This is a genomic window from Desemzia incerta (assembly GCF_900115825.1).
Taxonomy (GTDB): Bacteria; Bacillota; Bacilli; order Lactobacillales; family Carnobacteriaceae; genus Desemzia; species Desemzia incerta.
On the sequence record NZ_FOXW01000006.1, the window covers coordinates 1 to 57,671 of the forward strand.

General features: G+C 38.9%; 61 protein-coding genes, 1 riboswitch and 1 other annotated feature (1 of these 63 running past the window's edge). Of the genes, 11 read left to right on the forward strand and 50 right to left on the reverse strand.

Annotation, left to right across the window (positions count from 1 at the left end):
• The 6 genes from BM137_RS08260 to BM137_RS08285 all read right to left on the reverse strand — a co-directional run.
• Positions 1 to 268, reverse strand: a 268-nt coding sequence (locus BM137_RS08260) for a hypothetical protein (protein ID WP_143084238.1), incomplete at its 3' end; no start/stop codon positions are given.
• 84 nt (positions 269 to 352) lie between these two features.
• Positions 353 to 556 (reverse strand): helix-turn-helix domain-containing protein, encoded by a 204-nt coding sequence (locus BM137_RS08265; RefSeq protein ID WP_092480700.1) that lies wholly within the window; start codon positions 554 to 556, stop codon positions 353 to 355.
• Between the two features lie 9 nt (positions 557 to 565).
• Positions 566 to 1,057, reverse strand: coding sequence for a DUF2975 domain-containing protein (locus BM137_RS08270; RefSeq protein WP_092480701.1), 492 nt, complete (start codon positions 1,055 to 1,057; stop codon positions 566 to 568).
• 155 nt (positions 1,058 to 1,212) lie between these two features.
• The gene (locus BM137_RS08275) at positions 1,213 to 2,538 is read right to left on the reverse strand and encodes an NCS2 family permease (protein WP_218147508.1); all 1,326 of its coding nucleotides are present in this window, start codon (positions 2,536 to 2,538) and stop codon (positions 1,213 to 1,215) included.
• Between the two features lie 191 nt (positions 2,539 to 2,729).
• On the reverse strand, positions 2,730 to 3,149 hold the full coding sequence (locus BM137_RS08280; RefSeq protein WP_092480702.1) for a lipocalin-like domain-containing protein: 420 nt from the start codon (positions 3,147 to 3,149) through the stop codon (positions 2,730 to 2,732).
• 24 nt (positions 3,150 to 3,173) lie between these two features.
• Positions 3,174 to 3,680 carry a cupin domain-containing protein gene (locus BM137_RS08285; protein ID WP_092480703.1) on the reverse strand — a complete coding sequence of 169 codons (507 nt, stop codon included), beginning with the start codon at positions 3,678 to 3,680 and terminating at the stop codon, positions 3,174 to 3,176.
• Between the two features lie 339 nt (positions 3,681 to 4,019).
• Between BM137_RS08285 and BM137_RS08290 the strand changes: the two genes are divergently transcribed.
• Positions 4,020 to 5,000: an ornithine cyclodeaminase family protein gene (locus BM137_RS08290; RefSeq protein ID WP_280521794.1), complete on the forward strand. Its 981-nt coding sequence runs from the start codon at positions 4,020 to 4,022 to the stop codon at positions 4,998 to 5,000.
• Positions 5,001 to 5,059: 59 nt separating this feature from the next.
• On the opposite strand, the gene BM137_RS08295 is transcribed toward BM137_RS08290, so the two are convergent.
• The 4 genes from BM137_RS08295 to BM137_RS08310 form a co-directional block, all read right to left on the reverse strand.
• A complete protein-coding gene (locus BM137_RS08295) occupies positions 5,060 to 5,428 on the reverse strand; it encodes a YccF domain-containing protein (RefSeq protein WP_092480705.1) in 369 nt (122 codons plus the stop codon).
• A gap of 213 nt (positions 5,429 to 5,641) precedes the next feature.
• A complete protein-coding gene (locus BM137_RS08300; RefSeq protein ID WP_092480706.1) occupies positions 5,642 to 6,307 on the reverse strand; it encodes a uracil-DNA glycosylase in 666 nt (221 codons plus the stop codon).
• 167 nt (positions 6,308 to 6,474) lie between these two features.
• Positions 6,475 to 7,653 carry a NupC/NupG family nucleoside CNT transporter gene (locus tag BM137_RS08305; protein ID WP_092480707.1) on the reverse strand — a complete coding sequence of 393 codons (1,179 nt, stop codon included), beginning with the start codon at positions 7,651 to 7,653 and terminating at the stop codon, positions 6,475 to 6,477.
• 193 nt (positions 7,654 to 7,846) lie between these two features.
• Entirely contained in the window at positions 7,847 to 9,055 is a 1,209-nt protein-coding gene (locus BM137_RS08310; RefSeq protein WP_092480708.1) for a helix-turn-helix domain-containing protein, read from the reverse strand.
• A 122-nt stretch (positions 9,056 to 9,177) separates the two neighbouring features.
• On the opposite strand from BM137_RS08310, the gene BM137_RS08315 reads away from it, so the two are divergent.
• Complete coding sequence (locus BM137_RS08315; protein ID WP_092480709.1) at positions 9,178 to 10,146, forward strand: NAD-dependent epimerase/dehydratase family protein; 969 nt, start codon at positions 9,178 to 9,180, stop codon at positions 10,144 to 10,146.
• A gap of 323 nt (positions 10,147 to 10,469) precedes the next feature.
• Positions 10,470 to 11,072 (forward strand): hypothetical protein, encoded by a 603-nt coding sequence (locus BM137_RS08320; RefSeq protein WP_092480710.1) that lies wholly within the window; start codon positions 10,470 to 10,472, stop codon positions 11,070 to 11,072.
• 94 nt (positions 11,073 to 11,166) lie between these two features.
• Here the strand turns inward: BM137_RS08320 and BM137_RS08325 are convergent, their stop codons facing one another.
• From BM137_RS08325 to BM137_RS08400, 16 genes are all read right to left on the reverse strand, one after another.
• Entirely contained in the window at positions 11,167 to 11,907 is a 741-nt protein-coding gene (locus tag BM137_RS08325; protein ID WP_177192542.1) for an NAD-dependent protein deacylase, read from the reverse strand.
• Positions 11,908 to 11,934: 27 nt separating this feature from the next.
• Positions 11,935 to 12,420, reverse strand: coding sequence for an SRPBCC domain-containing protein (locus BM137_RS08330; protein ID WP_092480712.1), 486 nt, complete (start codon positions 12,418 to 12,420; stop codon positions 11,935 to 11,937).
• 211 nt (positions 12,421 to 12,631) lie between these two features.
• Positions 12,632 to 13,807, reverse strand: a complete 1,176-nt coding sequence (locus tag BM137_RS08335) for a SulP family inorganic anion transporter (protein ID WP_244887676.1) — start codon at positions 13,805 to 13,807, stop codon at positions 12,632 to 12,634.
• A gap of 158 nt (positions 13,808 to 13,965) precedes the next feature.
• On the reverse strand, positions 13,966 to 15,288 hold the full coding sequence (locus BM137_RS08340; protein ID WP_092480713.1) for an acetyl-CoA hydrolase/transferase family protein: 1,323 nt from the start codon (positions 15,286 to 15,288) through the stop codon (positions 13,966 to 13,968).
• A gap of 43 nt (positions 15,289 to 15,331) precedes the next feature.
• Entirely contained in the window at positions 15,332 to 16,117 is a 786-nt protein-coding gene (locus BM137_RS08345) for an enoyl-CoA hydratase-related protein (protein ID WP_092480714.1), read from the reverse strand.
• Positions 16,118 to 16,129: 12 nt separating this feature from the next.
• Positions 16,130 to 16,981, reverse strand: a complete 852-nt coding sequence (locus BM137_RS08350) for a 3-hydroxybutyryl-CoA dehydrogenase (RefSeq protein WP_092480715.1) — start codon at positions 16,979 to 16,981, stop codon at positions 16,130 to 16,132.
• 2 nt (positions 16,982 to 16,983) lie between these two features.
• Entirely contained in the window at positions 16,984 to 18,129 is a 1,146-nt protein-coding gene (locus BM137_RS08355) for an acyl-CoA dehydrogenase family protein (RefSeq protein ID WP_092480716.1), read from the reverse strand.
• Positions 18,130 to 18,156: 27 nt separating this feature from the next.
• Complete coding sequence (locus BM137_RS08360) at positions 18,157 to 19,338, reverse strand: acetyl-CoA C-acetyltransferase (RefSeq protein WP_092480717.1); 1,182 nt, start codon at positions 19,336 to 19,338, stop codon at positions 18,157 to 18,159.
• Positions 19,339 to 19,635: 297 nt separating this feature from the next.
• On the reverse strand, positions 19,636 to 20,538 hold the full coding sequence (locus BM137_RS08365; protein ID WP_092480718.1) for a LysR family transcriptional regulator: 903 nt from the start codon (positions 20,536 to 20,538) through the stop codon (positions 19,636 to 19,638).
• A gap of 139 nt (positions 20,539 to 20,677) precedes the next feature.
• The gene (locus BM137_RS08370) at positions 20,678 to 22,261 is read right to left on the reverse strand and encodes an acyl CoA:acetate/3-ketoacid CoA transferase (RefSeq protein WP_092480719.1); all 1,584 of its coding nucleotides are present in this window, start codon (positions 22,259 to 22,261) and stop codon (positions 20,678 to 20,680) included.
• A gap of 191 nt (positions 22,262 to 22,452) precedes the next feature.
• On the reverse strand, positions 22,453 to 23,670 hold the full coding sequence (gene fadE / locus BM137_RS08375; protein ID WP_092480720.1) for an acyl-CoA dehydrogenase FadE: 1,218 nt from the start codon (positions 23,668 to 23,670) through the stop codon (positions 22,453 to 22,455).
• Between the two features lie 225 nt (positions 23,671 to 23,895).
• On the reverse strand, positions 23,896 to 24,729 hold the full coding sequence (locus BM137_RS08380) for a squalene/phytoene synthase family protein (RefSeq protein ID WP_092480721.1): 834 nt from the start codon (positions 24,727 to 24,729) through the stop codon (positions 23,896 to 23,898).
• Between the two features lie 147 nt (positions 24,730 to 24,876).
• Positions 24,877 to 25,728 carry an aldo/keto reductase gene (locus tag BM137_RS08385; RefSeq protein ID WP_092480722.1) on the reverse strand — a complete coding sequence of 284 codons (852 nt, stop codon included), beginning with the start codon at positions 25,726 to 25,728 and terminating at the stop codon, positions 24,877 to 24,879.
• A 108-nt stretch (positions 25,729 to 25,836) separates the two neighbouring features.
• On the reverse strand, positions 25,837 to 26,259 hold the full coding sequence (locus BM137_RS08390; protein WP_092480723.1) for a MerR family transcriptional regulator: 423 nt from the start codon (positions 26,257 to 26,259) through the stop codon (positions 25,837 to 25,839).
• 148 nt (positions 26,260 to 26,407) lie between these two features.
• A complete protein-coding gene (locus BM137_RS08395) occupies positions 26,408 to 26,830 on the reverse strand; it encodes a GNAT family N-acetyltransferase (RefSeq protein WP_092480724.1) in 423 nt (140 codons plus the stop codon).
• A 77-nt stretch (positions 26,831 to 26,907) separates the two neighbouring features.
• Entirely contained in the window at positions 26,908 to 27,879 is a 972-nt protein-coding gene (locus BM137_RS08400; RefSeq protein ID WP_092480725.1) for a diaminopimelate dehydrogenase, read from the reverse strand.
• Positions 27,880 to 27,979: 100 nt separating this feature from the next.
• Positions 27,980 to 28,125: riboswitch (Lysine riboswitch) on the reverse strand.
• 217 nt (positions 28,126 to 28,342) lie between these two features.
• Here BM137_RS08400 and nrdD point away from each other — a divergent pair.
• Entirely contained in the window at positions 28,343 to 30,526 is a 2,184-nt protein-coding gene (gene nrdD / locus BM137_RS08405; protein ID WP_092480726.1) for an anaerobic ribonucleoside-triphosphate reductase, read from the forward strand.
• On the forward strand, positions 30,519 to 31,070 hold the full coding sequence (nrdG, locus tag BM137_RS08410; RefSeq protein ID WP_092480727.1) for an anaerobic ribonucleoside-triphosphate reductase activating protein: 552 nt from the start codon (positions 30,519 to 30,521) through the stop codon (positions 31,068 to 31,070). Before nrdD ends, nrdG begins: the two co-directional genes overlap by 8 nt.
• A 69-nt stretch (positions 31,071 to 31,139) precedes the next feature.
• On the opposite strand, the gene BM137_RS08415 is transcribed toward nrdG, so the two are convergent.
• The 3 genes from BM137_RS08415 to BM137_RS08425 all read right to left on the reverse strand — a co-directional run bounded on the left by BM137_RS08415 (position 31,140) and on the right by BM137_RS08425 (position 34,106).
• The gene (locus BM137_RS08415; protein ID WP_092480728.1) at positions 31,140 to 31,526 is read right to left on the reverse strand and encodes an iron chaperone; all 387 of its coding nucleotides are present in this window, start codon (positions 31,524 to 31,526) and stop codon (positions 31,140 to 31,142) included.
• Positions 31,527 to 31,551: 25 nt separating this feature from the next.
• The gene (locus BM137_RS08420; protein ID WP_092480729.1) at positions 31,552 to 32,160 is read right to left on the reverse strand and encodes a DUF1819 family protein; all 609 of its coding nucleotides are present in this window, start codon (positions 32,158 to 32,160) and stop codon (positions 31,552 to 31,554) included.
• 149 nt (positions 32,161 to 32,309) lie between these two features.
• A complete protein-coding gene (locus tag BM137_RS08425) occupies positions 32,310 to 34,106 on the reverse strand; it encodes a purple acid phosphatase family protein (protein WP_092480730.1) in 1,797 nt (598 codons plus the stop codon).
• Between the two features lie 411 nt (positions 34,107 to 34,517).
• Here BM137_RS08425 and BM137_RS08430 point away from each other — a divergent pair, with 411 nt between their 5' ends.
• Positions 34,518 to 34,826 carry a hypothetical protein gene (locus tag BM137_RS08430; protein WP_092480731.1) on the forward strand — a complete coding sequence of 103 codons (309 nt, stop codon included), beginning with the start codon at positions 34,518 to 34,520 and terminating at the stop codon, positions 34,824 to 34,826.
• Positions 34,827 to 35,057: 231 nt separating this feature from the next.
• Here BM137_RS08430 and BM137_RS08435 read toward each other — a convergent pair whose 3' ends face one another.
• From BM137_RS08435 to BM137_RS08445, 3 genes are all read right to left on the reverse strand, one after another.
• Entirely contained in the window at positions 35,058 to 35,597 is a 540-nt protein-coding gene (locus BM137_RS08435) for a GNAT family N-acetyltransferase (RefSeq protein WP_092480829.1), read from the reverse strand.
• Positions 35,598 to 35,678: 81 nt separating this feature from the next.
• The gene (gene argH / locus BM137_RS08440; protein WP_092480732.1) at positions 35,679 to 37,022 is read right to left on the reverse strand and encodes an argininosuccinate lyase; all 1,344 of its coding nucleotides are present in this window, start codon (positions 37,020 to 37,022) and stop codon (positions 35,679 to 35,681) included.
• Positions 37,023 to 38,225 carry an argininosuccinate synthase gene (locus tag BM137_RS08445; RefSeq protein WP_092480733.1) on the reverse strand — a complete coding sequence of 401 codons (1,203 nt, stop codon included), beginning with the start codon at positions 38,223 to 38,225 and terminating at the stop codon, positions 37,023 to 37,025.
• A gap of 91 nt (positions 38,226 to 38,316) precedes the next feature.
• Positions 38,317 to 38,544: a binding site (T-box leader), on the reverse strand.
• Between the two features lie 386 nt (positions 38,545 to 38,930).
• On the opposite strand from BM137_RS08445, the gene BM137_RS08450 reads away from it, so the two are divergent.
• Complete coding sequence (locus tag BM137_RS08450; protein ID WP_230525069.1) at positions 38,931 to 39,734, forward strand: formate/nitrite transporter family protein; 804 nt, start codon at positions 38,931 to 38,933, stop codon at positions 39,732 to 39,734.
• A 140-nt stretch (positions 39,735 to 39,874) separates the two neighbouring features.
• On the opposite strand, the gene rpsN is transcribed toward BM137_RS08450, so the two are convergent.
• From rpsN to BM137_RS08505, 11 genes are all read right to left on the reverse strand, one after another.
• Complete coding sequence (rpsN, locus tag BM137_RS08455) at positions 39,875 to 40,144, reverse strand: 30S ribosomal protein S14 (protein WP_092480734.1); 270 nt, start codon at positions 40,142 to 40,144, stop codon at positions 39,875 to 39,877.
• A gap of 143 nt (positions 40,145 to 40,287) precedes the next feature.
• Positions 40,288 to 40,725 (reverse strand): ASCH domain-containing protein, encoded by a 438-nt coding sequence (locus BM137_RS08460; RefSeq protein WP_092480735.1) that lies wholly within the window; start codon positions 40,723 to 40,725, stop codon positions 40,288 to 40,290.
• A gap of 33 nt (positions 40,726 to 40,758) precedes the next feature.
• On the reverse strand, positions 40,759 to 41,397 hold the full coding sequence (locus BM137_RS08465; protein WP_092480736.1) for a uridine kinase family protein: 639 nt from the start codon (positions 41,395 to 41,397) through the stop codon (positions 40,759 to 40,761).
• 21 nt (positions 41,398 to 41,418) lie between these two features.
• Positions 41,419 to 42,273, reverse strand: coding sequence for an AAA family ATPase (locus BM137_RS08470; protein ID WP_244887677.1), 855 nt, complete (start codon positions 42,271 to 42,273; stop codon positions 41,419 to 41,421).
• 227 nt (positions 42,274 to 42,500) lie between these two features.
• Complete coding sequence (gene mazE, locus BM137_RS08475; RefSeq protein WP_092480737.1) at positions 42,501 to 42,725, reverse strand: type II toxin-antitoxin system PemI/MazE family antitoxin; 225 nt, start codon at positions 42,723 to 42,725, stop codon at positions 42,501 to 42,503.
• A gap of 302 nt (positions 42,726 to 43,027) precedes the next feature.
• Positions 43,028 to 43,669, reverse strand: a complete 642-nt coding sequence (locus BM137_RS08480) for a hypothetical protein (RefSeq protein WP_092480738.1) — start codon at positions 43,667 to 43,669, stop codon at positions 43,028 to 43,030.
• Between the two features lie 84 nt (positions 43,670 to 43,753).
• Positions 43,754 to 45,037 (reverse strand): ABC transporter substrate-binding protein, encoded by a 1,284-nt coding sequence (locus BM137_RS08485; protein WP_092480739.1) that lies wholly within the window; start codon positions 45,035 to 45,037, stop codon positions 43,754 to 43,756.
• An 18-nt stretch (positions 45,038 to 45,055) separates the two neighbouring features.
• The gene (locus BM137_RS08490; protein ID WP_218147509.1) at positions 45,056 to 45,934 is read right to left on the reverse strand and encodes a carbohydrate ABC transporter permease; all 879 of its coding nucleotides are present in this window, start codon (positions 45,932 to 45,934) and stop codon (positions 45,056 to 45,058) included.
• Positions 45,935 to 45,960: 26 nt separating this feature from the next.
• Positions 45,961 to 46,848 carry a carbohydrate ABC transporter permease gene (locus BM137_RS08495; protein ID WP_092480740.1) on the reverse strand — a complete coding sequence of 296 codons (888 nt, stop codon included), beginning with the start codon at positions 46,846 to 46,848 and terminating at the stop codon, positions 45,961 to 45,963.
• Positions 46,826 to 48,256: a glycoside hydrolase family 1 protein gene (locus BM137_RS08500; RefSeq protein ID WP_092480741.1), complete on the reverse strand. Its 1,431-nt coding sequence runs from the start codon at positions 48,254 to 48,256 to the stop codon at positions 46,826 to 46,828. Before BM137_RS08500 ends, BM137_RS08495 begins: the two co-directional genes overlap by 23 nt.
• Before the next feature lie 18 nt (positions 48,257 to 48,274).
• Positions 48,275 to 49,246 (reverse strand): acetylxylan esterase, encoded by a 972-nt coding sequence (locus BM137_RS08505; RefSeq protein ID WP_092480742.1) that lies wholly within the window; start codon positions 49,244 to 49,246, stop codon positions 48,275 to 48,277.
• Between the two features lie 216 nt (positions 49,247 to 49,462).
• Here BM137_RS08505 and BM137_RS08510 point away from each other — a divergent pair, with 216 nt between their 5' ends.
• On the forward strand, positions 49,463 to 50,173 hold the full coding sequence (locus BM137_RS08510) for a GntR family transcriptional regulator (RefSeq protein ID WP_092480743.1): 711 nt from the start codon (positions 49,463 to 49,465) through the stop codon (positions 50,171 to 50,173).
• A gap of 62 nt (positions 50,174 to 50,235) precedes the next feature.
• On the opposite strand, the gene BM137_RS08515 is transcribed toward BM137_RS08510, so the two are convergent.
• The 7 genes from BM137_RS08515 to yidD form a co-directional block, all read right to left on the reverse strand.
• Complete coding sequence (locus BM137_RS08515; protein ID WP_092480744.1) at positions 50,236 to 51,219, reverse strand: sensor domain-containing diguanylate cyclase; 984 nt, start codon at positions 51,217 to 51,219, stop codon at positions 50,236 to 50,238.
• Between the two features lie 307 nt (positions 51,220 to 51,526).
• Complete coding sequence (locus BM137_RS08520) at positions 51,527 to 51,787, reverse strand: metal-sensitive transcriptional regulator (protein ID WP_092480745.1); 261 nt, start codon at positions 51,785 to 51,787, stop codon at positions 51,527 to 51,529.
• Entirely contained in the window at positions 51,787 to 52,083 is a 297-nt protein-coding gene (locus tag BM137_RS08525; protein WP_092480746.1) for a rhodanese-like domain-containing protein, read from the reverse strand. The genes BM137_RS08520 and BM137_RS08525 overlap by 1 nt, the downstream gene beginning before the upstream one ends.
• Positions 52,083 to 53,735 carry an FAD-dependent oxidoreductase gene (locus BM137_RS08530; RefSeq protein WP_092480747.1) on the reverse strand — a complete coding sequence of 551 codons (1,653 nt, stop codon included), beginning with the start codon at positions 53,733 to 53,735 and terminating at the stop codon, positions 52,083 to 52,085. Before BM137_RS08530 ends, BM137_RS08525 begins: the two co-directional genes overlap by 1 nt.
• Positions 53,735 to 54,040, reverse strand: coding sequence for a rhodanese-like domain-containing protein (locus BM137_RS08535; protein WP_092480748.1), 306 nt, complete (start codon positions 54,038 to 54,040; stop codon positions 53,735 to 53,737). Before BM137_RS08535 ends, BM137_RS08530 begins: the two co-directional genes overlap by 1 nt.
• A 21-nt stretch (positions 54,041 to 54,061) precedes the next feature.
• Positions 54,062 to 54,382: a thioredoxin gene (gene trxA / locus BM137_RS08540; protein ID WP_092480749.1), complete on the reverse strand. Its 321-nt coding sequence runs from the start codon at positions 54,380 to 54,382 to the stop codon at positions 54,062 to 54,064.
• 1 nt (position 54,383) lies between these two features.
• Positions 54,384 to 54,647, reverse strand: a complete 264-nt coding sequence (gene yidD / locus BM137_RS08545) for a membrane protein insertion efficiency factor YidD (protein WP_092480750.1) — start codon at positions 54,645 to 54,647, stop codon at positions 54,384 to 54,386.
• Between the two features lie 150 nt (positions 54,648 to 54,797).
• Here yidD and BM137_RS08550 point away from each other — a divergent pair, with 150 nt between their 5' ends.
• The 3 genes from BM137_RS08550 to BM137_RS08560 all read left to right on the forward strand — a co-directional run.
• A complete protein-coding gene (locus BM137_RS08550) occupies positions 54,798 to 55,622 on the forward strand; it encodes a DeoR/GlpR family DNA-binding transcription regulator (protein ID WP_244887678.1) in 825 nt (274 codons plus the stop codon).
• Entirely contained in the window at positions 55,603 to 56,988 is a 1,386-nt protein-coding gene (locus BM137_RS08555) for a M24 family metallopeptidase (RefSeq protein ID WP_092480751.1), read from the forward strand. The genes BM137_RS08550 and BM137_RS08555 overlap by 20 nt, the downstream gene beginning before the upstream one ends.
• 544 nt (positions 56,989 to 57,532) lie before the next feature.
• Positions 57,533 to 57,671, forward strand: the beginning of a protein-coding gene (locus tag BM137_RS08560) for a VOC family protein (protein WP_092480752.1). The gene runs 293 nt beyond the window's last position; only the first 139 of its 432 coding nucleotides appear in the window; its start codon is at positions 57,533 to 57,535; its stop codon lies beyond the right edge, outside the window.

Below are 57,671 nucleotides of genomic sequence, written 5' to 3' on the forward strand. Positions count from 1 at the left end.
GAGCTAATTGTTTGATAGGCGTGCCTGCATTGAAGTATTCTCGAACAATTGTCTCTTTAATTTCTTTACTGTACTGATTGTTTCGAGCTGTGGTTTGTATTCCCGAAAGGCCATGCTCTTGATATCTAAGGACTTTTTGACCGAAGGCCGAATCCGTTAACGATAATCCATGCTCTTTACTTAACTCTTTAAAACTTACACCTTCTTCAAGATATAACAGAATATATCTCTCAAGCTCATCAATAGTATGTTTGCGGTTAGAACGCATAAAAAATCCCCCTAGAGTAGTTTACTTTTTTAAGTGTCTACTTTAGGGGGAGCATATCAGCTTATAGGCACCGGCTGTTTTTCATTACTCTTCATACTCTAAAATATCTCCTGGCTGACAGTCTAATACTTTACATATAGATTCTAATGTAGAAAATCGAATAGCTTTTGCTTTCCCATTTTTCAAAATCGATATATTCGCCATAGTGATACCTACTTTTTCAGAAAGTTCCGTCACACTCATTTTTCTTTTTGCCAACATAACATCAAGATTGATCCGAATCGCCATAATTTCACCTCAGACTGTTAATTCATTCTCTATTTTTATTTCGATAGCTTCTTTCAATAGTCGTTCTAGTACAGCCGCAAAGATACTGATGACAACTGCTGCAAAAATCGGCAACATTCCTATAATGATCAACCCAGGAGCATCATCCCATTCTGCCACCATTGCGACTAATGGAAGAGCCAGGACATAAATACCGCTGATGACTAAAGCACTTTTTTTGATTTTCTTTAAGGCTGCAACTGAAAGTTCAGAGAACGCCTTACTTACATCTATATAAAGCAGCAACTTAAATGACTGGGATAGAGCTGCAAGATAAGGAATTAAAGAAACGGTTATGAGAAGTAAGATTCCCAGGATAATATACCCTAAGGTCGCTCCGTTTGCCGCCTCTTTATAAGCTGTCTTTCCTATTTCAAACCATAGTAACCCTGTTAAGGCTAAAGGCGGTATCGCCATCAACACAACAGCCAACTTCAATAACCATGTTGATTTTTGTTTCATTCTCAACTTCCTCCTACTAACATTTGACATGAGTTTACCAAACCGTTTATCGTTTATCAATAAATAATTATTGAATTTCATTTTATTATACATTTCTTAAACAAATGAAAGAGCCTGATTACAGCTATTCTGCAATCAGACTTTTAGTTTTTTTTCTATACAAGATAATTTAGTACAAAATAAATCACAAATACTATCGACAGCAGTATAGTCATTCCAGTTAGTTCTTTTGTCTCATTTTTCACGATTTTCAAAAGTGTATAAGAAATGAAGCCAAATGCTATTCCATCTGCAATGTTGAATGTTAACACCGTCATAATCACTGTAAACAGCGCTGGAAAGGCATCTGAAAAATGATCAAATGGGATTTTTTTGATGTTTCCTTGAACCATACTGACTCCAACGATAATCAAAATGGGCGCGACTGCACTCATAGGAATCAAACTTAGAATTGGCAAAATAAACAGTGCCGGAATAAATAATAGACCAGCTGTTAAGGAAGTCAGTCCAGTTTTTCCTCCAGCCGCTACTCCTGTAGCACCTTCAGCTGAAGTACAAGTCGAATTACAGCCCATCACTGAAGCAGCTAAGACAGAAATACCATTTGCTAAATACGCTTTTGGCAACTTGTTACGGTCAGGAAGCATACTCAATTGAGAACCAAGATTTTGAAAGAGTGCCAACATTAACAGAGCAAACACAGCTATCCAAAAATTTGGACTTAGCAGCAAACTGAAATCAAACTGCGCTATCCCATTTGCAAAAGGGGTCAAAGATAAAGAGAACGAACTCATTTTTGAGAGATCAACAACCCCTGTCGCGATTCCGACCAATGTTCCTGCTACAATGCTCAACAAGAAATTGGCTGGTACTTTCCGCTCAAATAAAATCAGCGCTATGACTAATGATATTAAAGTCGTCAGCGGTAAAGGATCATTTAAATTTCCTAACGCAACTAAGGTTCCTTCGTTTCCGACAATAATCCCGCCGTCTTTTAAGCCTAAAAACATAATAAAAAAACCAATGGCTACACTCATACCAGATACTAAAGTTCCTGGTATGGCCGAAGCTAGTTTAGGAGCGATTTTTGATGCTGCAATAATAGTAAATAAGATTCCTACTACTAGTACTACGGTCAAGGCTTGAGGACTTGTGAGCCCAAACGCTCCTACTAATGTAAAAGCAAAAAAAGCATTGTCACCCATTCCCGGAGTAATAATCAAAGGCGAGTTGGCTAAAAAAGCCATCAGCAAACAGCCGATCACTGAACTCAATACTGTAGCTACCGTGACTGCAGCATAATTCATTCCTGTAGTACTTAAGACAGAAGCATTGACCGCAATGATATACGAAACTGAGATGAAACTAGTCATTCCCGCTAAGAGTTCCGTTTTGATCGTATTCTCTTCCTCTACAATATTAAATCTTCGTTTGACAAAATCCTGGATAGACACACTCATAGAACTCTGTTTATGACTCATGGTTTTTCCCACTTCTCCTTTAGACGCAGCCTCAACAATATCTTGCTAACTTTTTCCTGCTGTTATTTTGTTCTCATTATAGCTATCGGTTGTGCAAGTATCAAACCAATTTTTTCCAGTGTCATTAGTTTTTCATTTTTTATTCAAATATAGAAGAAATAGTCAATATTCTCATTCTCTAGAAGTAATTCTCACTCTACTCTTTTCCATACCAATTTTCTTTCTGGATGCTGCACATTAGATAAGTGCAATTTCCCATTTGCCAACTTTACAGAACGAACTTGATTCGTTCCTACATACGAAGAAAGCAAACTGACGGCTACATGAGTGGTAAGCGTCTGTGCTATTTCGTCGATTTGAAATTCCCCAGCGTAAGCGTGATAACCCAATTCAGCCATTTTCTCTTCTGCATCTGTTAAAAAGTTTCCTTTATCACTAGACTGGTCTTCAACTGTCATAATATGGACTGAAATCATGTTTTCTGGAGTAAAAGTGATGAATCCTTCAGCTTCTTTTCCTAATGGATAAACGATTTCTCCATTTTTGCCTTGTGACTGAAAGGATTCTAATGTCCAAGTCGTTCCTGATATCAATTCTTGAAGTTTCCCCATTATTATTTCCTCCTGATGAATACTTTATTCTTTCCAATTCTTTATTACTCCGCCTTCTAGATGTTTCACTGGATCATATTTCGGTTTACTCACTTGTCGGATTCTTTCCTTAATCTCTGAGTAGTGCTCTAGATCGCCTCTTTGCATATCGGGTTCTTTGCCATCAGGATAAGCTCCTATGATTTGAAAATCTTTTGAAGCTGTTATCAATTTATGCGCAACTCCTGCCGGAAGGAGCACGACATCACCTGCTTTAAATGAATAGATTTCTGCATTTGGTCCGCCAAGTTGCACTTCTGCATCTCCTGAAATACATGCCAACACTTCATGAGTGTTTGAGTGGAAGTGGTGATAGGTATAAATACTGCCGACCCATCCGTTGGTGTATCCATTCTGTTCAAAGAATGACAACACTTTTTGCGAAGTGTCTTCTCTATTCAGTTTGTCTGCAATACTTTCTGGATAGTATATAACAGTTAAAGTGCTGTTGGGAAAGGGTTTGTTTTCTTGAATCGTAAAATATTTCGCCATTGATAGATTCTCCTCTCTTATATACCTTAAGTATAAACAAACCTATTATTTCAGTCGAAAATTTCCGCCTATTTCCATGTGCAACAAGCTTTTTCCAAGACAAAACAATGGAAAAAAATGACGATTTTCTATAGGATAAATAAAAATTCACTTTTTGAGTTCGAAAAAAATTATATCTTCCTGCATATGCAATGGTATAATAAATTTTGAGTGCTGTTGTGGAACACAACCATATTGCTGATTATGTTATGACACAATCAGCCGTTACAGTGGCAAGAGCTCATTTTTGTTTGATAGAAAAAAGGAGGGATTATTCTGGAGGAGAAAAACACACTGCTCATTAATCAAAAGACTATAAAAGAATTAGTGGGTATGAAAGATATCAATGAAATCGTCCACAAGACATTCGTAGGATTTGGAGAAGGTACAGTCATTAATCCTACCAAATTAACACTTGATTTAGGTGAAACTGGAGGATATCCTCCATACGAAGGATTCATGAATGCCATGCCCGCTTACATTGGTTGGCAAGATATTGCCGGTTTGAAATGGGTCGGCGGTTTCCTTGGCGAAAGAAAAGAAGCTGGACTTCCTTATATCACCGCTATGATTTTACTACTTAACCCTCACTTAGGGACTTTTACAGCCGCACTAGACGGTGCATATATCACAAATATGCGTACGGGATCTCAAACAGCCAATGCCTTGCGTTATTTAGTGAAAAAGCCGTCTATTTCCATCGGTATGTACGGAGCTGGTATGCAAGCCAGCACCAATATCCTCGCTATTTCAGATTTATTTGACATCTCAGAATTGATTATCTGGAATCATCGTCGTTCTACCGCAGATAAACTTGCTGAGGATGTGAAAGATTTGGTGAAAGGAACGATACGAGTAGTTGAAGATCCTAAAGAAGCCAGTCAAGCAGATGTTCTCATCACGGTCACTCCTGCACAAGAACCGATCGTCAAAGCTGACTGGCTCCAACCAGGAACCATCATCTTCCCTCTGGGTTCTTTCCAAGAAATCGAAGACGAATTGATTTTAAAAGCAGATAAAATCATCGTTGACCATGTGGAGCAAGCTTTGCATCGCGGAGCTTTAAAACATCTGAATAAGCAAGGTAAAGTAACGGAAGAAAATATTTTTGCTACATTAGGTGATTTGGCAGCAGAAAAAACATCTGCCGGTGATTTGTCAAAAGACATCACCATTTGTATCCCGATTGGAACGGGCGCCATGGATGTAGCAATTGCTGGAGAAGTTCACAAACGTGCTCTTGAAAAAGGTTTAGGAGAACACTTCGATTTTGTAGAATAATTTCAAAAAGCCAGTCCAAAATGGATGTCCATTTTTGGTCTGGCTTTTAACTATTTATTCTATCGAGTACGGTATATTTCTGACCCCACTGGTAATAAGGCTAATTTGGCATGTTTAAAGTGCTGCATTCCAAAAGGAATCCCTACAATCGTCAAACAGAAAACAATTCCCATAGCAACTTCTTCTATGACGATCGCAAATCCCCCAAGAAACAGCCAAACAATATTGATCAAGAGTGATGATCCACTATCACTGAAGCGAATCTCTTTTCCAAAAGGAGCTGCAGACATTTTAGCAAATTTAAAACACTGTCTGCCGATTGGGATTCCGATAATTGTTATTGACCACAATATTCCTAAAATCCCCCACGATAGAAAGCTGATAAATCCGCCCAATATAAACCACACAATATTCCCTAATAGTTTCATAATTCTTCTCCTCTTTAATCGTTGTTATTCTGATGTTTACATTACTTATTATAGAGGACAGAATCTAGCAGAACATCAGACTAAATGATGATTTTCCGAATGAATATTGTTTAGCCTAGTCAGGATAACGTACATCCACCACATAAAAATTTGATCTTAGAAAATTTTTCACCAAATTTAGCAAACTTTGTGTAGGTAGCAGAGTATCTTTTTTTATTTGCTGTTTTCTTCCAACCATTTCTTTGCTGCAAACATATCTTCATGTATATCGGATGCCAACTGTCGATTGTAAAATACACTGGCAGGATGGTAAGTACACAAAACAGAATATTTTTTATCCGTCCATTGATAAACTGTATCTTCGAGGTCCGCTAAATACTGAACGGATGTCGTCAGTACTTTTCCATGAAGATCTTTTACTGCTGCTTTCTTTCCAAGTACTCGCTCAATGGCTGACGTACCTAACAGAATAATCAGTGGAGCATCAATAAGACTGATTTCGTAATCTGTCAAAGGTGCATGTGCCAGCACTTCTTTTCGGGTTGGCTTGCGATTGTAGCGTCTCATTTCTTCTTCACCTGTACGCTTATTGAGTTTTAGACGATCTTTAAAAGGACGACTATGAAAGACACTTGTAATATACGTATTTTCTCTCGTTAACCCAGCCGTCTCCATAAACTTCATCAATTCAACCCCTGCTCGTCCAGCAAATGGAGTGTCTATATCTATTGTTACCTCCACTTCCCCAGGTGCTTCTCCGATCAATAGAGCTTTTGGATGTTCCGGACCCTCTCCGCGTAAAAATCCCTCTACAGGAAATCCAGCAGCTCTTTGTTGCGCTAGTTGAATCAGTTCTTTAGTAAGTATCGTTTTTATCATTTGAATGATCACCCTCCTTACTTCTCTTTTAGGTTAGCATATTTTGAGATTTTAAAAAAATGTAAGCTATAAAATCCAGTACATCATGAAACTAATTTGCGCTCAATAAAAAAGCCAGATTGAGACTTTATCTCTCGATCTGACTTTGACTATACACTCATTTATTTTTATAAGAACAATCCAATAAACATTGCTGAAAGAACTGGAACGATGAACCCACCCAACATTCCTCTAAAAGCTAAATTGGATAAATCGTTTTTTCTATTTGGTGCAAAAACAGCCAGTCCAGTAACACAGATAGCAATACTTGAGAATGCACCAAAACTTCCTACTGCAATAGACAACATAGCTACTGCTCTATCTGACAATTCTCCTAATTGAGGTGCCAGTTCTGCATAAGCAACAAACTCATTGATTGACAATTTGGTCCCTAGAACTTGCCCAGCGATGATAGATTCTGATCCTGTCAGTCCCATCAACCAGCCTAGTGGCATGAATAAGTAGCCTAATAACTCCGTAAAACTAGTTCCTACCAATCCTAACAGGCTGTTCAGCAACGCTACAATGGAAATACCGGCAATCAAGCTGGCTCCGATTCCCAAAACCATTTGCAATCCATTATTGATTCCTTCAGCCAAAGCAGAAAACACCGACGTATTATCCCCTTTTCGATCAAGTGTTACATCCGTTACTCGGCTTTCTTCCGTTTCAGGAGTCAATATTTTAGCGACTAAAATAGAACCGAACGGCACCATTGCGGAAGTGATCAATAGCCATTCCATAGGGATCCCCAACAAGTTATATCCTACTAAAATAGATGCTGACATGGATCCCATACCTGCAACCAAGACTGTCATCAATTCTGATCGAGTCATGTCCGGCAAGTATTTAGCTACCAAAAATGGAGATTCCGTTTGACCTAAAAGCATGTTGGCCACAGCTACAAACGATTCAGCTTTTTCAGTTCCCATTAATTTCCCTACAGCCCCGCCGACTATCTTAACAACCCAGCCTACTACGCCCAGGTAACCAAGAATACCCGTCAGACCAGATAAGAAAATGATTACTCCTAATACATCAATAAAGAAATACCCTTTTCCAAATAAATCCCCGAATACAAAGTTCAACCCTTCATTTGCAAAACTAAATAATTTTGTCACTCCTGCAGCCAATTGTCTGATGATCCAACTTCCGACTGGAATTTTGATCAAAAACACTGATAATACCAACTGTGCTGCCACAGCAACTGCCACAGTCTTTTTATTGATTGCTTTCTTGTTGTCCGACATCAAGTATAGAATACCTAATAAAATAATAATTCCAAAAACTGTTATAACTTTATCCATTTCTTTAGTTCTCCATTTCCATTGCTTACTTGTAGATGAACTTTATAACTCGGCTGCTGATTCTTTGGTTACCTCCCACTTTATCTGGATTCACCTCATTTATAAATAATCACAATTTCTCATATTACCATATCTCTATGCTCCTATCAAATGAACTTCTGCTCATAAAGCACATAAAAAACGACTGATCTGTTTAATGATCAGTCGTTTCGCCCTTTTCCTTTTTGACCAGCTGTTTAGGAGTGAGTCCATAAAAATCCTTAAAGTTTCTGATAAATGATGTTGAATCTGAGAACCCTACTAATAAAGCTGTCTCTTGAACAGGTAAATCAAGTGACACTAAAAAGGTTCTTCCAATCTGTACTCGAAATTGGTTGAGCATATCTTTAAAGGTCGTATTGAATGTTTCACTTAATAAATGATTGATTTTTTTCTGCGACAAATTCATACCGGCAGCAGCTTCAACGATAGAAAGTTCTTTTCGACAATTCTCTAAAAGATACATGGCGATTTCCCAAGCATCGTATGATTTTCCGGAAGTTGAAGGATTAGATAATCCTTTTCTATATTCTAAAGGAGTCATTTGCATTATTTCCTTAAACATTTTATAGAAATAAGCTTCCGATCGATACCCGCAGATCTTTCCGATTTGGTTGGTCGATAAATCGTCGTATTGAAATAAAGCTGCGGCGTTTCGTATACGTACTTGATTGAGCAGCTGGTAAAAACTCTTTCCTGTGAGTTCGAATAAACTTGGTCCTACAATTGCCTCTTCGATAGCCAATTCTTTGCTGACGAATGAGGGAGACAAATTTTCTTGATGATGGATTTGTATGTATTCGACTATTTTCCAAGCAGGATTTCGTTGGAATTCTTTTTCCTGAAACTTCCTGGATTGTGTTTTATGAGAGAAATAAGACAGGTAAGCTACTAAAGAAATATGTAATGCTTCCATATTTCCTAGACTCGTCTGCTTTTCAACATATACCGTTTCACATAAGAATTCGATTTGTTTTCTAGTGTTCTCATCTACAGAAGTGATTGGGATAGAGCGGTCTAAATTCTTGATAGCATTCAAATACCTCGTTTTATCGGTACTGATCAATAACAACAGTCCAATTGAAAAACGAATGCGGTATAGTTCAAGAGATTGTTTTCCTGATATTAGTAGTCTGTTGACATGATAAGGCATCAATTGGATAATATCGCCTTCATTTATTGAAAAAGAAGTATTATTGATCTCAATAGCTGCAGCACCTGAAAGAATGATCAAAAACTCGATCTCATTTCGGTAATGTTTCGTTTCTGATTTAGTGATAGTTTCTTTTCGTATGCTTAGATCTGCAGGTTTGAACTTTTGCGAAAAATAATCGACGCTAGTGTATGGAAAATTCTCTGTCATCACTTTCCCCTCCTTACAAATGATTTTACTATAAAGTGAGTGAATAGTCTTTTTTTGCTGATTATTTTAACCTGGAATAGATTATACTACTTGTGAAATATAAAACAAAAGGAGAGATTCCAATGTCAAAAGTATTTATTTTAGGCGGAACAGGTTTTTTAGGTTATTACACAGTTAGAGAATTGTTGTCAAAAGGTTATGAAGTCAAAACAATGGCTTTGCCTCCAATGCCAACAGAAGATCTATTGCCAGCTGAGGTAGAATGCAGCCTTGGAAACATCAATGAGCTCTCTGATGACGAAATTCGTGACTTATTAAGCGATTGTGAGGGTTTTATTTATGCAGCAGGAGCTGACGAACGTGTCGTTCCACAAAAACCTGCAATGAAATTCTTTTATGAAGCAAATGTTCTCCCTACTCAACGATTAGCTCGTTTAGCTAAAGAAGCCGGTGTGAAGAAATTTGTCGTTTTCGGCTCTTACTTTGCTGAATTTGCTGAACGTCTGCCGGAATACAACTTAAGAACCCAAGCTTATCCAAACACCCGACTATTGCAAGAACAAGTTGCATTTGCTGAAGGCGAAGGCAGCATGACGGTTACTTCTCTCCGTTTGCCATACATTTTTGGAACAATGCCAGGCAGAGCTCCTTTATGGAAAATGTACACAGATCAACTAAAAGGAAGACCAGTTTACCCTGTACTAAAAGGTGGAACAGCCATGGTAACTGTAGAACAAGTTGCTGAAGCGGCTGTTGGAGCAATGGAAAATGGAAAACACCGTCATACTTATGCGATTTCAGCTTTAAATATGAAATTCCAAGACTTCTTCCAAATGATGGTAGATGCATTGGGCCAAACAGAAACCACTCAAGTTCCAGTAGTAGAATACGATCAAATGAAATCTGTGTATGAAGATATCGACAGAAAAGCAGCTGAAAAAGGATTAGAACACGGAATGCACATGGTAGTCAGTTCTAAACTCCAAACAGAAGACCTGTACCTAGACCCTGCAGATACCATGTCCGTATTAGGCATCAAAGAACACGACGTCATCCAATCCATCAAAGAAACCCTAGCTACCTGCGTTTAGAGCGTGGAGCAAGGCGCTTAGCTCGACGTACACTTCACGAAAATGAAACTTAGGGCGCTTTTCCCCTAAATTTCATTTTTGGAAAGTGATAGGCGAGTTGCCTTGCGCAACGCGTTTTTAGAGAGCGTGGAGTAAACCGTTTAGACCTTCGTGAAGAGTATAAAAAGATGCAGCCTTTAATTGAAAGGTTCTGCATCTTTTGTATTATGTCTTTATTTTTAATATCATTTGCTTGTTTACTTTCTAGATATCCTTTGACTTCTCTTCTCCTATCTTCCAAAATAGTAACGAAGGTAAATACAGTTATTAAAGGAGTCTTTGCAATGAATACCACTAATATTGAAAAACAAAATAGTCATCTTGATTTGACTGATCCTGATGTAAAAAATGTCTTTGCATTGTACGAAAATCACGCGGAAGTTCCATACATCTCGCCACAGCGCAATCTGCATGAATGGGTGAATTTGGTCAATATCGGATCAGAAAGCTTGGTTCCAAAGCGAAACATGATCCGATTTGAAGAAGATGTGCTGCCTGGTCATTTGATTTTGTTGTGGCGCATTAATTTCGGCACATTTACTACCATCAGCGGTTATCCAAAGTATTTCGAATACGATTATGGAATCAATGCGGATCAAGCTTTACAAGAATTGATCGATAAAGGATATGCGAAAAAACTGTCAGCACTGGATTCCTTGCCTTATTTGAATGCAGCTCAATTAAAAGCCATATTAAAACAATTCGGTTTGAAAGGTTATTCGAAACTAAATAAGGAAGGTCTCATGGAACTTGCTAAATCAGAGTTGATGGAAGAACAAATCAGTCCCCACTTTTCTATCAGAGGTTTTGAGATCACTCCTGCCGGAAAAGAACTGTTGGCTAAATATCCAGAACCTGTCGACCGCCATCCAAAGAAAAAATATTAACATTTGTATTCTTTAATCCAATAAACTAAACTGCTAAAAAACTTTCTTCTCATTAAGAAAAGAAAGTTTTTTAGCAGTTTCCTATGAAAAAAGCTTATTTTAGTTCTTGCCATACTTTATTTAAAAATTCTCCGCTTTTCTCTTTGATCGCCAAATCAAATCGATCCATTTGAGCTACCTCTGTTCGGTTGATCAACACCGAATGTCGACCGCGAAATTCTTCAATAAAATAAGCTGCCGGCATCACATTAAGACTCGTTCCAATAACGATCAGCATATCTGCTTGTTGTAAAGCCTTGATGGCGCCATCGACAACGTGCTCGTCCAATTGATCCCCATACAAAACGATATCTGGTCGTAGCCTATCTCCTTTACTATCTACTGCTATTCCCTTTTCGTCCCATTGAACCTCATGAGCGGGGACAGGTTTATTGGTTTTGACTGACTTCCATTTTGTAGCATCACCATGCAAAGGATAGACAACCGAGCTGCCCGCTGCTTCATGCAAATGATCAATATTTTGAGTGACGATACTGACTTGCTTACCTTTTTCTTCCAATAAACGGAAGAACTGATGTCCGAAATTTGGTTTAGCATCTGGAAAGTCTAGTGTCGTGCGATAGTTCTCAAAAAACAGCTCAGGATAACGGTTGAAAAAAGGCAAACTCAGCGCTTCTTCACCGCTGTATCGTTTCCCAGACAGCTGATCAAAAAAACCACCTGCTGAACGGAAATCTGGAATACCGCTTTCCGTACTGATTCCTGCTCCGGTAAATGCAACGATTCTTTCTGCTTCTTGTATCCATTGTGCAACTTGATTGACCGATTGATTCAAACTATTCACCTTTTCTATATATATTGTTTACTGGTTTCTTGAAATATAAGCAGCTAGATTGGCTAATGAAGAACTCAATCCTTCAATATGAGCCTTCTCATCAATAGAAGATGGCACATTCTCAGCAACAATTTCTACTTTCGTACCGGAAGGAACCGTTTCTAAATTCCACGTCATTCTCATCGTTTCTCTCAATGTTGGATCATCCGATTCAAAAGCTGCTTCAGTGACCACTTGTTTATCTTTTATCAACTTCGTAAAAATGCCTTTGCTAACATCTTTATTGCCTTCTGTTTTTCCAGCTTGAGAGTATTCTGGGTCTAAATACGTTAGGGAAATTTGAAATTTCCCGCTTTCCCACGGTTCATATATTTCTATTTCTCCCCTCATCCCCTCGGGCAGCAACCAAGAAACTAAAGCGTTAGGATTTAAAATCGCTTGATAAATAGTGCTTGTAGAAGCAGCGATTTCTTTCGAAACTCTATCCGTTCTTCTTTTATTTAACTGATTCATAAGAATGTCCTCCATTCCCAGCTGTTCCTAAATTCCAAAAAAAACCAGACCTGTTGTTCGGATATTTTTATCTTCTATTAGTATAACATGCAGCTCTTTGGAATTTGTATTAAAGCATACTGCCGCTTTGCTTTAATACAGCACAAAAAAGCAGTGTGACTTTCTATATCGAAAGTTACACTGCCGTTTCTTCTATTCATTTCGCAAAAAATTAATTTATATTTTCTTTTCCATACATAGAAATCGATTGAATGTTGGTCAATGCTATACTCACCAGAGTTCCTGCTACTACTCCGTAAGCTAGATTATGTGTAAATACAACGATTATGACTGTCAGCAGCATAACTAAACTCTCTTTTTTAGGCATAGACGTCAAGTGTCTAACTGAGCTCCAATCGATTGTTTCATAAGAAACGACGACCATAACAGCCGCTAAAGCAATGATTGGAATTTGCACCACAATTCCATTTAACAGCACCACTGATGTCAACATGAAAAAGCCAGACAGAAATGTAGCTAATCGACCAATGCCGCCGTAACTAATGTTGATGACCGTTTGGCCAATCATCCCGCAGCCGGCGATTCCGCCAAAGAATCCAGAAAGCATATTTCCAATCCCTTGACTGATGGATTCCTGGTTTTTATTACTTGGCGTATTAGTCGACTCATCCACTAATTGTGCGGTCAATAAAGATTCCAACAATCCCACAATCGCTACAGAAAGAGCTGTCGGAAAAATAATTCTCAACGTTTCGACATTCATAGGGACTTTTGGAATACTAAAGGAGGGCAAATCGCTAGATATCTTACCTAAATCTCCCAACATTTGCACGTTTAAATCCAAGCCCAGTACAATCATCGTGATCACGATAATAGAAATAATAGGCGCTGGGATTTTTTTCGTTACTTTAGGCATCAAGAAAATAATGGCAATACCGAGTGCCCCAAGCACCAACAATAGAGGATTTCCTTTAAAATGATCTACTTGAGATAAAAACATCATGATACCTAATCCGTTCACAAAACCCAGCATAACAGGTTGAGGAATATAACGCATTACCTTACCTACTTTAACAGCCCCCAATATAACTTGGATCACTCCGGCTAAAATAGTAGCGGCAAATAAGTAATTCACTCCATGTTCCGCGACCAAATTGGCTAGCACTAACGCTACCGATCCGGCTGCAGCGGAGATCAATCCTGTCCGTGCTCCAAAAAAAGCTGCTGCTGCTGTAATGAAAAATGTAGCATAGATTCCAACAATCGGTTCTACACCTGCTACAATCATAAAACCAACAACCTCAGGGAATAAAGCTAAGCAGACAACGATCCCTGCTAGAATATCTCCCTTAATATTTCCAAACCATTCTTTTTTATATTGTTGCATAAATACCTTCCTTCTAGAAACAAACACTTCCTTAATAAGCTTACAAGAAAATATCATACCACATTGTTGGGTCGGAGGTCGTTTTATTTTAAACATTAAACTGAACAAGATCGAAAAAAACTTCCAGCAATAGGGAGCTGGAAGTTTTTCATCTGTATTTATTGTAAAACAGGTTCTTTCTCGTCTTCTACTATCAAGTTCTTTTCAATCGCTCTTCGACGTAGTTCATCACGGAATTTTGGATGAGCGATATTGATCAACGCCTCTGCTCGTTCACCAAAGGTTTTCCCGATCAACTCAGCTTTTCCATACTCTGTTACTACAGTATCGACATCATTTTTCGATGTTGAGACAATCGACCCATGAGCTAATTCTGGTACGATAGTAGAGATTTCGTCATTTTTCGCTGTAGAATACAAGCAAATGATTCCTCGTCCATCTTTCGTCAAGCGCACACCTTTAGTGAAATCAGCTTGTCCCCCAGTAGAAGAATATAATTTCCCTTGAACCGATTCAGAGTTACACTGTCCATAAAAATCAACTTCAACAGATGAGTTGATCGAAACTAAGTTGTCCACTTTTGCAATGTTCAATAAACCATTTGTTTCGTCACACGGCAACATCAAAATGTCTTCGTTATTGTTCATGAATTCATACAATTTTTTAGATCCAATTGCAAATGTAGAAACAGTTTTGTTTGGATAAGCTGGATTGTTTTTGTTAGTGACAACCCCTTTTTCATACAAATCAACGATTTTATCTGGAAGCATTTCGCTGTATACGCCTAAATCTTTCTTATCCATCAAGTATTCCATAACCGCATTCGGCATAGATCCGAAACCGATCTGAACAGTATCGCCGTCTTTTACTGTATCTGCGATGATTTTTCCGATAGCCAAGTCTTTTTCTTTCAAATGGGGTGTCGGCAATTCCGGTAAATCAACTGTATTTTCTACTAATGCTGCTACTTGACTGATATGGATGTTGTTTTTAGCACCAAAAGTACGAGGCATATTTTCATTCACTTCTAAAATGATTGTTTTTGCATGTTCAATCAATGGTGCCACATAAGAAGGACTCGTTCCTAGTGAGAAGTTTCCGTTTTCGTCCATTGGCGAAACAGTCGCCATAATCACTGGATGAGCAGAACGTTGCAGCAATAATGAAGGGATGTCTGAAAAATGGTTTGGTAAGAAGTCAACAAACCCTTTTTGGTAATACTTACGGTCAGCACCGGATAAGAAAATCGATACTTGTTTCAATTTGCTTGGCGGCAAGTCTAATGGACCAGAACTTGGCAGCATACGGTGTAAGTAGTTTCCTTCTAAATTCTTGTTTTCGGGTAACGCTTCCAATAATGCAGGTGGTTCACCTGGGTTGATTGGGAAAATGATCTCTTCCCCAGGTTCTACTAATTGCACAGCTTTTTCAGGAGTCGTTAATTTTTCTTCGTATAGTTTTTTGTAGTCAGTAATTGTCATAATGGTTCCCCCACTTCATTTATAAAGAGCTATTGGCAAATACTTATTTTCGTTTGAAAGCAGCTTTTCTTTTTTCTGTAAAAGCTGTCATTCCTTCTTTTTGATCTTCTGTAGCAAATAAAGCTCCGAACATCTCAGCTTCCATTTCTAATCCATGAACCAAGTCCATTTCATAACCGCGGTTGATTGCTTTTTTGCTGGCTTCTACTGCTAATGGAGATTGTTTCATGATGGCTTGTGCCATTTTTTCTGCTTCTGCTGTTAAATCTGCTGCTTCAACCAATTGATTCAACAGTCCGATACTCATTGCTTCATTGGCATTGATCGTTTTAGCGGTGTAAATCAATTCTTTTGCTTTAGCTAAGCCTACTAAACGGCTTAATCGTTGCGTGCCGCCGAATCCGGGAGTAATGCCTAATCCAACTTCTGGTTGACCGAATTTTGCGTTCACGCTGCCAATTCGGATGTCACAAGACATCGCTAATTCGCATCCTCCGCCTAGTGCAAATCCATTAACAGCTGCAATAGTTGGTTGGCGCAAGTTCTCTAATTGACTAAATGCTGCGTTGCCTAATGTAGAAAAGTCGCGGCCTTCAATAGCGTTTTTGTCTTTCATTTCTTTGATATCTGCTCCGGCAACAAAAGCTTTCTCTCCAGCGCCTGTGACGATCAATACATGGATATCTTCATCTTTTTCGATGGCTTTTAGTACTTGAGTCAATTCTTCAAGAACTTCCTTATTTAATGCATTCAAGTTTTTCGGACGGTTGATGGTTAATGTTCCGATTCCATTTTTCTTTTCTAAAAGAAGAGTATTGTATTCTAGCATCCGTGTTCCTCCTTATGAGTAAGTGTAAAAACCTTGACCCGTTTTCTTTCCTAATCTTCCTGCTTCTACATACTTTTTCAATAATGGACAAGGACGGTATTTTGGATCGTTGAATCCTTCATACAAGACTTCCATGATTGCTAGACAGACATCCAATCCAATATAATCAGCTAATGCGATTGGTCCCATTGGATGGTTGGCTCCTAATTTCATCGCTTCATCTACTTCTTCTGCAGATGCTACCCCTTCAAATACAGTAAAAATCGCTTCATTGATCATCGGGATCAAAATACGGTTTACAGCAAACCCTGGAGAATCTTTTACGTCAATAGCCGTTTTGCCGACTTTACGACTCAATTCTTGGATAATGTCAGCTGTTTCTTTACTCGTTGTCAACGCACGGTTCACTTCGACCAATTTCATCACTGGAACTGGATTGAAGAAGTGCATTCCGATTACTTTATCTGGACGATTAGTTGCGCGAGCGATTTCTGTGATCGATAAAGAAGATGTGTTGCTTGCTAAGATCGTTTCAGCTGGAGCGATTTCACCTAATTGCTTGAAAATATCCAACTTGATTTTTTTGTTTTCAGTTGCTGCTTCGATGACTAATTGAACGTCAGCTGCGTCTTTATAGTCTGTCGATAACGTAAAACGGTTTAAGATTTCTTGTTTCTCTTCTTCTGTTCTGCGTTGTTTTTGAACATCACGGTCTAACTGTTTAGAAATTTTGTCTAAACCTTTTTGAACAAATTCTTCTTTGATATCGTTTAAGATGACATCATAGCCGTTTTGAGCCATAACTTGAGCGATTCCGCTCCCCATTTGGCCTGATCCAACTACCATAATTTTTTTGATTTCCATCGTTATTCCTCGTTTCTTCGTTTGTTTGTCGCTATCCAAGGTTGAGATACAATGCATCTTTGGGCATCGCTTCCGCCACCATAAATTCTAGTTAATTGAGCGTCTCTGACGAATCTTTCAATGTCGTTGTCCCGCATATATCCATATCCGCCTGTCAACTGCATCGCCAATTCGGCTGTTTCTACAGCGACTGATGAAGCTTTCAATTTGATCATTGCGTACGTTCTTGCCTCTTCAGCCCGGTATTCGTTCACTTGTCCCAATAGTGCTTTAGCGGCACAAATTTCTGTATAGGCATCGGCCATTTTATGTTGATTGGTCGGCAAATCAATCAAACGCTGACCAAAGCGGCGATCTTTTTGCATATACGTCAATGCCCGTTCAAAAACTCCTTCTGCAATACCAATACTTTGTGCTGACACAAACAACTTATTGTAGTCTTTGATAGCACAACATTGTTCTATCCCGCCAGGACTGCCTCCTAATACCAAGTTTTTAGGGATTTCGACTTGATCGAATCCTAAACTGGCTACCGGCATGCCTCGAATACCCATTTTTTCTTCTTGAGGACCGACTGTAAACCCTGCCATTCCTGCTTCTACTAAAAAGATCCCGTATCCTTCTTCTCCATCCAACGAAAGCGTTCGAGAGACGACCGAATAAATACCTGCTTTTCCAGCGTGGGAGATATAATTCTTAGATCCATTCAGTTCCCAGTGAGTGTCTTTTTCGACAGCAATCGTTTCCATTTTTTTGAAGTCGCTTCCAGCATCCAGCTCGTTCATCGCAAATGCTCCCAGTATCTCTCCACTCAATAAAGCGGGAAGGTAGCGTTGTTTCTGCTCTTCCGTACCGTACTGATGGATAGGTGTGATTCCAAATGAAATTTGGGTCAGCAGCACACTTCCAGTAGAAGTGCATTCTCGAGAAACAACTTGTGCGACTTTTAAGCTATCACTGAAAGTTCCTTCAAGTCCTCCGTACTGTCTATTAAAGGGGATACGCAACACGCCCAAGTCAGCTAAATAATCAAAGGTTTCCTGAGGGAATTGTTCATTTTCATCGTACTCTTTTGCCTTTCCTCTAACTTCTGATTCTGCATAGACTGTTACTCGCTCTATGATGTCCTCGATGGAACGTGTTGCCATGATGTTTCCTCCTCTAATCGTTACCGCTTATCTTTCTACAATAAGTGAGATTCCTTGTCCGCCGCCAATACATAAAGTAGCTAAACCATACTTAGAATCGCGTTTTTTCATTTCATGTAACAATGTAACCAATACCCGTGCTCCACTTGCTCCGATAGGGTGTCCAAGGGCAATAGCTCCACCGTTTACGTTCACAATATCCGTATTGAAGTCTAAGTCCGTGATAACGCTCAATGCTTGAGCTGCAAATGCTTCATTTGCCTCGATCAAGTCTAAATCAGAAGGTTTCAAATTAGCTTTTTCAAGAGCTTTTTGTGTTGCCGGAATAGGACCGCATCCCATAATTCTTGGTTCTACACCTGCGCTTGCATAAGATTTGATTGTTGCTAATGGCTCAAGACCTAATTCTTCTGCTTTTTCACGACTCATGATGATGATGGCTGCAGCTCCGTCATTCAAACCTGATGAGTTCCCTGCTGTTACAGATCCGCCGTCTTTTTTGAAAGCTGGTTTTAACTTGCTCATGCCTTCCATAGTTGTTCCAAAACGTGGATGTTCATCCGTATCAACAATTTTCGGGTCGCCTTTGCGTTGTGGAACTTCTACTGGAACGATCTCGTCTTTAAAGCGTCCTGATTGAATCGCTTTTTCTGCATTGTTTTGACTGCGAACTGCTAATTCATCTTGTTGTTCTCTTGTAAATCCATATTCTTCAACAATATTTTCAGCGGTTACTCCCATGTGGATATCGTTGAAAGCATCCATTAATCCGTCTTTCAGCATCGTATCAACAATCTTGCTGTCTCCCATGCGTTTGCCCCAACGAGCATCTTTCAAGACATATGGTGATTGACTCATGCTTTCTGTTCCACCAGCGATGACTACATCATTATCGCCAAGCATAATCGATTGAGCAGCAAGTGCGACTGTTTTCAGACCTGATCCACATACTTTGTTGATGGCATATGATGGCGAACTTTTTGGGATCCCAGCTTTTACTGCTACTTGGCGTGCAACGTTTTGCCCAAGACCAGCACTTAAAACGTTACCAAAAATCAATTCATCAACTAAATTAGGGTCTAGATTGATATTTTCCATTGCTTTCTTAACCACGAGCGTTCCAAGGTCAATAGCTGTGACATCTTTAAGAGCGCCTCCAAAAGATCCGATCGGTGTACGTAGTGCTTCTACAATAACTGCTTCATGCATGTTGTATTCCTCCAATTAATTTGTTATAAGCGGTAGTTAGACTAAAATGTAAAGTGTATGTTTTTAAATGTAAGTGTAAGAGTGAAAAAAATATAAAACGTTTACAACCCAAGATTAACAACATTCCTATCAACCGTCCACAAAGCAATTATGAGACGAACTATAAGTTGAATTAATAGTTAAAGCGCTTTTTTCACAAATTGAACGACAAAAAACACCTTCTTTACAGAAGGTGTTCAATAGTTAAGGTTTGATGCTTGTTTATATCCACACAAAGTTTACTTAAAAAAGTTCATTTTAATCGATTGGCTGATAAAAATAACTCAACATAGATTCATGAACGTAAGTTTCCACTGGTGAATACGTGTTTTTGATTGGTCGGCAAAGCAAGACGTTAAATGGGATAGGATCTTCAAAATGCTTCATCACTACATTATCGTTATTCAAATACCTCTTGATTGGTGAAGGCAAAACAGCTACAACATCCGAATGATTGGTTGTTTCTACTAAGAAGTCCCAAGAAGCAGAAGTGATTGTCACTTTAGCATCTGAGTTTTTATCCTCAAGCTTTTGCTTAACCAATTGATTCGTTACAAAAGAAGCTTTAAAAGTCCCTACTTGATAAGGATCCAAACTCTTCCACTGAATTGTTTCTTCTTGAGCTAAAGGATGTTGCGGATTCATAAAAGCTGTGTATTCATCGATCTGAATGATGTGTTCTTCAAATGATTTCGGATCTAAGTCCGTTGGAGCTACCAACACGACATAGTCTAAATCTTTTTTCAACAACATACGTCTCAATTCATGTGACCCTTCTTCAATGATCTCTATTTTGACATCTGGATTTTCGACGATAAAGCGTGAAAAGAAATTAGAAAACAGCACAGTAAGAACAAGTGATGGCAAACCGATACGTATCGTTCCTTTTTGCTTAGCTGACTCTTTTCTAACCGTTTCCTGCATCTCTTCGTGCATTTTAACGATTTTTAAAGCGTAAGCATAGACTTTTTTCCCACTAGGTGTCAGTTCTTCTAACCGTCCATTACTGCGGACAAATAGTTCGATTTCTTCATCACGTTCAAAGTTTGTAATAAATTGGCTTAGGGCAGATTGAGAAATATGAATCCTCTTAGCTGCCAGGGACAAGTTGCAACCGCATTCAACTATTGTGATGAAATAGTTCATTTGTGTAATATCCATTGGTGACTCTCCTTGTTTCAGTTAACCAGCAAAGTGATTTGAAGCTATTATACCATCTTATAGGTTTAAATTTAACCGCATTCATAAAAACAAATATAAAAGTAAGCACTCTTTGACAAAGAATACTTACTTCTATACTTTATTGCAGTTTAAGTGTTCTCTTAGCTTCTAGAATCTCTTTTAATTTGCCCCATCTTTCTTGAAACAATGCACTGTCCATTTCTTTTAATTGTGGAGAGACCACTAACTCAAAAGCAATGTGCTGTTGGATATCTTTTACAACTTCCAATCCGGGTGCGATCTCAATTAATCTCAGCTTTCCAGCATCAATATCAAAAACGCCTCGTTCCGTGACGAAATAAATTTCTTGTCCTGATGTACTACCGTATTTTCCAGAAAAAGTGATTTGTTCTACTTGATCGACAAATTTGTTCGAGCGGCCTTCTTTGAGTATTTTTAAACGGTTATCTTCAATCGCATATTCCGCTCCTACCACTATAGTTCCCATAAAGACCAGTTTTGGAGTGGTTTGAGTGATGTTGATGAACCCGCCAGGTCCAGTCACTTTCGGTCCAAATTTAGAAACATTCACATTGCCTTGTTTATCTACTTGTGCCAGTCCTAAAAAAGCCGTGTCCAAGCCGCCGCCATTATAGTAATCAAACATATTTTCATGAGAAATGATCGCTTCAGGATTATAAGCTGTTCCAAAGTCAGGACCTAGCGCTGATTTTCCGCCAAATATTCCAGTGTCTATAGTCAACGTGATCTCATCACTGCATCCTTCTTCATAAACAATATGAGCTACTCCGTCTGCCATCCCGACTCCTAGATTGACTGTTGATCCTGGATCTAACAATTGCGCTGCTCGGCGTGCAATAATTTTTCTAACGGTAAGCGGCATGTTTTTTTGATGATCTTGAACCGTTTTAAATTCCCCTGAAATGCCAGGGTCATACTGAGTACTGGACGTTTGTTTATGATACTCCGGATTCTCATTGACAATGATGTAATCCACTAATGCGCCGGGAACAATGATGCTTTTCGGGTCTAATGAACCCGCCTCGACTACTTTTTTGACTTGAGCCATAACGATTCCGCCGCTATTATGTGCTGCCGCACTAACTGAAAACAACTCCATAATATTCGATTCCTGAGTCACAACGATATTTCCATTCGTATCGGCGTATGTTCCTCGAATCAACCCAACTGAAACCGGAATCGGTTTGTAGTGCAAATATTCTTCTCCTTCGATCTCCATCAATCCGACAAGGTCTTCCGTAGTATTTGAGTTGACTTTTCCGCCTTGCAAACGAGGGTCTACGAAAGTGTGCAATCCAATCTTGGAAAAGACTCCGGGATAATGATTAGCTGCAGCACGGTAAAGTTGGAGAATTTCTCCTTGCGGCAATAGATACCCTTCTACTTTCCCTTTAGCCATCCAGTCCGATATCATCGGGGACTGCGCACAAAACGCTGTGATCACTCTTTTGACCAATCCATCCTGAGCGAAATGGTCCATCCCTCTTCCAGGTGTAGAGTCTCCCATCCCTGTAGATGCTAGTAACATTAACTGTTCAGGTTTTTGTGATTCTAGAAATCGTTCTTTGATTGCAGCAACTAATTCTTCTGGAAAGCTGCCTAAATTGACAGACGTGACGGCAACCGTATCATAATCGTTAATTTTTTCGGCTGCTTCTTTTGGTGTAATGATTTTTACCATTGTTTCTCCTTCTCTTCTGTTATTTTTAGACAAAAAAACTCTTATCCCGGCAGCTTGAAAAAGTTCTGCCATTATTTCTTTAGGATAAGAGTCTATGATATTTATGGAGTACGTTCAAAATGATCCAAAGGGGATTGGATGTATCGCGAAACTCTATTCATACAATCTGCTTATTGAGTTAGTCTTGTTGACTATACAAATGCACTTTGTCCAGTCAAATGTCTTCCTACAATCAGCGCGTTGATTTCATGTGTACCTTCGTAAGAATAGATTGCTTCAGCATCCACGAAGAAACGTGCTACGTCTGTATCTAATGTAATTCCGTTTCCGCCGACAACTTCACGAGCCAATGCAACTGTTTCACGCATACGCAAAGCATTGTGCATTTTAGCCATAGAAGAGTTCACTTCAACGTAGTTTCCTTTTTCTTGCATTTGTGCCAAACGAACAGAGTAAGCTAGACAAGCTGTTACGTTGGCTTGCATGATCGATAATTTTTCTTGAACCAATTGGAATGAACCTAAGTTTTTACCAAACTGCTCACGTTCTTTTACATAACGCAATGCTGCTTCAAAAGCTCCTGCTGCTAGTCCAGTAGCCAAGTGAGAAATATCTGCACGAGTTGTACGCAAGATACCTGCTACATCTTTAAATGAGTTTACATTTTGCAAACGACGGTCTTCTGTTACTTTTACATCTTTCAATGTGATATGGCCGTTAGGAACCATACGCAATGAGATTTTGTTTTTGATGTTTTCTACTGTCAATCCTTCAGAATCACCAGGGACAACGAAAGCTTTTACTTTACCATCTGCTTCGTCACGAGCAAAGATTGCGATCTCATCAGCGTTTTTAGCTCCGCCGATCCAACGTTTTTCTCCATTCAAGATCCAAGTATCGCCTTCTTTACGTGCGCTTGTAGACAATCCGCCCGCAATATCTGAACCGTGTAATGGCTCAGTCAAACCAAAACAAGTCAAGTTTTCAAATGATTTTACTTTTGGAGCCCAACGTTGGATTTGTTCTTCAGTACCCCCATACAATAACGTTGCGTAGAATAATCCACCGTGTACTGTATAAAGAGTCGCAAATGAAGGATCCATTTTTGCCAATTCGAAGTAACGGAATACGTTGTACAATTCGCTTGGTTTTAAGTCATTGTCGCGACCTTCGAAAAGTCTTGGGTCATCCATGAAACGAACTTTTGTCAATTCATTCCAAGCATGGAATGGGAATTCTGCTTTTTCAGTGTATTCGATCAATGTCGGACGAGCATTTTTTTCTAAAGACTCTCTAAGTTCTTTTAATACTGCAATTTCACCTTCAGTTAAATCACTTGAATATTCGTATAAGTCTGTTGGATAAAAGCTTTTCAAGTCTACTGATTCTGTATTTAATGTTGCTTCCATAAGGTCATTCTCCTTTAAGTTGGCTTTAATAGTATTGGTTTTTTACATTACACTTTTACACTTTTTGTAAACCGCTTACAACCATACTTTACCTCACTTTTGTCGAAACCGTCTACTTATGGAAAATTATAGAACCTATAAGCTGAACTGAAAGCCCTTTAATTTGATGCAGCTATAATAAAAAAACTCTCCAGGTCTAAAAACCTGAAGAGTTGGGTAAGATATTTATTTAGAATCAACTTCCATTTTCACTTCATTCACCGTTTGTTCAACTTCTGCTCGAGACATTTTTTCTTGTCCTTTTTTCATCGCCTTCAAACTCTTATGCGCAAATTCCAACGGCAAACGGCAAAACATCACCGTACTTTTTTCAGATAAAGTGGCGATATAAGCATCTGCTTTTTTCAAATTGTCTTCTGCGTAAGCAAATAGATCATCTCTTGACCAGCCGTCTGGAACAAAACTGACGCTCCGTTCTTCGATGTCTTCTTTTTGGTTGCGTAAAATATTGACTGCTTGAAGTCCTCGTCCGAATCCGATCGCCAGATCAAGGTCCGTTTCTTGGCCATAAGACCAATACCATAACTTAGACAAGTAAACTCCTACAACACCAGCTACATAATACGTATAGTCATCTAAATCTTCTTTAGTTTGCACTTGCCAATTTTTCTTCGCCCATTTGGCCATACCAAACGCCATTTCGCTGCTTATCTCCATCATCATGGGTCGAGAGCCTTCGGGACAGGCTTGTACCCAATCGTACAAGCGCAAAGATACTTCAGGCAATTGTTCCTTTACAGGTTCGATAATGCGGAGATACGCTTCTTCAGTAAAGGGCTGCTTAAACAGTTCGCTCACTTGCATCAACAACTCATATTTCGTATCGTTTGAAATCAATTCATGGTCTTCGATCTCATCGATCGCACGCATCACTAAATATGCAGAAGCCACTGAATGTTTCAAATCGCTTTTCAAAAAGGTAATCGGAATATAAAAAGTTCGGCTTGTTTCCTTCAAAACTCGCATAGCTTCTTTAGGAAACTGTTCATTTTTCTTCATGCGTTTCTCCTCCTGAAAGTTCTTATTCCTATTGTATAAGAACTTTTCTAAATACTAAAGAAATAAATAAGAAGAAAAGAAGAAGATTTCATTATTTTAGTTGGTAATGAAAAAGATGCTTCCTTTTGCAGAAAGCATCTTACAAATCTAAACGTCTAATATTCGACCAGCTAAAGCTTTAATCATTTCAGGATCATCATGAGAGAAGAATTGGCTCTCGCTTTTATCTAATGTTTTAATGGCTTCTTTGTCTTCTTCAGTTAAAGCAAAATCGAAGATAGATAAATTCTCTTCCATCCGTTCTGGTTTTACAGTCTTCGCTAATACGATAACATCCTGCTCGATTAACCATCGAATAATTACTTGAGCCACCGTTTTATTATATTTAGCCCCAATAGTTGCTAAAACGGGATTTTGAAACAAGTTGTTCTTTCCTTCAGCAAATGGCGCCCATGCTTCTGAGACGATTCCCTCAGCTCTTAACTCTTCAATCATTTCACTTTGCTGATGGTAAGGATTGATTTCGATCTGATTTACTGCGGGAGTTGTTTTATTAAATTGGGATAAGTCGACTGCTTTAGCAACTGAAAAATTGCTGATTCCAATAGCACGGACCTTACCCTCTTCCTGTAATTTTTCCATTGCTCGCCAAGCGCCATATGTGTCATTATACGGTTGGTGCAAAAGCAATAAATCAATATACTCCAAATTCAATCTATCTAAAGAACGTTGGAATGACTCCAATACACCATCATAAGTCGTATTACTGATCCAAATTTTTGTAGTGATGAACAACTCTTCTCTTGAAGCACCCGCCTTTTTGATTCCTCTCCCAACAGCTTCTTCGTTCAAATAGCTTTGGGCTGTATCGATATGTCGATACCCCGCTTTGATCGCATGGACAACTGAATTTTCTGCTTCTTGCGGGTCTGTGATTTGAAAAGTACCGAATCCTAAAATGGGAACTTCTACGCCATTGTTCAATCTTATTGTTTTCATACAACACTTTCCTTCCTTTATCAAAATAGATTCCGCTTACATTTAAGTATAAATATTATTGATCTCTACTATAATCTATAGAGTGTACTCCATAGCAAGAACTTTATTCTATCCTTTAACATGAGCCATTTTCCACAACTGTTCGATATCTTTCTCTTCTACAGGGCCTGCTTGAAATTGAGCTATATGTTTATCATAAGTAGCGATTTTATGAACCAGCAAGTCCCGGGCCTGTTCCATTTCAAAAATGCGAGTTTCTATCTGTTGAAGTTGGTCATGAAGAATTTCTTTCTGCGCTTTTGAAACGTCTTCTGAAGATTGAGCTAATGTTGCAAATTCAATCATTGATTCGATAGATAATCCTGTTTTACGTAAACTTTTTGCTAAAAAAATCCAGTTCAAATCCATTGTCGTATAATTCCGGTAACCATTTTTATCTCTTTTGACAGGCGGAATGACACCAACTTTTTCATAATACCTTAACGTATCTATCGATAATTCAAACATCTTTGCTGCACTTTTAATGTTCATCTTTCAACCTCCTAAACATTCATACTAACTAGTATTATAAACTATGGAGTTTACTCCATACCAACAAATATAAATGGTTGATGAAATGAAAAAAAGCAATCTCTTTGGTCACTACAAGAGATTGCTTTTTAACTACTGTAACTAACGCTCACATTCCATCGTATCTTCGGTCTTTCACGAAAGCGGCTGCTTCTAGATCCTCTGCCATTTTAAATCCTTGGCGTTTGTAGAAAGAAATAGTACTTTCTGTTCGATCCGTTAACAGCAGATTTTGATTGACCTTAGGATGCTTGTTGAGTACTCGATCAAGCAGCTCGCCGCCAATTCCTTGGTGTTGAAAATCGGGTTTCACCAATAGATCTTGTACAAATAAAATCGTCTCTTTATCAGTAATATACCTAACTAATCCAATCAATTCCTGTTCTTTATACGCAGTGATTGTAAAAGAATTTCGGATGCCTCTTAACAGTTTTTCCATGTCTTTCGTATAAGCGGACCACCCCACTGAATCGTATAAAGCATGAACAGCTTTTTCCGGCAGATGTTGGTTTTCTTTAAAGATAATTGTCATGTTGTTTTCTCCTCTGATTTTATTTTTTCTTAATAATCAGTAGAAGATTTCATACAGCAACGTCATTTAAGCCCTCCTTAAAGCAGTTCTTTCCGCAACTCTGCTCCTGATTTTGGAGAAAGATACGCTGGTGCGATATCAAAAACCGTTTTGGCGCCGTATTGTTTTTCTTGTGCTAAACGATAGGCTGCTCGAGCATAAGCAATAGCTGCAGCTGCAGTGAATTGAGGATTGCTGTCCAAATCTAAGCTGAATTCATAAACAGCCATATTCGCTTCATCCGTATACCCTCGACGAATCACACGTCCGCCATGCGGCATCCCTGTATGCTGCTGGTAGAACTCTGCTTCATTTATAAAATGAACTTCTGATTCGTATTCTGCAAAATAATCTTTCATCGTTTGGATATCTTTTGTGATGCCCTCTTTATCTGCACCCTCTTCAGGTACAACATAGCACACTCGTTTATGAGAAGAGGTCTTTGTGTAGGAAACTTCTTTTCCTTCTTTGATTTCCGTGATCAAATCGTCATTAGGAAGCGTATATTGAACGCCTAATTTAACACCCGCTACTCGTCTGATAGCGTCGCTGTGCCCTTGGCTGACCCCTTTGCCCCAGAACGTGTACGTTTCTCCTTTAGGCAATACAGACTCAGCAACTAATCGATTCAATGAAAACAAACCAGGATCCCATCCAGTCGCAATCACTCCTACTGTCTGATTGGTTAGGGCTGTTTCATTGATACTATCAAAGTGAGCTGGTATTTCAGCATGATTGTCATAGCTGTTTACCGTGTGGAAATTCTGTTGCAGTACAGGAGCTTGGACAGGAATATCCGACTTCGATCCTCCGCATAAGATCAACACATCGATCTTATCTTTAAAATCAGTGATTTCGTCCAACGGATAAACTGCTGCATTACTTGGTACTTGTGCAGGGTCTCTTCGTGTAAAGACACCTGTCAGTTCCATATCCGGGTTCAAGGCCAACTCCGTCTCTACCCCTTTTCCTAAATTACCATATCCTACAATACCAATTTTGATTGCCATCGTGTTTCCCCTTTCCAAATCCCTTATTGAATAATTGTTCATGAAAATAAACAAAAAAATCATGAGCAAAAGGCACCCATGATTTTCTCCTTCTGCCCTCAATATAAGCAGTTCTTCGCATTTGAGATGGGCATCTCAAAATTGACAGTACCATACTTATTTAATATGATCCCAATGCTTCAAAGCATTTCGGCGACTGCACCTTTCGACAAGCTACTCTTTACAACCGCGACCTCTATCTTATATCGACTATTCTGTTTAATTTTCTTAACCCTAACACACGGTTTTTTAGAAATCAACTCATTCCTATAGAGCGGAAAGTGATAACCAGCAGCTACTTACTAAAACACAACATGTAGTATTCAAGTAATTAAAAAAGTTATACATATAGTATTTTTTTAGTTGTTATTTATTTTTTTAGCGGTAAAATAAAGAATAGATCATATAGAAAGCAGGAAGTCATATGTCACCACATCCAAAAAACGCAGTCTTACATAAACCTTTAACTATCCAAAAAAATGACGGTCATTTAGAACCGTATCAACCTTCTAAATTGAAACGTTCGCTTTTAAAAGCTGCCCGTTCGGCGAATACTACAGAGTTATCCGATTTTAACGCTCATGATTTACTTAATGAAATAGAAAATTCTCTTTGTTTTGAAGAAGAGGAAGTTGTTTCTGCTCTTTTTTTAGATAGTCTTGTGAAAAAAGTTCTATTATCAAAAGGTTATCAGGCAACTCTAGAACACTACCAAGAATTCCAAACGAGTAAGCAACGTGCCCACCAGCAAAATCGGGATATCGATTATATGATCACGAAATTGATGGCAAAAGATAAGACAGTAGTCAACGAAAACGCCAATAAAGACAGCAATGTATTCAACACCCAACGTGATTTGACCGCTGGAATAGTGGCAAAAACGATCGGTATTCGTTTATTGCCTAAATCGGTTGCCAATGCTCACGAAAAAGGCGACATCCATTATCATGATTTGGACTACACACCCTACTCCCCTTTAAGCAACTGCTGCTTGATCGACTTTGAAAATATGTTTGCTGAAGGGTTCAAAATTGGGAACGCTGAAGTAGAAAGTCCTCGTTCTATCCAAACTGCAGCTGCTCAAACGGCTCAGATCATTGCAAATGTGGCTTCCAGTCAATATGGCGGCTGCAGCTTTGACCGGATTGATGAAGTGTTGGCTCCTTACGCACAACTCAATCATCAAAAGCATCAATCAGAAGCTGACAAATGGATCTCAGACCCTGAAAAAAAACAAGCTTATGTAACAGAACGAACTCAAAAAGACATTTATGACGCGATGCAAAGTTTGGAATATGAAATCAACACGCTTTATACTTCTCAAGGCCAAACACCTTTTACCAGTATTGGTTTTGGTTTAGGAACGAATTGGTTCGAAAGAGAAATCCAAAAAGCAATTCTTCAGATTCGAATCCAAGGCTTAGGAAAAGAAAAACGGACAGCCATTTTCCCAAAACTGATCTTTACGTTAAAACGCGGACTGAACTTAAGCCCAAGCGACCCTAACTACGATATCAAACAGTTAGCCATAGAATGTTCTACTAAGCGAATGTATCCAGACGTTTTGAGTTACGACAAAATCGTGGAGTTGACTGGAAGCTTCAAAGCGCCGATGGGTTGCCGCTCTTTCTTGCAAGGATGGAAGAATGAACAAGGACAAGATATCACAGCTGGCCGTATGAATTTAGGTGTAGTGACACTGAACTTGCCTCGAATGGCTTTAGAGGCAAATGGAGACTTCACACTTTTTTGGACCATTTTCCGTTCTCGATTGGCTGTAGCCAAAGATGCACTCGTTTATAAAGCTAAGCGTGTAGAAGAGGCTCTTCCTGAAAATGCGCCGATCCTTTACCAACATGGAGCATTTGGGCAGCGGCTCGCTCCCGGAGAATCTGTAGCGTCTTTATTTGCTCACAAACGAGCAACTGTTTCACTCGGTTACATCGGATTATATGAAGTCGCAGCTTCTTTTTACGGGAAGGATTGGGAAGCGAACCTTGAAGCAAAAGAATTTACTCTGGAGATTGTTAAACAATTGAAAAATGCCGCTGATCAATGGGGAGACGAATACGGCTATCACTTCAGTGTATATTCTACTCCTAGTGAAAGTTTGACGGATCGTTTTTGTCGTCTGGATACCGAAAAATTCGGTGAGGTCCCAGACATTACCGCTAAAGGCTACTATACAAATAGTTTCCATTATGACGTCCGGAAAAATCCTACTCCTTTTGAAAAGCTGGATTTTGAAAAAGACTATCCGCAGTTTTGTTCTGGAGGCTTTATCCATTACTGCGAATACCCGAAACTGGATACCAATCCAAAAGCTCTGGAAGCAGTATGGGATTATGCCTATGATCGAGTAGGCTACCTTGGCACCAACACTCCGATTGATCATTGCTACAAATGTGATTTCAAAGGCGAATTTGAACCTACAGAAGTTGGATTTAAATGTCCTGTTTGCGGTAATCATGATCCGGCTGAGTGCGATGTTGTCAAACGGACATGCGGTTACCTTGGAAATCCGCAACAACGTCCGATGGTAGCAGGACGCCATAAAGAAATCCGGTCACGGGTCAAACACTTGAAAGGTCGTGACGAAAATGCCTAACCCGATAGAATGGACGTCTGCTGCTTACAGCCGGAACTACATTGCCGACTATAAACCGTACAATTTTGTCGATGGTGAAGGAGTACGTTGCAGCTTATACGTCAGCGGGTGTTTATTTGCTTGCAAAGGGTGTTACAACAAAGTAGCCCAGTCGTTTACTTACGGAAGACCGTACACAAAAGAACTGGAAGATCAAATCATTGAAGACTTGCGTGCTGAATATTGCCAAGGTTTGACCTTATTAGGCGGAGAACCTTTTTTAAATACCGAGGTCACTCTATCTTTATGCCGCAGAGTTCGAGAAGAATTTCAACATCAAAAAGACATTTGGAGTTGGACCGGTTATACTTGGGACGAACTGATGGAAGGCACAGCAGATAAAAAAGAATTGCTGCAGTATTTAGATGTAGTCGTCGATGGCCGCTTTGAATTGGGACTAAAAGATTTGACGCTGGCTTTTCGCGGCAGTTCCAATCAACGAATCATCACTGTTCCTGAGTCAATTGAAACGGGAGAAGTTGTGTTGTGGAGACCTGGACAATAATGACTTAAATGAATAGACAAAAACGGACTGTCATATAACAGTCCGTTTTTGTCTATTGAAAAAGAAATTTCACTCCATTTCTTCTCCTTCTGTACTTTTTGCATTTTGTTCGACGCGGTATCTGATGATCTCCCGAATCAAGTCGTAAGGGATCGGTTGTTGGAAAGGAAATTGAATCGTGTTTTTGCTGTATTTGTACCCTTGGATTTTGTCTTTAAAATGTGTAATTGTCGTAGGTGTCGGATAAAAGCCAACATGATGTTTAAAGCCTGCAAAATGAACTAATATAAACCCATTCAAAATATAAGTGGCCATACTGTAACTCATTTTTTCTTGCGCTTCTGGAGCTTCCTCTTTTATGATCGAACGGATGCGGTACAGAATTTTCTGCACATCCTCAGGGAATGTCTGAATGTAGTCATCTACTTCTGTTCTATTTTCTTCAGATCTTGCCATGTTTCCCCTCCTTACTGTTCGAGTCCTATCCTATCAGTTCTCCCAACATCACTTCTACTATTTCGATTTCTTTTCTCTCGATCAAATAAGTACGGATGTCTTCGTTGATTGCCAATCGCTGCAATTGAAGAACATCCTCCACTACATTTGCCATGTCGACTTCATGCAGCACACGATGGTAAGAATCAATCAGCAGACTTTTTGTTTCTGGAGTCCAACTAGCTACGGTTTTATTTTGCATCGCTTTCAATTCGAAAAAGGCTTCCGTCTCTTCTCTGCTGATTTGCCAATCCAACACTAAAAATTTGACCCACACCACTTCACGCATCCATTCGTAAAACAGTTGATCTTTTTTTAATAAAGCATAGAACAAAATGGCTTTGCTGGTCGGTATATCTGTTGCTAGAAATTGATTGAATAAGTAAATATCCAACTCTTCCAATCGTTTCTGGATTTCACTGTAAAATCGGTTCGCTCTATCTTCACTGGTTAATTGAAAAAGGTTCTTTTCCCAAATGATTTCAGCTATTTCATCATGTCTTTTCCCTTGATGCAAAAGGGAAGCTACTTGTTTGGTCTCTTCATATAAAAATGATCGTGTATTCAACGTAGTTAAGTACTTTTTAGCCGCCATATATCCTCACTCTTCTCTTAGAATTGTCTAATGTCAGTATACCATTTATTTGCACAGACAACAGGTGAGAACTATTTATTAAACCTCACTTTTGAGCAAAAAAAACAAGATAGATAGACACTATCTTGCTTTTTAAAACCTTTTCTATTTTATTCTTTCATGATCCCAAATTCATGTACTTTTTCGATTGCACGTTCTTCATCTTCTTCCAAGTCCCCAAATACTTGATAAATTTCGACTTTCAATTCATTTCCTTCTACATTGTAAACCGCAAAGTTTTGAATAGTAGAGTCTCGGTTGTTGGAATGCGAATTTGCAAATACCCCTTCTTTTTGAGGTTGATTTCCATAAGCAAATAAATTGTTATAGTAATCGACATTTTCTTGCGTCATCCAATTCAGCTCAGGTCTGACTTCATGAATGTGTTCTAAAGGTTTATTGTAAATATCGTCATAAGCTTTTGTTCCTCCCGTATTCGGCAAAACAAATACTGTTCCTGAAGGATTTTTGTAGTACTCTACGTTATTTTCATCCAACACAACTTCTGCTTGATCGATCGTTGCATTAGAGAAGTTTTCTTCCGTAGCCACAAAATTCAATGATTTTGTTCGAGACACGACGTGGTCATGTCCTTGTAAAGCCAAGTCGACATCCAATTCATCAATCATTTGCATAAATTCTTCTCTGACTTTTTGAACATCTTCATCTTGTAAAGAATGATACGATTTAGAGTACAACGGCTTGTGATACGTTAAGATGACCCATTTCGCCCCGTCTTCACGAGCTTGTTTGATGTCTTCTTCAATCCAAGCCAACTGTTCTTCTCCAATCGCTTTTCCTTCTGGATTGTCCTCGGATTCTTTATTGTCATTGGTATTGGCAACTACAAAGTGAACCCCGTTGTAGTCAAATGAGTAATACGAACCGCCATTTACTTGATCATTAGTTACAGGGACATTGATGTGTTCATTGAATTTCTCTGTCAACTGAGGATCGCCATATTCCAACGCATACTCGTCATGATTTCCTGGTGCTACTGCTAGCGGCTGCTGCATCCATGATTCTTGCGATTGAGAAAAAATATCCACCCATTCGTCTTCCACTTCAGCTGTTTCGACCACATCACCTGTATGTAGAACAAAATCTGCTTCTGACACTTCTAAGGCTTGCTCCAGAGTGTCAGCTCCATAAGCGGCTTCATTTTGTACGTTCTCGTTCCAATAAGCGTTTTGAGTATCAGTGTATTGGATGAACGTAAACTCATCCCCAGCTTCTCCAGCTGTGTTGAAAGTTCCAATTTCACTCTTTTCCCCAGTTTCGCTCCCTACTTGATAGTAATAAGTTGTGTTAGGTTCTAACTCTGTCGCTAATGCTTTATAAGAATATTCCGTCACATCAATCAAGTCAAGCGACCCCACTGCATCTCCGCTGGTCCATTCAGGTCCGCTTTGATTCTCATCCGTATAATAGCCGTTCACAACAGGTTCGCCATTTTCATCTTCAACGGTGTTTCCTTCTTCATCTTTTTCCACGTCTGCATAAATATAAAATCCGTCTTCTGTTCGTTCTGCATAACGGTTCGTCACTTCTGTATTTTCTGCTTCAAAAACGAGTGCATCACTCAAGTCTTCAGCAGTACTGACCCATACTTTTGCGTCATCAAATTGGTTGGTTGTGTACCAATTGAACCCCATTTGAGTTTGGGTATCTCCATTGATCGTGGTAATGATCCTATTGGGTACATTGTTTACTTCCACCTCAGCTACTTCTGGTTTTGTGTCCAGCAACTCCATATTTGATGCAGTTGACTCTTGGGCAGTTGCAGTTGCTTCGTCGGCTTCTGAACCTGAGTTTGCCTCGCATCCAAACAATACCATTGGTGCCAACAACACCATTGCAGCGATTTTTGGCGTAGAAAACTTTTTGTACTTTCTATTTGTCGTCATTATCTTTCCTCCCAAACTAAAATTCCATTAAGCCCCCATCAGTTGGGCTTATGCATTCATTTTATACAATGAATGTATATTTCCTGCAAACTCCCTGTGAAAGTTGAGTAAAGGTCTTTACAAATGAATCTTGCTTACTATGAATTTAGTTTCTTGGGGGATTTTCGGCCATGAGCCGGGGATTTGTCATCGTCATGGCCGGATCAGGAGTTCAAAAAAGCCATGAGCAAAGAAATCTATCGCTTCATGGCCGAGCACCCTCTCTGATTCAGCCATGAGCCTCGAATTTACACCACTCATGGCCGAATTTATTTTTTCACGATGTCAATTCAGCAAAATAAATGTGTTAAACTACAAATAAATAACGCGTTATTTATTTGTAGAACAATTCTTCATTAAGGAGGAAGTCATTTGGTCAAAAGACATAAACAAATTGGGATTGGTTCACTTTCTTTAGCGCTGGTCTTAGCTGGTGTATTATTCTCTTTTTCATTTGATAATCGAGCGGCTATTGGAGATACTATATTAAACTTTATAGGTCTGGATTCATGGTCGAACGGTAATATGGGCATCCATTATACATTCATTTATTCCGCTGTTTTCTACATACCAGCTATGATCCTAGGTTATAAGTTCAAAAATGATTTAGGGGCTACATTAGGCAAATATTTATCTTTGTTTTTGTTCTTTTTTGTCATAGTCCTGTTGCTGGCTTTGTAAAATCGGCTTTGCTAATTTCTTATATCAGCCATGAGTACACTAATTATCATCGTCATGGCCAAATTAGAGCTTCAATAAGTCCATGAGCAAAAAAATCTATCGCTTCATGGCCGAGCACCCTCTCTGATTCGGCCATTAACCTCGAATTTACACCGCTCATGGCCGAAAAACCTTAAAACCCCATTACTTTATTAAAATCTATAAAAAAAAAGACTGCTCAAGGAGCAGTCTTTACGCTTTATTCGTGAATTCTTCCCACTCTTCACGCAAAATACCCATTCGTATGGAATCGTAGTATTCTCCGTTATAGTAGCGGACTTTTCGAATGCGGGCTTCCATTTGCATCCCTAATTTTTCTCCTACTCGGATCATGCGCTTATTTCCGGACCATGTGGTAAATCCGACGCGGACCAGCGGCATTGTTGTGAACAGGTGGTTCATCCAAGCTTTTAAGACATCTGTCCCTATTCCTTTACCCCAACGATCTCCTGAATACAAGACAATCCCCATCTCCAACCACAGCGACGTTTTATCTTCCCAGTAGTAAGAAACGATTCCAATGACTTCACCTTCCATTTCAACGACCCAAAAATCGTCTTGGTGTAACCATTTTTCTCCTTTAGGCAAAAAGGTTTCATAATCCATAGCTCGATGAGGGAAATAAGGGGCATCCCATTTTTTCCACTCCGGTGACTCTTCTTTAAAACTCAATTCCCACAATCGAAACAAATCGCTTCGTTCAACTGGGCGAATAACTAGTTGATCGGTCATCTCTTGCATTCCTCTCCTTCAAAGAAAAATAAGTTCTTCTACAAGAATCATACCTTATTTGACTTTAAAAGTGTGATCTGTTTATACAGATTTCACATGAGAATGAAGCATATCTTTTTTGATCCCTTGCTGCAAAATCGTATCTGGATGCAGGGCTGTATAAACGTCTTCTTGAATAGCCGCTGAAAACTGCTTCATCTCTTCCAACTTCAATTCGTGGAGTTGTGTTTTTTTATCTAACGCGTAGACAACCATTTCTCCTACGATCTCATGTGCTTCTCTAAACGGCAAGCCTTTGCGTACAAGGTAATCTGCTAATTCGGTCGCATTCAAAAATCCTTCGTGAATCGTTTCTTTCAACCGGTCTTCGTTGACTTTCAATTCTTCCGTCACTGCAGTCAATATTTTGACGCAAGCTGTCGTAGTATCGAGCGCTTCAAAGTAAATGGCTTTATCTTCTTGCATGTCTTTGTTGTAACTCAACGGCAAACCTTTCATCGTTCCGTACATTGCATTTAGTAAGCTGATCACTTTAGCAGCCTTACCGCGAATCAATTCCAATGCATCTGGATTTTTCTTCTGCGGCATCATGCTGCTTCCTGTGGAAAAGTGGTCGGATAACTCTACAAAATTAAACTCTTGGCTTGAATAGATAATGAAATCTTCTGCAAATCGGCTCATATGCATCATCAAACTAGAACAGCAATGCAATGCATCAATGATAAAATCTCGATTGCTGACACTATCCAATGTATTGTGTTGCACTCCAGCAAATCCCAATAGACTCGCTGTTTGCTGACGATTGATTTCATAAGTCGTCCCCGCTAAAGCTCCCGCGCCTAAAGGACTTTCATCCATCAACTCGATCGCTTGGTCGATTTTTTTCACATCGCGCTCGAACATCGCTGCATAAGCATCCAGCACATAAGAGAACGGAACGATCTGTGCCCGCTGCAAATGAGTGTAAGCCGGCATCAACACATCTGCCATTTCTTCCCCTTTTGCACCAAACACCTTAATCATTTGCTGCGCCAATTCGCTCAATTCTGTCAGGCTTTTCTTTACATACAACTTCATATCCACGGCCACTTGGTCATTTCGGCTTCTGGCAGTATGCATTTTCTTCCCGGCATCTCCACAAGCTTCAATCATTTTAGCTTCTACAAAACTATGGATATCTTCGTAGTTTCCGGTCAACAGACTTGGGTCTTGCCCAATAGCCTCACACAATTTGGTCAGCTCTTGCTGCAGCAGTTCACTTTCTTCTTTCGAGATGATCTCGCAATCTCCTAACATTGTTATATGTGCGATGCTGGCGGTGATGTCTTCATACCATAGACGCTTATCCAACGAAAACGATTCGTTAAACGACTGCATCAATTCTGAAGCCTCTTCTTGAAAACGGCCTCCCCATAATGTTCCCATTTAAATCATTCCTTTTCTTTGTTGGATTTTCGTCGGCAGCGTCATGACATTGATATAACCTCGTGCGTCATGGTGACTGAACAAGTCATCTTCTCCAAATCCAGAAACATCTTCATCAAACAATTGATTCGGGCTGGTAACGCTGTAAGGAAGCATGTTTCCTTTATAGAGTTTCAGTTGGACTTCTCCGTTGACACATTCTTGCGTTTTATCCATAAAAGCTTTAATAGCCAGATTAGCTTGTGAATACCATTGCCCGTTGTAAACCAATTCTGCATATTCCGTACTGATCATCTGTTTCAATTTGATCGTTTCTTTCGTCAGTGTCAAACTTTCTAGACGCGCATGAGCTTCCATCAGTAAAGCTCCGCCCGGCGTTTCGTAGATTCCACGAGATTTCATCCCAATTGCCCGGTCTTCAATCCAGTCCAACACTCCGATTCCATGTTTTCCGCTCAAATGATTCAGCGTACTCAACACTTCAGATGGCTCCATCTTCAATCCATTAACCGCAACAGCCAGCCCTTTTTCAAATGTGATCGACACAAATTCAGCTTCATCAGGAGTGTTTTCTAATGCGTTCGTGATTTTAAGGACCGATTCGTAGTTGACGAAGTTGGCTGGACTTTCGATATCGCCGCCTTCATGGCTGATATGCATCAAGTTTTCATCTTCAGAATAGATTTTTTCTTTTGTAGAAGTGATGGGAATGCCTTTTTGGATGGCATAATCAATAGCGTCTTCCCGCGATTTGATGTCCCACTGGCGCCATGGAGCAATGACCTTGATTTCAGAATCAAAAGCCGCGATCCCCATTTCAAACCGCACTTGGTCATTTCCTTTTCCCGTACACCCATGACAAATCGCTACCGCATTTTCTAAGTGCGCGATCTCGACCAATTTTTTCGCAATCAATGGACGAGCAAGAGCCGTTCCCAATAAATAAGTTCCTTGATATTTCGCATGAGCTGAAACAGCTGGGAAAATGTACTCTTTGGCAAATTCATCTGCTGCATGAGGACAATAAAACTTGCTTGCTCCTGAAAGCAGTGCTTTTTTTTCTACTTCTTCCCAATCTTCTACTTGTCCAACATCTACACAAACAGCAATGATCTCACTATCGTAATTTTCTTTTAACCATGGAATTGTGATTGAGGTGTCTAGTCCGCCTGAATAAGCTAATACGATTTTTTCTTTTGTCATTTGATATTTCCCCTTTTCAAATCAGTTTTTTTGTTTGTTGCAAGGGAATTTTTTGAGAAATAAGCACAAAAAAACCGTCCCTTGCATATATGCAAGAGACGGGTCAAAGTTCATTAATCCGCGGTACCACTCTAGTTGACATGCTCATAGGCATATCCACCTCAATTTAATAACGCATGATCTGCGGAAGAAGCTACTAGTTGTTCACCTCTTCATCGATGAAGTGCGCTTCAATCTGATTTTTTCTGATGGGCTTACACTCTATCCCAACTCGCTGTAAGAAAAATTTCTGATCTACTCTCTTCATCCTTGATTTTTTCTGTATTCGGTTTTATAAGTTGTGAGTATTGTACGAAAGTTACATGAGGAAGTCAACCCTTATTCTCACAAAATATTCATTTTACATTTATAAACCTTTATTTTTATACAGTATACAATGAATATGTGCATTAAAAAACAATCCAGAAAACATCCAGCTGATTTGTACACAAGTTTAGTCTTTTAGGACACTCTTTTCCAGCCATCTCATCATCTTAGGCAGTTTTGTGACAATTTTTTCTTTTCAGTAAATTTTCTGAAAGTAAACAATTCCTTTTTCATTTTAAATGATGTAGTATATGGTTTGTGAAGTAAATCATTTGATGAATGGAGATGAAAAAAGTGCCGCAAAAGCTGAATGAAACGATTGCTGGTAATGGTAAAAATATGGTAGAAGGTTTCTCAACAGGAATGATGGGGAATATTGAAAAAAGTATCTTAAAAAAAGCGGACTTATTTGATAATAGTATTGGGCGTTACATTATGCGTGCTATGTTAGCCTGTTTTTATTTGACTTTAGGAACAGCGATCGCTGTCGGAACAGGTAACTCGTTGGAACACTTAGCTCCAGGCTGGGGCAAATTCGGTTATGCTTTCATGTTCACTTGGTCTTTAGTTATGATTATTTATTTGAACGCTGAATTGGGTACATCGAATATGATGTACATGACAACAGCTGTTCATCGGAAAATTTTATCTTGGAAAAAAGCTTTAGCCATTTTAATGACATGCATTCTTTTTAACGCTATTGGTGCTTTCGTGATCAGCTGGCTTTTATCTTATACGGGCGCTTTTCATGATGTAGCTGCGGACCACTTTTTAGTGACAGCAGTAGCCGGGAAATTAGCGAAAGCTCCATTACAAATATTTGTAGAAGCTATTTTTGCCAACATGGTCGTCAACATAGCTTTCTTCGTGACTATGCGCATGAAAGACGATGCTGGAAAAGTCATTTCCATCGTGTTTCTGATCTTCATTTTTGCTTTTCTTGGTTTTGAACACGTTATTGCCAACTTCTCTTCTTTCTCTCTAGCTTACTTTGCCAGTGGCGGAAACGTTCCTGGAATGACAATAGCTGCAGTGGTCATCAATATCGTTCTGGCAACACTAGGCAACTATGTCGGCGGCGGATTGATCATGGGATTGAATTACTCTTGGTTGAATAATGGAAAAACAAGCTACAGCGACTAAACTACTATATAAAAATAAAGAAGTGGACTCTAAGTTCGAGTCCACTTCTTTTTAACAAACAGGCGTATACCGAAAAAAGACACCCTCTAAAAAAAGAGAGTGTCTTTTATGTTATATTTTGTTTTCCAATAAATTTTGCTTTACCAGCTGGCTTTTTTCACTCCAGGAATTTCTCCTTTGTGTGCCAATTCTCTAAAATGGATACGGGACATCCCAAATTTGCGCATGTAACCTCTAGGACGACCATCAGTAAGATCGCGGTTGTTTAAACGGACAGGATTGGAATCTTTTGGCAAGGCGGCTAATGCTTCGTAGTCTCCTGCTGCTTTTAATTCGCGACGGACTTCTGCATATTGTTCGACAAGTTGTTGTTGTTTTTTGAACTTAGCAATTTTTGATTTCTTGGCCATGTATACATTCTCTACCTTTTTCTTTAGTTTAGGTATCTATTATACTCCCATTACTTACTAATTGAAAGTATAACAAGAAAGAAATCCTTGTATTTTCGCTATTTTTGTACAAAATATGTAGACCTTGCTCAAGATTCAATCGCCTAGTATATCACTTCAAATTCCTCACAAACCACTAAAGAATCTTCTTTAAAAATTGTGTTTGACTGCTTATATTCGTTGACAAAAAAATCAGTATGGACCTTTTTCCAGTAAGCTAATGTTCTGTCTCCTTCTCCTTCTTTAAAAGCATGATCTGCTGTTACTTCGTTGAAAGGTACGACATACACTCTAGTTGTTTTTGTGATGCATACTGCCTGATTATTGCTATCTAGAATAACACTGTATTCATTTTCTTTTGGCAATTCTTCGCCTTCCAACGCATACAATTCATGACCCGAAGTAGTCGCTGTTTTAGTGCCATCTTTAGTCAAGTGCGCCAATTCATCTGGGTCTACCCCATAGTTCCAAGCTTCATAAGACTTATTTTTATACTCTGGGTGCTCAGTAACAAATTGATCCCATAATTCACTCGCTTGCATTTGCTTCATCCTTTCTACTAGCTGCCCCTATTTCTATAAGATTATTTTCTCAATCGTTACAGCTTCATTAGTACTTTTGACAACAATATCAAAGTTGTAACTGTAAGAATGCATGAACAATCGGTATTGGATTCTCCGCTCTTCGTGTGAACGGCGCAGATAATTTCTGTCTGCTCCTCTTTCTGTGATGTCCCGACCGTATCTTCTGACCAGTTCAGTCTCATCATCCGTATAAAAATAAATGCTCAAATCAAACAAAGCAGGGTCTACAAAAGCTGCGCTCATTCCCTCGACGATCGTGATCGGTTTAGGGGTAAGTAATTCACTTTTGGCATACGGCATATCGATTGTATATAATTCCATCCCTTCTCGCAGCATTTTGATATCTCGTTCCAAAGAAAGAACATGATGCGCGGATGGATGACAGGCGGTCAATTTAGACCGGTGGATCGTATTTTCATATGCATATTCTATGGTGGTGTATTTACGTAAAGCTGAAGAAATAATATACGCATCTGTATTGAGGTATGAAACGTTTTCTTTTCCAAAAGCTTTGAGGAGCTGATTTGAAAAAGTCGTTTTCCCAGCTGCTCCATGTCCAGAAATGGCTATAAAGAGCCTTCTTTCTGCGTTATTGACTGCATCTATGACTGCTTTTACTACTTCATCCATCCTTAACCCTCCTGCAACTTACTAGAATTTATCTTCATGTTGCTTGAAAAAATCATAAAAAGTGCGGACATTTTCCAGCTGTGTCCATTTTTTTACTTCTACTGGTTCGCTGTCCAAATCGTAAATTTTAGCTTCTTTCAACGATAATAAAAAAGGGGAATGCGTAGAAATAATAAACTGACATCCAAAAAAGCGGGCAGAATCTTCTATAAATTTCATCAATTCCAGTTGGCGTTTAGGTGAAAGACTATTCTCTGGCTCATCCAACAAATACAACCCATTCTCTTCAATTTTCTCCGTGAAATAGCGAAAAGCACTCTCGCCATTCGACTGCTCTATCACATTGTCCATCAATTCTTGTCTGACATACCGAGACTGCGTCTTTCTTCTTGCATCCGAAACTTTTTTCAATTGTTCGTAATCTTCTAAGGATTTCATTTGGAATTGAGAATACTTAGCATCTAAGTATTCTTCAAACAACTCTTCCCGTTTCAAATCGATTCCTTCATTGAGCGTTCGGACATTCAAAATGTAATCAAATACATCGTCACTCGTAATGATTCGGCTATGAGAAGGAACAGTCTGCTCCAATTCAACTCCGCAGTACCACAAATAATCTGTGAAAAAATTAGATTTATTGAACAGTGAATCTCTTTCCAGTTCGATCTTTTCGGCAATAATATTGAGCACAGTCGTTTTTCCAGATCCATTTCCGCCATACAAAATCGTGATCGGTTCAAAAGCCAACTGTTCTACCTGTTTTTTGCTCAAAATTTGAAAAGGATAGTATGTATCATACACCGTCCGCTTAATATTCATAAAGAAATCAAACTCCACTTCTTGATCTGGAAAAGTCATAGCTTTTAAATAACGCAATGTAATCCTCCTCACCTAACGAGACTTTTCTTATATTATGCAGTAAGTAGTGGAGTAAGTACAACTTTATCTAGCTGATTTTAATAGGATATAGGAATCTGTTTTTGTAAATTGCTCTATGGGATATCTGTTTTGAAATTTGAGAAACTTAAAAAACCTCACTAGAATATTCTTCCAGCAAGGTATCTCATTTTTGTTCAATTAGTAGATTTAAATAAAATATGAAGCTAATCAAATTTATGGGCAACTGGAAAATGATCCATGCTCTCATTGGAAATATAAAGCTTCCCATTTTCAGCGTATTCAAAAGGATCTTCAAGTTTAGGAACCAATACAATGATTCCATTTTCTTTTTTGACAATAAAGAACTCTTCTCCATCTTTAACCTCTAAAAACTCTGGAAGGGTAATAATCATGGCATTCCCTTGTTTTTCAGCCTTAGTCGTCATCATACAAATCTCTCCTTAGTTCAACATCATTATTAGTTGCACTATTTGCATTTGCAGTATAATAAGATTTTTTGCTGCTTCGCTTGGCAGAATCAAGAGGATAACTTCATAGACAACGAGAGTGTACAACTGAATACATCACACGGACTTTTTTATCAGAGGAGTTGATTATCGAAGGAATAAACGATGCTTCACCAAATACTTTACTCTGGCTTTGTTTCACTGTCAATTTACAAGACTGGACTAAAATTTGAAGTGAGATCAGCAATATAAAAAAGCATCAGTAAACTGATGCTTTTAGCTTCTTAATTATTTAAGTAATTCTCCCCTAATACTTTTTGAATCACTTTTTCTCCGATGGCTGAAGTCAAAACACCTAATATCCCGGGCGCAAAAGCAAAGAAAAAAATCATATTTTGTAAACTAAACCAGAATACAATAACCAGACCTCCTATTAGCAACAGCAACCATTTAGCACTTTTGACAAGAAGATAGATTTGAGCTGGCAGGGTCCATTTGAAATCAGGGACTAATTTTTCAAATAGAGGTTTGGTGAATAATATGACCCCTCCCAACACAATCATCAACAAGGCTGCGTATTTTGCTCCATACCACATAGATCCAGCCATTGAACTCGGGAATGGTATCAACACAAGTAGAATCAAGTAAAAGAATAGAAAAAAGACAAGCAGTGATTGGAATCTGTTTCGATCTGTGTTTTGGTAATTGTTTTTGAAGTTGGAAAAAGTTTGTTTTCTTTCCTTCTGTACAATGTCTAAGCTGACTAACACTAGTGCTTTAATAGAAGCCAGTAAAGTGATCACTCCAAATCCCCTGACGAGATAACACCAGAAAAAGAAGCTGTTTTTGATTATTTCGTAGACAAATTCCGTTAGTCCATATAACTTGGTTACAAATACGTCCATCCTCGTCACTTTTTGTTTCATTTTCTATCCCTCTTTTACCAATTTTTATCATGACACAAAAACTGAAGGAAGTTTCCCTTCAGTTTTTGCGTGTGAACGATCAGATTATTTCAATCCAAATTCAGCTCTCAATTCTTCAGCTAGTTCTTTCAATGGACCTTCAACTGGTGTGTTGTTTAGGTTCAATGTTTCTACTAAAGCTGTAACACGATTTTCAATTTCTGGCACGTCTTTTTGGTATGGTGTGTTAGGTACAACACTGCCGTTCTCCAATTGATCAACCAATGCTTGTGCGTTGTCTGGTGCACCAGCAAAAGAAAGTACATCATCAGTAGCTCTGTTTACAACCGGTACAGCAGAAGCAATATCAGCTTGGATATCTTGTCCCCCGCCGTAAGTTAAGAACTCTAGCAATTCCCAAGCTTCTTCTGGGTAATCTGTTTCGGCATTGATACTGATTGGAAGGTAAGCAGCTGGAGATAAGGTTCCTTTGTCGCTTGCGCTTGGAAGCGGAACGATGTCAAACTCAAAGGCAGCATTTTTTTCAAATTCGACCCAGTCCCAAGGACCAGCCATACTCATTCCAGCCACACCAGATAGGAATAAGCTGGACATTCCTTCTGTTTGTGCACCTGTCGGTTGAACGTTGTACTCATTGATCATTGCTTGGCTTAATTCAATCGCTTCAATTGTTTTAGGAGCATCTAACGTAATCTCAGCTGTTTCAGGATCCATAATGTTCGTTCCATGTGCAGTCAACAATTCTTTCAAGTAAAAGTTTTCAATACCGAATTGAGTCGTTCTGTCTCCATCTTTGACAGTCAACGCTTTAGCAGTTTCTAAAAATTCATCCATTGTCCAGTCGTCTTCTGGATATTCAATACCTGCTTCGTCGAACATATCTTTATTATAAGCCATTTGAACAGTTGAACGGTCACGAATCATTCCGTATTGAGTGCCATCTACTTGTCCTAATTCAATAACACCTGGCTGCAATTCATCTAGATCCAATTTATCAACTTGATCTGAAAGGTCCATCAGTAAGCCGTTCTCAACAAAAGTTGCATACCCTGCTGGTTGTGTCCAAATCAAATCCGGCAAGTTCCCACCTGCAGCCATCGTCAATACACGTTCATTGTATTCATCGTAAGTAGCTGAAACTTGTTTGATCGTAATATGTGGATTTTCCTTTGTAAAAGCATCTAAAATTTCTTGTTCTTTCTTAGTTCCTTCAGGGTTATTGTTCCAAGTCATGATTGTTAATGTGATCGGCTCTTCTCCGTTACCTGATGTTTCTGCTGAATCTGCAGCATCGCTTCCGCCGCAGCCTGCTAATAATGTTGCTCCTAATAAAGCCAATGAGTACAACGCTTTTTTACCAAATTTCATGATATTCCCTCCAATTTTTTATCCTTTATTTCCTTGAGTAGCAATACCTTCAACAAAATATTTTTGACCTGTAAAGAAAATAACGATCAGCGGTAACAACATTAATGCACTTGCAGCCATCATAGGTCCCCAATAAACCGTTAAAGCCCCTTGGAACTGCATGACCCCGATTGCCAATGTATAGTTTTCCATACTTTGCAAATAAATCAACGGTGTCATAAAGTCATTCCAGAATCCCATGAAGCTGAGTAGAGTAACCGTGATGATCGAAGCACGAGACATCGGTAAAATCAATTTCCAGTAAATTTGGAATGTGGATGCTCCATCTAAATAAGCAGATTCTTCTACTTCTTTAGGAATCGTCCGGAAAAACTGTCTCAATAAGAAAATATAGTACGAATTTCCGAAAAACGCTGGCAAAATCAACGGGACCAATGTATCGACAAAACCTAATTTAGACCAAATTACATAGACCGGTATCATGGTTACTTGCGGCGGCAACATTAAAGTTGACATCAAAAGCGCAAACCAGACGCCTCTACCTGTAGCTTTGATCCGAGCAAACCCATAGGCTACCAATGAACTGGAAACAACAGTCCCCAACGTTCCTAATCCTGCAACTAAAAGAGAATTCTTATAGAATGTTGCAAATGGGACGATATCAAAAACTTCTTTGAAATTTTCCCAGTCCCAGATTTTAGGCAGTATACTTGGTGGAAAAGCCATAGCCTCATTTTCTGGTTTAAATGCAGTAAAGATCATCCATAAAAAGGGCGTCAGAAAAATAACAGATAGAAGAATCAACATCAAGTATATTAAGAAACGCTGGACTTTATTCGCTTTGCTTTTACTTTTATATTTCACCTTGATTGGTGTATTTTCTTGAGATAACTCCATTCCCTTAACTCCTTTCTTTAAGAATATTAATCTCCGGATTCATAATATACTTGTTTGCCGATAAATTTGAAGACGAATGCCGTTAAAATCAGCACTAGAATAAACAGCATCCATGCTAAAGCTGATCCATAACCTTGATTAAAGAACTGGAATCCTTGTTGGTAGAGATAGAAAACAAAGAACATAGATTGGTAGTTAGGTCCTCCAGAACCTCCACTGACAACGTAAGCTTGGGTAAATACTTGCAATGAACCAATCAGTCCCATAATCAATTGAAAAAAGATCACTGGAGATGTTATAGGTACTGTGATGTTCCAGAATTTATGCCATGAGCTGGCTCCATCTATTTCAGCTGCCTCATATAGGGATGTGGGAACTTCTTGCAGACCGGCCAAATAGATAACCATTCCTCCCCCGACTCCCCACAAACTCATGATAATGAGTGTTGGTTTGACCATTTGCTCACTCAACAACCACATGGATGTTGGAAGATTGAAAAAGTCTAGAATAGCATTTGCGATTCCAAAGTTTGGTTGAAAAATCAACATCCACAACAGCGAAGTCGCAACGGTTGGTACAATGGACGGCAAGTAAAATATTGTTCGAAATACACCCATGAATTTTACTTTTGTATTCAAAAGGACCGCTAACAAGTATCCGGTAACTAAACTTAATGGGACACTCAATAACGTATAAAATATCGTGTTGCCTAAAGACTTCCAGAACAATGGATCATCTGAGAACATTTGCTTGTAGTTATCTAACCCTACAAATTCAGGGGTCCCGAATCCAGATGAGTTGGTAAACGATAAATAAAGCGAATAAACCATTGGACCAGCTGTTAACAAGAGAAATCCTATGATCCAGGGAAAGGTAAACAGATAAAATAATTTATTTCGTTTTTTGCTTAACATTCTTTACCTCCTTTTCATCAGAGAAGCCATTATTTTCACTCACTTGTTTAAACCAATATCCTGATTTCTTCAATGTCTTGACTTGTGTTCGAATATCATTGGACACTAATCCATATCGATTCCGGTAAGCATTTGTCCAAGACCAGTTGTCGATTGCTGTCCATAAGTGATATCCTCTACAATCAGAACCTGCTTCTATTCCTTTATGCAACCACTCTAAATGCTCTTTGATGAAATCGATTCTATAAAAGTCATCAATTTGTCCTTCAGCATTCATGAACCGTTCTTCTTGAGAAACGCCCATTCCGTTTTCTGAGACGAACCAAGGAATATTGCCGTAATTGTCGCGAATATTCAATGAAATATCATACAACGCTTGTGGATAAATTTCCCACCCTTTATCTACATTCATTCTTCTTCTAGGCATTTCATAGTCATCAAAATACTGATTAGGCATCCAATCAGATGCTGAACTTGGAATGATGCTTGGTTCTTTTGCACGGGAAGGATGATAAAAATTCACTCCCAATAGATCGATCGTATTTTGTTTGATCAGTATTTTTTCTTCTTCTGTACTTTCCCATAACACTCCATCAGCCGTTAATAATTCTACTAATTCAGAAGGGAATTCCCCCAAAACAGCAGGATCAAGAAAAAGTTGATTCTTCCACAAGTCGGCGATTCGACTAGCTTTTAGATCTTCTGCTCTGTCACTGGCTGGATAAGAAGGTGTCAGATTTAAAATCGTTCCTATTTGCTGACCATCTCTATCCCATCCGCCAGAGCGAAAAGCTTCTATCGTTTTTGCTGTAGCTAATACGATATTGTAGGCTACTTGGACCGCTTTCTTTCCGTTGCGGATGTTTGGATAGTGGAACTGGTACAAATATTGTCCGTCAACCACAACCATCGGCTCATTGAAAACGAACCAATAACGGACTTTGTCTCCATACAACGCAAAACATTGCTGAGTGAATTTGACGAACAAGTCAACGACTTTCTTAGACTCCCAGCCGCCATACTGATGGTACAATTCAACAGGAAGATCGAAATGATGCAGCCCTACAAATGGTTCAATCCCTGCCTCCAGCAAAGTATCAATCACATTATGATAAAATTGGACTCCGTCTTCATTTAAAGATGCTGTTTCAAAATCGTCGATTAATCTTGTCCACTGAATAGAAATCCGAAGAGAATTCAGTCCAGCTTCTTTCATCAATTGAATATCTTCTTTATAACTATTGTAAAAATTTGATGCTGTATTTGGACCTACTTGATTGTAGAATTTTTCTGGTTCTATATCATACCAATGGTCAAATACATTCGCATGCGGCTTGTTGAACCTGCCTTCTGCTTGAGGACCGGATGTGGCTGATCCCCACCAAAATTGCTCTGGAAATTTCTTCACTGCTTTTCCCTCACTCTCTTAAAACGCTTTCATTTCATTGTGGATAAAAAACCCTCTTACTTTATCCGCTACCTTAGGGTAATATTCATGTCCATATTCTGGTAACAGAATCACATCTTTTGGACTGGTAATCTTATTGAATACAGCAAACTGAGTTGAAGGAAAGCAAATCTCATCATCTAACCCTGTCGCCATGATTACTTCGGCTTTGATTCTAGGAGCAAAATGTTGTACATCAATATATTCCAAGGTTCTAAAAAAGTTCTCTTCATTTTCATGCAGCGGATCTCTGAATCTGAACCAGTAAAATAATTCTTCATAAGCAGAATTTTTGATATCCAATTCAAAAGCTCGGCGATAATCGCTCAAATATGGATGCGTTGTGAAAACACGTTTGATCCTGGGTTCGAGAGCTGCGCACACTAAAGCTAACGCTCCTCCTTGTGAAGCTCCTTGAACAAAAATACTTTCTTCATCTACTTCACCTAAAGACATCAGGATTCTAGAAGCAATGACCGTATCTAAAAAAACACGCTTGAAATACAATGCTTCTGGTCCTTCTTCGATTCCTCTGATGATCAATCCTCTTAAAGCTGTTCCTACAGTAGAAGATTCAATATTCTCAGATTTCCCTCCTTGCCCTCTGCAATCCATTGCCATGACGACGAATCCTTCAGCAACCCATCCAATTTTCTCACTAAAATCGCCGCTATTTACATGATAACCATGAAATTGAAGCAGCCCTGGGAATATGACGCCTTTTCCTTTCGGTTTAAGCAATTGACAAGAGATTCTTGTTCCGTCAAAACTAGTAAAAGTCAATATGTAGCAATCTGCAACATTAGAAGCAACAGCTGCTCGTTCTAATTGGTAATCTAGTGAAAGGTTTTCTAATTTGGATAATTCCTTATCCCAAAAAGCATCAAAATCATGAGGTTTTTGACCTCTTCCCTCATACTGCAAAAGTTTTTCTAGGGATTCTTGTATCATTTGATTCCTCCTTCTCAAGATAGTTAAGCGCTTACAAATCATATTATAGTATATATAAATTTTAAAGTAAATATATACTTTTAAAATTTTAAAATAATTATTATTTCTACATAAAGACTATTTTTCTACCTTATCTTTCAAAGTATGCAGGAAGTAAGATATAATGAATCAGTAAACAGTTGATGATTTCTTTATAGCCTTTTAAGGAGAACCCGTATGCAAAAATACTTATTTATCTATAATGATATGAAAAACAGGATTTTAAATGGTGAATTCGTTGCGAATGAAAAACTCCCTTTTGAAAAAGACCTTTGTATTTCGTACAACACCAGTAAGATGACGATCAAAAAAGCATTTGATTTACTTGTAGAAGATGGATTGATCATCAAAAAGCGCGGTGTAGGTACGTTTATTAAAGATATCAATTCTAAAGAAATGGAAAGATTGATCGTCACCAGTCAGTTCCAAGGGTTGACCTCTACAAATCCAAAAAATAAAATAACCAGTAAAATATTGAAGTTCAATATCATCCCTGCTGACTCTGATATCGAAAGACAGTTGAATCTTACTCCTGATTCATTTGTGTATGATATCCATCGAGTACGTTACACCAACGGACAGCCGACTGTTATTGAGCAAACCTATATGCCGATTGATTTAATTGTTGGATTGAACAAAACACATTTAAAGAATTCGTTATACAAGTATATTGAAGAAGAATTGAATTACAAAATCCAAAGCGCACATCGAAGAGTTTCCGTTCGAAAAGCTACCGAGGAGGAAGCTCAAAATTTAGAATTACAAGTTGGAGATCCAGTAGCTGTTGCAGAGCAAGTGGCTTATTTTGATAACGGACGAGCTTTTGAATATTCTTTCTCTGTTCACCACTACAACTTCTACAGTGCCCAATTTATTGTAACCAAATAAAAAAATCTGCTGAAGACAATCGCTTGATTGGTCTTTAGCAGATTTTTTATGTACATTACACTTTATAAAATGGTTTGGTTCCCGCCATTTGTTTGAGCAGCATACAATTTTTGAGTCGTTTTTTGGATAAATTCACTGACAGTTTCAGTTGTTTTGTATAAAGAAACTCCGGAACTTACGCTGATTCGTCTTGGAATGGCGAAAAATGTATCTGAGACCATCTGTCTGATTGTTTCAGCAATATCGTAAGCTTCTTCTGTATCGGTATTTTCCAATAAAATTAAGAATACAGCTTCTCTGTATCGTCCTGCAGAGTATTTGTCTTGGATAGTTGTTTTAATGATTTTACCAGTTTCTTTCAAGACTTCCTCGCTGAGGATTATCCCGTACTCTTCCTCCAATAATGGATACTTGTCAATGTTCATCACGATCATAGACAAGGGTTGATCTTGCTTTTTAGCTCTGTTGGCATACTTGGCAAATTCCAATAAAATAGCCGAACGGCTGTATAAAGAAGTGATCACGTCTTGTTTCATTTGATTTTTCAATGTCTTGTTTTTGACCATCAAATCTTCACGTTCTTTTTCTTCTTTAGTCACGTCAAAAACGATTCCTTTAAGAAATAGTGGTTTTCCATCTTCAGTACGTTCTGTAACCTTTCCGCGATCCTTGTAGACTTTCCATGACCCGTCTTTTGCTTGGATACGGTATTTCACTTCCCATACAGGAATTTTTCCATAAAGATGATCCATCATCGAATTCATGACCATATCTTTATCGTCAGGGTGAACTTTATCTGTAAAAAACTCATACGGTACTTTTTCTGGCAAGTCTTCTTTCATATACCCAATAGCTTCAGCTTTTAAGGGATTAAACGTCACTTCATTAGTTGTGAAATCCCAAAACCATTGACCTAAATTTCCTGACCACCCAAACTCAAGTCGTTCTGTTTCTTGGAAGGTTTTCAATAACTCTCTATTCAAGCGATTTAAAGCTTCTATTTTTACCAGGAGCTCTTCTTTCGTTTGTTCTTTATAATCTTGCATTGTAAGCCTCCTTTAGAATCTCATTCATTCTAAACTCTGTCTTACCTAGTGTAAGCTATTCTATTACTTCGTTCAACAGCCTCAAGGAAATATCATTTTTTGTTCATATATCGGTAACATTTCAACGTTATTAAAAGAACTTTTGGTCTAAAGAGATCAAAATTATATCTCTCCTATATTAAATTCACTATTCAAAAAAGCTTCCATTATCTTGTCTAAAACAAAATAATGGAAGCTTATAGAGAGTCTATTGAATCCAGATATTTCTGGATGGCAGTTTCTGTTTAGTCAATAACAAGCAAGTTTCCTATCTGCTCTTCATCAATAATTGGATCGCTTGTTGGATACTTTCTTCTCCCGTGCTGCCTTCTTTGATGTTTTCTTGCACACATTCAACCAAGTTTTCAGCCACGATCAAGCTGATCGCACGATCGATACTGGAACGAACAGCTGACAATTGTGTCACGATATCTGAACATTCTTTCCCTTCTTCTATCATGTTCAATACTCCATGCAATTGACCATCAGAACGTTTCAATCGGTTGACGATCTTGGCATTGTATTCCATTAAACAACTTCTCCTCTCCAAGCAGAAATTCCACCCATGACATTGGTTACTTTGTAGCCCTCTTTTGACAACTCTTGACACGCCATTGAAGAACGAGCTCCTGAGTGACACATGACATAATATTCTTGGTTTTTATCCAATTTTTCTTTTGCCGCTGAAAGGTCGCTTAAAGGTATATGAACAGCTCCATCCAAATGACCATTTTCCCATTCGTTCATTTCTCTAACGTCTACTAAAGGAAGCTTTTCTTTTTTCCACTTTTGTTCAAATTCCGGCATTGATATTGAGTTATACATTATTTTTCCACCTTTTCTGGTTTTACTGTTGAGTATAGAGCAAACGCTCCATCTAAATTTTTCACTTGGTAACCACTTTGTTTTAAGATCCGTTCTGCTATATAACTGCGCAACCCGCTGTGACAACTCACAATAAGAGGCTGGTCTTTAGGTAATTCTTCCATGCGGTCTCGCAAATTGTCTAAAGGAATATTTACCGCCCCCTTTAAGCGCCCGTTCGTTTCCAATTCTGTTGCGTTGCGAATATCCAATAATTGGTGCCCCGCAGCTTGTTTATCTTCCAATTCATACCATTGGACCGTCTCACTGATGCCTTCAATAATATTCAATGCTGCATAGCCAGCCATATTAACCGGATCTTTTGCAGAGCCGAATGGAGGAGCATACGTAAATTCTAATTCAGGCAGATCTTCCACGGTCATCCCAGCTTTGATCGCTGTTGCAAGGATATCGATGCGCTTGTCGACACCATCTTCTCCCACAGCTTGAGCACCATAGATTTTACCTGTTGTTGGATGAAACAACAATTTCAATACGATCGTTTTTGCATCTGGGTAATAGCCTGCGTGGCTTTTCCCTTGGATATGAATGCTTTCATAGGTTTCGTTTGCTTGTTGCAGCTGCCGTTCGCTCAATCCTGTTGATGCAGCAGCAAGGTTAAACACTCGTACGATCGCTGTCCCAATGCTGCCTTTATTCTTGCGGTCTATTCCGCTGATCACATCAGCTACTTGACGGCCTTGACGATTAGCAGGCGACGCCAAAGCAATCATCGTATCTTCTCCATTGATTTGCTGTTTAACCACAATCGCATCCCCAACAGCATAAATATCTTTTTGGCTGGTTTCATATTGTTCATTGACCAGTATACCACTGCGTATGCCGGTTTTAATAGAGGCAGTTTGTGCTAATGAAGTCTCAGGTTTAACGCCGACAGACATCAATGTGATGTCGCTTTCCAGCCGCTCGCCATTTTCCAGTACCACTACTTTTCCTTTTTCTTCAAATGACTCGGCTGCCAATCCTGTATACAGCTTGACTCCGTTTGCTGTCAATTCTTTAGTGACATAAGCTGCCATTTCTTCATCTAAAGGCGGCAAGACATGTGGTGCTTTTTCGATGATCGTTACTTCCAATCCGCGATGAACAAGACTTTCAGCCATCTCCAGCCCGATAAATCCAGCACCGATGACGACAGCTTTTTTAGGCTGTTCTTTCTCAATGAATGCTGAAATAGCATCTACATCAGGAACAGAACGCAATGTAAAGATATTCTCCGCTTCTTCTAACCCTTTTGTAGGAGGAACAAACGGTTTTGCTCCAGGAGAAAGGATCAACTTATCATAAGCCAGTGTGTATTCTTTTTCTGCAGTCCGGACGGTCACTTCTTTTTGGACAGCATTTATAGCTGTTGCTTCACTATTTGGCCGCACATCTAATTCAAAACGTGTCTGCAAGGAGTCCGGAGTTTGTACCAATAAGTCGCTGCGTTCTTCAATCTCGCCAGCCACATAATAAGGCAGACCACAATTGGCAAATGACACATAAGGGCCTTTTTCCAATACAATGATTTCAGCATTTTCATTCAAACGTCTTAAACGTGTAGCTGCAGACATGCCGCCTGCTACACCACCAATGATGACAATTCTCATTAATTTTTTCCTCCCTTTTTAACGCCTGTCCATGACATCATCCCACCGCGAACATTGACGACATCATAACCTTGTTTTAATAAGACTTTTGTCGCTTGTTTGCTTCTCATTCCAGATTGGCAAACTACATATGTTTTACCAGATGGGGTATATTGAGCGACTTTTCCTAGAGGAACATTTTTAGCACCGGGAATATGTCCGCTTCTAAATTCATGTGGTTCTCTTACATCTATGATTTGCGGCTTCTCTGCTATTTTATTTTCTAAATCGTTTGTCGAAATAGTAGGTGTTTTTTTGAAAAACATGTCTTTCCTCCTCGTTTTTGTTTAGTTGGATGTTAATTTTTCTGCTAAATACTCGTGTAACGCTTCCTTTGGTTGATACCCGACGATTTTTTCGACCGGCTGGCCGTCTTTGTATAAAACCATTGTAGGAATACTCATGATCCCTAATTGACCAGCAACCTCATTGTTTTCATCTATGTTTAATTTCGCAATTTTGATTTCAGGTGAAAATTCTTCTTCTAATTCTTCTAGTACTGGTCCCAACATTTTACAAGGACCGCACCAAGGAGCCCAAAAATCTACTAAAGTGATACCTTGCTGCACCTCTGAAGCTAAAGTTGAATCTGTTACTTTTACTGTCATATTATCTTTCCTCTCTGTCTGCTTTTTGAGTGCCCGTTCTTTTTAATGAAAATATTTTCGGTACTGGATCATATCCGCCTTTTACAAAAGGATGACACCTTAAAATGCGTGATGTCGCCATCAAAGATCCTTTAACTGCTCCATGAATTTCAATCGCTTCAACCGCATAATGAGAACAAGTAGGATAGTAGCGGCAACTAGGTGAAAATAAAGGAGAAATCCCTTTTTGATATCCCTTAATTCCTGTTAAAATTACTTTCTTCATTTTATACCCCCTGTCGTATTTACATAATACCCCCTCAGGTATAATTTGTAAAGATTTTTTTTATTAAAAGTCTTTTATTTAACATAAAATAACTAATTATAATAAAAATGTTGTTTTGTGTTGATTTAATTTAACAAGATGGTAAGATAAATGCAGAAGAAAGTTCTTGGGGGTGTTTTATTGAATCAATTAAAGAGGCAAGAAATGATTTTTGATTTGCTGAAAGTAAATGGTGAAGTATCTTCAACTGAATTGGCCGCTGAACTAAGCGTCTCAACGATGACAATCAACCGTGATTTAAAAGAAATCTCCACATGGGGAAATGTTCAACTTGTTCATGGCGGAGCTGTTTATCGAGGTGAGCAAGTTGTCGAAAATCCTATTTCTATCAAAGAAGAAGTCAGTGTCCAAGAGAAAAGACAAATCGGAAAGTTCTGCAGAAACTTGGTCAAGCCTGGAAGTACGGTATTTATTGAAACGGGTACAACGGCTTTAGCTGTAGCCAGAGAGGTTTTTAATATTGAAGGATGCCGATTTTATACTAACTCGCTATTGGTCTTGAATTCTTTGTCTCAGTATGAGGGGATCGATTTGCATGCCGTTCCTGGAAAGTACCGTGAATTGTCTAAAGGTTTTTTAGGGTTGGAAACAGCTGATTTCATCAGACAATTCAACTTCGATATCGCTTTTCTCGGCGCTGAAGGAATCAGTGCAGAAGATGGCATCACTCTTTTGAATGAAGAAGATGCTTTTACGAAAAAGGCTGTAATGGATCAATCGAAAAAAACAATCTTAGTCGCAGATCACAAGAAATTCGATCTTTCTTATTTTTATAAGATCGGCAATGCGGAAGATTTTGATTTGATCGTAACGGATTTAGAACCGCAACAACAAACTTTTAAAGAACTAGAATCTTTAACCACTATCTTATCAACCAAACAGGGGGAAACTAATCATGACCATCAACTTAAATGAAGTCGCTTTACCTACTATCCACACGAATCTTGAATCCGTCATTTTATCAAATGAGACAATGACTGCTCGAAAAGAAAACTTTTTAGCGAAAATGAAACAACAATCTATTGATACGGCAATCATTTATGCCGACCGCGAACATGGCGCCAACTTTGAATACCTTACCGGGTTTATCCCCCGTTTTGAAGAAGCTTGTTTAGTCATCCACTCCAATGGAGACAGCTATTTGATGCTTGGAAACGAAAACTTAAAATTAGCTGCACACTCTCGCATTCCGGCAAAAGCTGTTCACGTCCCTTACTTTTCTTTGCCGAATCAACCGATGACTGGCGAAAAAACTCTTGCAGATCATTTCAAAGAGTGTCACATTTCTCCTGATGCAACTATAGGCGTTATCGGCTGGAAACTGTTCACTTCTTCTCACTATGATAACGGCGGATTATTCGATTTGCCGTTCTACGTTGTAGACAGTTTGATTCAATATGTTTCAGATCGCAAACATTTGCAAAACTTTGCTTCAGCTTTGATTTCTCCAGAAGGCGGTTTGCGCACGACGCATAATGCCAATGAAATCGCTCATTTTGAGTACGGAGCTACCTTGGCTGGAAAAGGGATGTTCGAAGCCATCCAAGCTGTAGAAGTCGGCAAAACAGAAAAAGAAATCGGAGCTTTTCTTGCTCAAGAAGGTCAGCCAAATACTGTAACCACTATCAGTGCAGCCGGTCAGCGCTTTACACACGCGACTCTGTATCCAAGAGACAATAAAGCTTCGTTAGGCGACAATTATTCTATGACCGTCGGCTACAAAGGCGGATTGAGCAGTCGAGCTGGATTCGTGGCAGCATCTAAAGATGATCTGCCTGAAAATCAATCGGACTACTTGGAAAAAGTCGGTATTCCTTACTTTACTGCTTACACGGCTTGGTTAGAAAACATCAAAGTCGGTACTGTGGGAGACGAATTTTATTCTATGATCCAAGAAGTCTTTCCGTCTGATGTTTACGGGTGGACACTGAATCCAGGCCACTACACCGGAGACGATGAATGGATGTCATCACCATTCTTCAAAGGCTCTAACGCTGTAGTGAAAAGCGGGCAAATGTTCCAAGTCGACATCATACCGAGCGTTCCAGGCTATTCAGGCGCAAGTTGCGAAGAACCTGTTGCTATTGCAGATGAAGCTTTGCAAGCCGAATTGAAAGAAAGCTACCCTGAGGTATGGAACCGAATTGAAACGAGACGAAACTACATCAAGAATGTCATCAAGATCGATTTGTCTGATGACGTGTTGCCTTTGAGCGATACAGTGGCTTTCTACACGCCGTTTTTCCTGAACAAAACGTTGGCGTATACAAAAGAAGGATAATCAAATTGAGAAGAATATTAGAAAAAGCACATTGAGCGTGAACTCAATGTGCTTTTTTGTCTAGTCGATTTTGTGTTGGTTCTATACGACAATTTGTTGTTATATTTGCCTTGGCTTGTTTAGTAGACCTCTTCTACTGCACATCTTGGCACCAGATTTGCTTCAACTTATCAAGTAGAACACCTCTACTTCATATCTTGGCACCAGATTTGCTTCAACTTATCAAGTAGAACACTTCTACTTCACATCTTGGCACTAGATTTGCTTCAACTTATCAAGTAGAACACCTCTACTGCATATCTTGGCACCAGATTTACCTCAACTTATCAAGTAGAACCCTTCTACTTCACATATTGGCACTAGATTTGCCTCAACTTATCAAATAGAACACTTCTACTTCACATATTGACTCTAGATTTGCCTCAAATTATCAAGTAGAACACCTCTACTGCATATCTTGGCACTAGATTCACACCAGTTGCATCCAATAATATCGATGTCTTCTGGATTTCTGTTATACTAAAAATAAAAAGAGGTGGTTTCAATGGAAGCAGTAGAATTTGATTTTGTGGTAAAAGATAGTTTACAAGCCTTGGAGCTGTATGAGAAGATTTTCCCCGTTCAACGTGTGGAAGTGACCGATTTTAAGACCGGAGCAAATGAAGTAGTCTTCAACATTTTTG

Bases quoted from the DNA above. Each gene is read 5' to 3' on its own strand.
- BM137_RS08390 (WP_092480723.1), bottom strand. From the start codon at position 26,259: ATGAACATTAAAAGTGCAGCAAAGATGTTTGAATTATCGATAGATACG.
- mazE (WP_092480737.1), bottom strand. From the start codon at position 42,725: ATGATGACGACTAAGGCTGAAAAACAAGGGAATGCCATGATTATTACC.
- fadE (WP_092480720.1), bottom strand. From the start codon at position 23,670: ATGGAAGCAACATTAAATACAGAATCAGTAGACTTGAAAAGCTTTTAT.
- BM137_RS08275 (WP_218147508.1), bottom strand. From the start codon at position 2,538: ATGAGTCATAAACAGAGTTCTATGAGTGTGTCTATCCAGGATTTTGTC.
- BM137_RS08415 (WP_092480728.1), bottom strand. From the start codon at position 31,526: ATGGCAAGATCTGAAGAAAATAGAACAGAAGTAGATGACTACATTCAG.
- BM137_RS08310 (WP_092480708.1), bottom strand. From the start codon at position 9,055: ATGACAGAGAATTTTCCATACACTAGCGTCGATTATTTTTCGCAAAAG.
- BM137_RS08535 (WP_092480748.1), bottom strand. From the start codon at position 54,040: ATGTTTTTCAAAAAAACACCTACTATTTCGACAAACGATTTAGAAAAT.
- BM137_RS08435 (WP_092480829.1), bottom strand. From the start codon at position 35,597: ATGACCGATCAACTAGTTATTCGCCCAGTTGAACGAAGCGATTTGTTT.
- BM137_RS08340 (WP_092480713.1), bottom strand. From the start codon at position 15,288: ATGACAATTACTGACTACAAAAAACTATACGAAGAAAAATTAACGACT.
- BM137_RS08550 (WP_244887678.1), top strand. From the start codon at position 54,798: ATGCAGAAGAAAGTTCTTGGGGGTGTTTTATTGAATCAATTAAAGAGG.
- BM137_RS08280 (WP_092480702.1), bottom strand. From the start codon at position 3,149: ATGGGGAAACTTCAAGAATTGATATCAGGAACGACTTGGACATTAGAA.
- argH (WP_092480732.1), bottom strand. From the start codon at position 37,022: ATGGGAACATTATGGGGAGGCCGTTTTCAAGAAGAGGCTTCAGAATTG.
- BM137_RS08495 (WP_092480740.1), bottom strand. From the start codon at position 46,848: ATGTTAAGCAAAAAACGAAATAAATTATTTTATCTGTTTACCTTTCCC.
- BM137_RS08450 (WP_230525069.1), top strand. From the start codon at position 38,931: ATGGTAGAAGGTTTCTCAACAGGAATGATGGGGAATATTGAAAAAAGT.
- BM137_RS08315 (WP_092480709.1), top strand. From the start codon at position 9,178: ATGTCAAAAGTATTTATTTTAGGCGGAACAGGTTTTTTAGGTTATTAC.
- BM137_RS08490 (WP_218147509.1), bottom strand. From the start codon at position 45,934: ATGGAGTTATCTCAAGAAAATACACCAATCAAGGTGAAATATAAAAGT.
- BM137_RS08400 (WP_092480725.1), bottom strand. From the start codon at position 27,879: ATGGCAATCAAAATTGGTATTGTAGGATATGGTAATTTAGGAAAAGGG.
- BM137_RS08305 (WP_092480707.1), bottom strand. From the start codon at position 7,653: ATGGATAAAGTTATAACAGTTTTTGGAATTATTATTTTATTAGGTATT.
- BM137_RS08425 (WP_092480730.1), bottom strand. From the start codon at position 34,106: ATGACGACAAATAGAAAGTACAAAAAGTTTTCTACGCCAAAAATCGCT.
- nrdD (WP_092480726.1), top strand. From the start codon at position 28,343: ATGTCACCACATCCAAAAAACGCAGTCTTACATAAACCTTTAACTATC.
- BM137_RS08420 (WP_092480729.1), bottom strand. From the start codon at position 32,160: ATGGCGGCTAAAAAGTACTTAACTACGTTGAATACACGATCATTTTTA.
- BM137_RS08525 (WP_092480746.1), bottom strand. From the start codon at position 52,083: ATGTATAACTCAATATCAATGCCGGAATTTGAACAAAAGTGGAAAAAA.
- BM137_RS08345 (WP_092480714.1), bottom strand. From the start codon at position 16,117: ATGCTAGAATACAATACTCTTCTTTTAGAAAAGAAAAATGGAATCGGA.
- BM137_RS08335 (WP_244887676.1), bottom strand. From the start codon at position 13,807: ATGCAACAATATAAAAAAGAATGGTTTGGAAATATTAAGGGAGATATT.
- rpsN (WP_092480734.1), bottom strand. From the start codon at position 40,144: ATGGCCAAGAAATCAAAAATTGCTAAGTTCAAAAAACAACAACAACTT.
- BM137_RS08520 (WP_092480745.1), bottom strand. From the start codon at position 51,787: ATGGAATACAATGCCAAGATCGTCAACCGATTGAAACGTTCTGATGGT.
- BM137_RS08530 (WP_092480747.1), bottom strand. From the start codon at position 53,735: ATGAGAATTGTCATCATTGGTGGTGTAGCAGGCGGCATGTCTGCAGCT.
- BM137_RS08445 (WP_092480733.1), bottom strand. From the start codon at position 38,225: ATGACAAAAGAAAAAATCGTATTAGCTTATTCAGGCGGACTAGACACC.
- BM137_RS08330 (WP_092480712.1), bottom strand. From the start codon at position 12,420: ATGAATCAGTTAAATAAAAGAAGAACGGATAGAGTTTCGAAAGAAATC.
- BM137_RS08385 (WP_092480722.1), bottom strand. From the start codon at position 25,728: ATGAAAACAATAAGATTGAACAATGGCGTAGAAGTTCCCATTTTAGGA.
- BM137_RS08350 (WP_092480715.1), bottom strand. From the start codon at position 16,981: ATGGAAATCAAAAAAATTATGGTAGTTGGATCAGGCCAAATGGGGAGC.
- BM137_RS08485 (WP_092480739.1), bottom strand. From the start codon at position 45,037: ATGAAATTTGGTAAAAAAGCGTTGTACTCATTGGCTTTATTAGGAGCA.
- BM137_RS08395 (WP_092480724.1), bottom strand. From the start codon at position 26,830: ATGACAATTATCTTTAAAGAAAACCAACATCTGCCGGAAAAAGCTGTT.
- BM137_RS08460 (WP_092480735.1), bottom strand. From the start codon at position 40,725: ATGCAAGCGAGTGAATTATGGGATCAATTTGTTACTGAGCACCCAGAG.
- BM137_RS08380 (WP_092480721.1), bottom strand. From the start codon at position 24,729: ATGAAGAAAAATGAACAGTTTCCTAAAGAAGCTATGCGAGTTTTGAAG.
- BM137_RS08355 (WP_092480716.1), bottom strand. From the start codon at position 18,129: ATGGCAACACGTTCCATCGAGGACATCATAGAGCGAGTAACAGTCTAT.
- BM137_RS08370 (WP_092480719.1), bottom strand. From the start codon at position 22,261: ATGGTAAAAATCATTACACCAAAAGAAGCAGCCGAAAAAATTAACGAT.
- BM137_RS08320 (WP_092480710.1), top strand. From the start codon at position 10,470: ATGAATACCACTAATATTGAAAAACAAAATAGTCATCTTGATTTGACT.
- BM137_RS08555 (WP_092480751.1), top strand. From the start codon at position 55,603: ATGACCATCAACTTAAATGAAGTCGCTTTACCTACTATCCACACGAAT.
- BM137_RS08365 (WP_092480718.1), bottom strand. From the start codon at position 20,538: ATGGATATTACACAAATGAACTATTTCATCACAATAGTTGAATGCGGT.
- BM137_RS08265 (WP_092480700.1), bottom strand. From the start codon at position 556: ATGGCGATTCGGATCAATCTTGATGTTATGTTGGCAAAAAGAAAAATG.
- BM137_RS08360 (WP_092480717.1), bottom strand. From the start codon at position 19,338: ATGCATGAAGCAGTTATTGTAGAAGCACTACGTACACCGATCGGATCT.
- BM137_RS08270 (WP_092480701.1), bottom strand. From the start codon at position 1,057: ATGAAACAAAAATCAACATGGTTATTGAAGTTGGCTGTTGTGTTGATG.
- BM137_RS08465 (WP_092480736.1), bottom strand. From the start codon at position 41,397: ATGGATGAAGTAGTAAAAGCAGTCATAGATGCAGTCAATAACGCAGAA.
- BM137_RS08480 (WP_092480738.1), bottom strand. From the start codon at position 43,669: ATGAAACAAAAAGTGACGAGGATGGACGTATTTGTAACCAAGTTATAT.
- nrdG (WP_092480727.1), top strand. From the start codon at position 30,519: ATGCCTAACCCGATAGAATGGACGTCTGCTGCTTACAGCCGGAACTAC.
- BM137_RS08295 (WP_092480705.1), bottom strand. From the start codon at position 5,428: ATGAAACTATTAGGGAATATTGTGTGGTTTATATTGGGCGGATTTATC.
- BM137_RS08515 (WP_092480744.1), bottom strand. From the start codon at position 51,219: ATGCAAGATTATAAAGAACAAACGAAAGAAGAGCTCCTGGTAAAAATA.
- yidD (WP_092480750.1), bottom strand. From the start codon at position 54,647: ATGAAGAAAGTAATTTTAACAGGAATTAAGGGATATCAAAAAGGGATT.
- BM137_RS08285 (WP_092480703.1), bottom strand. From the start codon at position 3,680: ATGGCGAAATATTTTACGATTCAAGAAAACAAACCCTTTCCCAACAGC.
- trxA (WP_092480749.1), bottom strand. From the start codon at position 54,382: ATGACAGTAAAAGTAACAGATTCAACTTTAGCTTCAGAGGTGCAGCAA.
- BM137_RS08505 (WP_092480742.1), bottom strand. From the start codon at position 49,246: ATGATACAAGAATCCCTAGAAAAACTTTTGCAGTATGAGGGAAGAGGT.
- BM137_RS08300 (WP_092480706.1), bottom strand. From the start codon at position 6,307: ATGATAAAAACGATACTTACTAAAGAACTGATTCAACTAGCGCAACAA.
- BM137_RS08510 (WP_092480743.1), top strand. From the start codon at position 49,463: ATGCAAAAATACTTATTTATCTATAATGATATGAAAAACAGGATTTTA.